This window comes from Microbacterium sp. GXF6406, from assembly GCF_054798215.1.
Map to the genome: position 1 here is coordinate 245,131 of NZ_JBSJZH010000002.1, position 42,112 is coordinate 287,242.

The window sequence follows — 42,112 nt, forward strand, 5'->3', positions numbered from 1 at the left end:
AGGCTCAGGTCGACCGCATCGCTGACGAACTTCGGCTGCACGAGCACCTGCAGCACGACGTTGACGACGCAGTAGACGGCGATGACGCCGAGGAACAGCGGCCAGCCGCCGATCGCGAAGGCGAGGATCGCCGGCGGCACGAGGCCGAGCACGAATCCGATGTTGGGCACGAAGTTCGTCACGAACGCGAGGATCGCCCAGACGACAGGAGCGGGAACCCCCATCCACCAGAGGGCGAGCCCATCGACGATCGCGACGATCGCTCCGAAGGTCGCGTTGACGACGTAGTACCGGCGGATGCCGCGGTTGAGCACTGTGATCCGCCCGATGACGGCGCTGCGAGTGCGGCCGAAGGTTTCGGGCGCGTGGCGGTAGCGGGCAGCATCCACTGCCATGAAGATGATGTACGCGAAGACGAAGAACAGGGCCGTGGCGACGGCGAGCACCATGCCGCCGACGCTCTGCACGAGCTTCATGAGGTTCGCGGGCGCGATGAGGGCGGCGATCGTATCGGCCGCTTCCGCGCCGAAACCGACCTCGTCGATCCAGGTGACGAAGGCGTCGTACTGCTTCAGCACCGCTCCGTCGCTGGTGAGGCCGACGACGAGTCCGGCGAACTCGTTGCCGGCGTACCAGAGCAGCAGCCCCATCCCGAGCAGGATCACGTAGGCGACGACGATGACTACGAACGTGCCGAGCCAGTCGGGCAGCCCCCGTCGGGCGAGGGGCGCTCGGGCGGGTTCGCAGATGATGACGATGACGATGGCGAGCGCGATGGGGCCGACGATCTCACGGGCGAGGAAGAGCCCGGCGATGATGATGACGGATGCCGCGAGCGCCAGCAGCACGCGCAGACTCGATGACAGAGCGGGAGCCGGTGGGGTCGATGCCATGTCGCCAGCGTAGTGGCGATGTCCCATGGTTCTCCCCGGCCGCGCTGATAACGTGAGGCATCCCGCCCGAACGAGAAGACAGCCGCGAGATGGCCACCACTGTGAAGCGCGTCGCGTTGATCTGCGACTACTCCTTGGAGTACCTCGGCGGGGCGCAGTCGGCATTCCTCGATTCGGCGGCGGTGCTGCGCGGATCGGGCGTCGAGGTGACGGTCGTCGCCCCGCATGTCGGTGCGGCGCAGACCGATCCCGATCGTTTTCCGGTTCGGGCCCGCTGGACGCTGCCGGGCGTTGATCTTCCGGTGGTGCGCAACACCGCGGCGTTGCGCCGCGAGCTGCGTGCTCTGTTCGTCGAGCGCGGCATCGAGGTCGTGCACTGCCATTCCGAGTTCGGTCTGACGGCGGCTGCGGCGCAGGTCTCGGCCGATCTCGGCATTCCCGTGGTGCACACGGTGCACACCTTCTTCTGGCAGGGGCCGCGGCTCGGCATCCTCGATCGTCCGGTCGCGGGAGTCATCCGTCTTTTCGGGCGCTGGTTGCGGGGTGAGCGCATCGCGCGGCGCCCGCTCGCGCAGCGCCAGGTCGATTCGGCGCTGCGCGGCATCACGCTGACCGCCGCGCGGCATGCGCAGACGGTCGTCTCCCCTTCGGCGCACCAGGGTGCGCTGCTGCGCGAAGCGGGGTTGGGCGTCGTGGCGGTCGTGCCGAACACCATGCCCGGCACGGATGCCGAGGCGGTGCCGCTGACGCGGATCGATGGCCCTCTGCGCATCGCGTGGGTTGCGCGCCTCGTTCCGGAGAAGCGCATTCTTGAATTCCTGGATGCCGTGGTGCACGCAGCCGCTTCCCTCGGCCCCGACCGGCTCGAGGTGACCGTCGTCGGCGACGGCCCGCTCATGCAGCGCGCGCGCGAGATCGCTGAAAGCACTCGGGGCATCCGCTTCGCCGGTCGTGTCGACCGCGACCGGGTGCGCGGGATCATGCGCGAATCGCACCTCGTGGCGCTGACCTCGTTCGGCTTCGACAATCAGCCGGTCATCGTCGTGGAGGCGTTGAACGAGGCGCGCAGCGTGCTCTACGTCGACGATGCCCTGCAGGAGGGACTGAGCGAGGCGGGGATCCTCGCCTCGGGCCCGGATGCCGCGGGCATGGCCGCCACCCTCATCGATCTCGCCCGCGACCCGCGTCGTGTCATCGAGCAGTCCCAGCGCGCCCTCACCGCTGCCGAGCAGTTCTCCCCCGCCGGCCACGTGCGCGCGCTGCAGCAGATCTACACCGCTCCTGCCGGAGGAACCCCATGACCACCCTCACCCGCATCTACGCCTTCGTGCTGATGTTCTCGGCCCTGGCGTACTCGTTCTGGTACAACCTGCTGGGCCCCGTCGGCACGAGCATCCTGCTGCTCGCCATGGCCGGCATCACCGCGGCGCTCACCCCGGTGTGGCGCTCACGCCTGGCCGGTCGCTCCTGGTCGTGGCGGGCGCAGCCGTGGCCGCTCATCGCCTATGCGGCGCTCGGCGCCCTGTCGATCATCTGGTCGTCGTGGCCGTTGGCGACGACGATCACGTGGGTCATGATGGCGCTGTTCACGGCGCACGGCATCCTGTTCGCCCTGGCCTTCACCCGCGAGGAGCTTCTGACGACGCTCGAGCGCGCCCTCGGCGCGATCCTCGTGCTGTCGCTCGCGCTCGAGGCGTGGGTGGCGCTCGTGCTGCGGCATCCGATCCTGCCGAACTTCTCGGATGCTCCGGAGGACCCGAACCCGCACTGGTACTGGGTGCGCGGCAACCTCTTCGACGACCTGCTCGTCGGCAGTCGCATCCAGGGCATCGTCGGCAACGCGAACCTGCTCGCCGTGCTGTGCGTTCTCGCGCTCATCGTCTTCGCCGCCCGCTTCGTCCGCCGCGCCCCGCACACGGGTGCACGCGTCGTGCTGTCGGCGCTCGCCCTGTGGCTGTGCGTGCGGTCGGGGTCGGCGGCGATGTTCCTCACGCTCGCTGCGGTCGCCGCCGCGGCGCTCATCGTGCTCGTGTTCCGCCGGTTCACGGGTCGTCGTACGCGCGCCGCGCTCTACGCGGCGGCGATCACGATCGTTGTGGCGGTCGTCGCCGGGCTCCTCCTCGCCAAGGACTCGCTACTGGCCATGCTCGGCCGCAGCAGCGATATCACCGGCCGCACCGAGATCTGGGCGAAGGTGCTCGAACGCGCCGTCGACTCTCCCATCGTCGGACACGGCTTCGCCAGCCCCTGGCTGCCGTGGGACTCGGCGTTCGACGGATGGATCATGGACCACGGCATCACCGTGTTCCACTCGCACAACATGTGGATCGACGGTTTCCTGCAGCTCGGCGCCCTCGGCATCCTGCTGCTCATCACGATCTATGCGACGACGCTGTGGCGCTCGTGGCGCCTGGCGATCAGCGCCGATACGGCAACGCGCACCATGGCACCGCTGCTGCTCGTTCTCGTGCTGCTGGTGCAGGGGCTGAGCGAGTCGGCGCCGTTGATGTTCTGGGGCTGGATGCTGATCAGCGGCCTGTACACGTTCGTCATGCCGCGCGCGGCAGAGGTCGAGACGGCCGCGGCCGATCAGCTGGGCAGCGGTTCGTCGCGGTAGAGCGCCTCGAAGGTGTCGAGCGTGCGGTTGATGTCGTGGATCGCGACGCCGTCGAGCGATGCCTGCTGCATGCGCTCGTATTCGACGGGCTCGGCCGTGAGCACGTCGGTCAGGCGGGCTGCGAGCTCGTCGACGTTGCCGGGTTCGAACAGGTAGCCGTTCTCACCGTCGTGCACGAGGTGCGGCAGGGCGACGGCGTCCGCTGCGACGATGGGAAGGCCGGATGCCATGGCCTCCATCGTCGCGATCGACTGCAGCTCGGCGATCGAGGCGATCACGAACAGCGACGCACGGGAGTAGAGGTCGCGCAGCTCCTCGTCGGAGACGCGTCCGTGGAAAACGACCCGGTCGCCGAGGCCGAGCTCGCGGGCCTGCTTCTCGAGGTTCTTGCGCTGGTCTCCTCCGCCGACGATGTCGAAGACGGCGTCGAGTTCGGGGGCGAGGCGCGCCATGGCCTCGAGCACGACGTCGATCTGCTTCTCAGCCGTGAGACGGCCGACGAAGATGATGCGGTGGCGTTCGCGGGATCCGATCACGGGGCGATAGTTCGTGCGGTCGATGCCGCAGCTGATCGGGATGACGCCGGTGACATCGATCGTGCTCTCGAGGAAGTCTGCGGCTCGGCGCGTGGGGGTCGTGATCGCCCGGGTCAGGTCGAAGGTGCGCTTCGCGTCGTCCCAGGCCAGGCGTGCGACGACCTTGTCGATGAACTTCGGGAAGGTCGAGTGGTCGAGGATGTTCTCGGCCATGACGTGGTTGGTGGCGATGACCGGGATGCCGCGCTGATGCGCGATGCGGGAGAGCCCGCGGCCGATCACGATGTGCGACTGGATGTGCACGACATCGGGCTGCACCTCGGAGAGCACCGTGCGGGCGTAGTGCTTGGACCGCCACGGCCACACGAAGCGCAGCCAGTCGTGCGGGGCCCAGCGCACCGACGGCAGACGGTGCAGCGTCATCGGCTCGCCCTCGACGACTTCGGTGGCCGGTTTCGCCCGACGATAGCGCCGGTTCGGGGCGACGACGTGCACATCGTGACCGCGCTGGACGAGCCCCGCGGCAAGGCGCTCGGTGAAGCGCGCCGCGCCGTTGATGTCTGGCGCGAACGTGTCGCATCCGAGGAGGATCTTCAGCGGAGCGTCAGGAGAGGTCACGATTATGCAGCCTTAAGGTGTTGCGATCGCCCGGTTCCGGGCGTTCGCAACTTTACCGGCGGGCTGCTGATCACCGTCCGAGACTGGCCGCACTCGGCATTCTCCCGTCGCGGCGGCGGTAGCGTGATTGCATGCGCATCACTGGTTCCGCAGACCCGCAGCTCTGGATTCCCATCACCGATTCGTTCGGGTGGAAGGGGCGTCGCCACCGCAAGGCGGCGATCCGGATGCTGCTGGGCCAGGCCAACCTGATGATGGGCCGCACCGATAAGCCCGGTTCGCGTCTGGGCGCCTGGACGATGAGTCAGGCGGCTCCCGCGCTCATGCGCCGCTTCGACGGCCGTGTTCTCGCGTGGACGTGGAAGGCGGAGCCGGAGCTCGTCGCCGCGATGGCGACCGTGCAGGAGCTGACCCCTCAGGTGCGGATCGCGCGCGCCACCCGCCCGATCGAGTACGACGACACCGTGACGTTCGCCACAGCCCTCGGCGCGGGCGAGAAGCTCGTGATGCTGACGCCGCCGACGGAGAACGCCGCCCCCTTCGCCAGCTATACGTGGGACACGGGCACGCACATCGTAACGCTGAACGCAATCGGCAGTGACCGTGAGCGGTTCGGCACGCTGATCCCGGCGCTCGACGACCTGGCCCGCAGCATCCGCCTGGCCGATGATCTGACCACCGGCGAAGCGCCGGACGTGCTGCGCATCGATCCTTCCTGAACCGCGCGTTCCGCCCGATCGGCTACCCTGGCGGGGGCGCCGATCCGACGGCGCGCAAACGGACGAGGGAAGCGAGGTGGTCGCGCATGAGCGGTGATAGTCGCCATATGCACACGGACCCCGCCCTGTCCGTCGAGGCCGCACGCCTCTGACCGTTCCCGCGGGTGTTCGATTTTCATCGATGATCTGAGCCTGACCGCCGCAGCCGGATGCTGCACGGCAGGCCCGCCCGAAGGAGACGCCCGTGAACACGGACCGCGCGACCGACCTGAACATCCGCACCGACGACCTCATCGACACGATCGAGCATGCGCTCTCGCGACGCGATCTGGCCGCGGCATCCGCTGCTCTCGACCCCGTCGCCCCCGATCAGATCGTCGAGGTGCTCGATCGGTTGAACGCACGCCAGTGCGCGATCGTCTACCGACTGCTGGCGAAGGAGCGGGCCCTCATCGTGTTCGAGGCGCTCGAGCCCGAACTGCAGGGCGAACTGGTGCGCGGGCTGCAGGATGCCGAAGTCGCGGCGCTGTTCGCCGAGATGGATCCCGATGACCGGGTGTGGCTGCTGGATGAGCTCCCCGCGTCGGTCACTCAGCGGCTGATGCGCGGCCTGCCGGCGCGCGAGCGGGATCTGACCTCGGCTGTGCTCGGTTACCCGCAGGATTCGATCGGGCGACGGATGAGCCCCGAGTACGTCACGACGCACCCGAACCTCAGCGTCGGCGAGACCATGCAGCGTCTGCGGGCGCGCATCGACGACGCCGAGACGGTTTACACGCTGCCCGTGACGGATGCCGCGCGTCGCGTCGTGGGCGTCGTCAGCCTGCGCGACCTGCTCGCGCACGACGACAGCACCCTCATCGATGCGGTCATGCAGCCCGCGCGCACGGCGATCGCCGAGTCGGATGCCGAGTCCACCGCCCGCGTGTGCACGGATCTGGGGCTGCTCGCGGTTCCCGTGGTCGACAACGAGAACCGTCTGGTCGGCATCCTCACGATCGATGACGCCGCCCGCATCCTCAAGCGCGAGGAGAGCGAGGATGCCGCCCGCCAGGGAGGCGTCGAGCCGCTCGGACGCCCCTACCTCTCGACACCGATCCGGCGCATCGTGCGCTCGCGCATCGTCTGGCTGTTCGTGCTCGCGATCGGGGCGACCCTGACCGTGAAGGTGCTCTCCTCGTTCGAGGCGACGCTCGAGCAGATGACGGTGCTCGCCCTCTTCGTGCCTCTGCTGATCGGCACCGGCGGCAACACCGGCAACCAGGCGGCGACGACCGTGACGCGCGCGCTGGCGCTCGGCGAGGTGCGTCCGCGCGATATTCTCGCCGTGCTCGGCCGCGAACTGCGCGTCGGCGTCTCGCTCGGCCTCGCCCTGGGCGTGCTCGGATTCGTCATCACCGCGCTCGTGTACGACTGGCACATCGGCCTGGTGATCGGGGCGACCCTGGTGGCCGTATGCGCGATGGCGGCGACGATCGGCGGGATCATGCCGCTCATCGCCCGCACGATCCGCGTCGACCCGGCGGTGTTCTCGAACCCGTTCATCACGACGTTCGTCGATGCCGCGGGCCTCATCGTCTACTTCCTCATCGCCAAGGCGATCCTGGGCATCTGACGTCGTCGCTGGTCCGTAGACTCGCCAGATGGCGTGTTCACGCCGGGAGGGAGATCGCGAGACGGTGAAGTCACGAACCATGTTCGGTGCTCTTCGCCTGGCCACTGCCGCGATCTGCCTCACCGCCCTCATTCACCGGCTGCTGTGGGGTCTGGGGTCGCAGACGATCGCGGGCCGCAACTTCTTCGCGTATCTCACGGTCGAGTCGAACTGCATGCTCGTCGTGCTGATGACCGTCGGGGCGGTGCTCGCCTTCCGCCGTGCGGTGGATCCGCGCTGGTTCAGCATCGCGCTCTCGCTCGTGCTCACGTGGACGACGACCGCGGGGCTCGCGTTCGCGCTCATCGTCTGGCAGGCGGGGGTGCGCGGCATCCGGATCGATGTGCCGTGGTCGGATCAGGTGCTGCACTTCTGGTTGCCGGCGTTGACGGCGATCGCCTGGGTGCTGACGCCGGGGCACGGTCGGGTGACGTGGTGGATCGTTCCCGGATCTCTCGTCTTCCCGCTCGCCTGGGGCGGCGTGACGATGTGGCGGGGTCCGCGGATCGGCTGGTACCCGTATTATTTCCTCGATCTGCGGCAGGTCAGCGGGGTCGGCGAGTTCCTGGCGACGAGTGCGATCGCGCTGGCGATCTTCGCTCTGATCGCCGCGGTGCTCGCGCTGATCAGCCGGGTCAGTCCGTATCGGCGGCGGGCAGATACGCTTCCAGCGCCGTGAGGGCTGCGATGAGGGCGTCGTCCTCATCGAGGTCGGCGAACTTCTCGGCGGCCGAGCCGCCGACGAGGCCGATGAGGATGCTCTCGCCCGTGACCGGGTGCAGGTTGATCCAGGTGCGGATGAGGTGTTCGCCGCCGACCGTATGCCAGAGCACCGCGTCGGTCTGCCAGAACGGTTCGTCGTAGCGCAGCCAGATCGTCTCGGCGTGGCCCATGCCGAGAGCGTTCATCGCGCCGCGGTGGGAGAACGGCAGGGCGGGGGCGAATTCGATCCCCTCGCGCTGCAGCACGCCGAGCGGAACCGTGACGATGACGCGATCGAACGAGGTCGACTCCCCTGTGCCCAGTCGCAGGCTCACGCCCGTGTCGTCGTAGGCGATGCGGGTGACGGCAGACGAGAGCGAGACTTGGGCGTCGCCGAGCATTTCGGCGATCATCGCGCCGAAGTCGCTGATGATTCCTTCGCGCGCGGCGGCGGGCAGAGCCGGCGGGAACCATGACGAGAGCAGGTCGGCATCGGCGCCGGCGGTCGTGGCGAGGTCGGTGAGGAGTGCGGCGAGCGCGGGGTCTTCGGGGTCGGATCCGGTTTCGGTGAGCGCTTCGGCGAGGGAGATGTCTGCCGTGAGCGCCTGTGCGGCGGCGATGGCCGCGACGAGCGGTTCGTCGGTGGGGGCGTCGATATCGCCCTCGGGCGATCGCCAGAGCGCGGACGCGAGATCCGCGGTGTCGAGGGAGGCATCGAGACCGAGCCGCCCCACCGCATCGGCGTCGGTCTCAGGGTCGGGGTCTGCATCGGCGGGGAGCAGCCAGCCGCCGAGCTGCACCGGTACGCCCCAGTCGTCGTCGAGGTGCGAGTGGGTGCGGCCGCCCAAGCGATCGCGCGCTTCGAAGACGGTGATGTCGAGGTCGGAGCCGAGAAGTCTTTTGACGGCTGCGGCACCGGCGAGACCGGCGCCGACCACGGCGATGCGCTCGCCCGGCTCGGCGGCGGCCCGCAGGCGCATGGCGGCGCTGTCGCCGGAGCGCACGGCTCCGCGCAGGGTGCCCGGGGCCGTGGCATCCGTCGCCTCACCGGCGAAGAACAGTCGCTCCTCGACCGGTTCGGCGAGCGTCTCGCGCGTCTGGGACTGCACGCCGATGCGGGTGTAGCTGACGGCTCCGCGGGAGAACGGGTCGGTGGCCCAGGTGCTGCGCAGGCTCGCCGCCGGTGCGGGCACCGCGGTGCTCGGCAGCGGGTCGGGCGTCGCCGTCGGGGTGACCGTGGGCGCAGGCTCTGGTGCGCAGGATGCGAGCAGCATCGTGACGGCGCCGACCCCGGCGCCGAAGAACAGCTCACGACGCGTCATCCTCATCGGCGCAAGACTACCGGCTGAGCCTGTGCGGGAGGAGGCGGGCGCTCGGCTCGGCGAGCGCCCGCCCGGTCGGTCAGATCGCCACGTCGCCGATCAGGTTGACCTTGATGCCCATGCCGTCGAACATCGCGGCCTTGGCGATCAGCGCCTTGTCGGCGGTCTCGGCGTCGGGCGCGTAGACGAGCTGCGCGTGGTTGGCCTTGTGGCGGGCCATGAACTGGTCGCGCGAGACGCCGTGCAGCACGACGTGCGCGAGCGGCCACTCGGGGTTCGTCGCGGCGCGGCGGCGCTCGGTCTCCTCTTCGGGCAGCTCGATGACCGAGCCACGGAAGATGTCGGCCTGCAGGATGCCGTCGGCGATGAAGACGCGCGAGAGCACGACCTCGCCGGGCTTCGACGTGCCGTTGAGGGTCGCACCGCCGGCGGGGAAGAACACGTGGCCCTGCCGCCAGCCCTCGGCCTTGTCCCAGCCACCGAGGTGCGAGGCGGGAACCGAGCCGGAGATCTCGTAGGCCCAGACGAACTGGCCGTCGTAGTCCTCGCCCCAGCGCACATCGTGCAGCGTGTTGTCGGGCACGAGGCCCATGGCGCGCCAAACGCGGTCGGTGACCAGCGCGTCGACCGCGACGCCCTCATCGGCCTCGTTGAAGTGCGGGAACGCACGACCGGCGTGCAGCTCGCGCTTGCCGTCGCGGGAGAACACCGGCGGGCGCTCGGTGGAGTTCAGGATGCCCTCGGCGAGGTCGGATGCAGGGACGAGATCCTTCAGGCCCTGCTGATACTGGATGCCGACGGCATCCAGCCCGAAGTCGTCCGCCATGCGCATCGCGGCGATGTACATCTTCATCTGCCACTGCACCTGCTCGCGGGTGAGCTCGGTGGCGCCGTCCTCGCCGAAGCGGAACGTCATGCCGGCGTCGATCAGCCAGTCGAAGGCGGCGTTCGCGTCTTCTTCGCTGACCGTGAGCATCTCGGCGTACAGCGCAGACTGCGACAGGCGCTCCTTGTAGATGCCGGTGTGGTTGAGCAGCTCGTCGTCGAAGATGGCGTTGTACATGCCCATGCAGCCCTCGTCGAAGACGCCGATGATGGCCTTCTCATCGAGGAGCTGAGCGGCGAGCGCCTCGCCGAGCTGCTTCTCGGGGCTGTCCGGCAGGGCCGGGAGGGCGCGCACGTGCGAGGCGTCGTGGGTGATGGAGCCGGTCTCGGTCCATTCGCGGATGCCGTCGATGAACCAGTCGTCGGTGAAGTCGACCGACCAGGTCGTGGCGTAGGGCTTGCCCATCTTGGTGAGGCCGGCGTTGAGGCCGAGGAGGCCGACGAGTCCGGGCCAGTCTCCGGCGAAGTTCGCGACCGTGAGGATCGGGCCCTCGTGGGTGCGCAGGCCCGCGAGCACGTGGTGAGAGTACTGCCAGTTGGCGATGGCGACGATCAGCGGGGCGTCGATGGGGATGTTCTTGAAGACCTCGAGGCCCATGCGCTGGCTCGAGATGAAGCCGTGGCCGGTGACGGGGTCGACGTCGAAGGCGCGGATGACGTTCCAGCCGAGTCCGTCGAAGACGCGGGTGACGCCCGCTTCGAGGGCGACCTGGGTGGGCCAGCCGCCGGTGTTGGCCGACTCGCGCAGGTCGCCGGAGGTGATCAGGTAGGCGGTCTTCGGGGCGGATGCCGGACGCTCGAGCGGCGTCGGGACGGTGTAGCTCATGTTCTCTCCGTGTGTTCGGTGGTCAGGCGCCGCGCTGGTCGGCGGCGAGTTCGTGGATGACGTCCTTGGATCCCTCGTAGAGGCGCACGTAGCGGTCGAAGAGGGTGTCGTAGAGATCGCGCAGGGCGGGGTCGGGGGTGATCGTCTGGGCGATCGGGTTCCAGTCGGCGATGTCCGGGGCGGCGCCCGGTTCGGCGATGGCTCCGGCGGCGAGGAACGCCGCGCCGTAGCTGGCGCCGATGGTCGTCGCTGGCACCTCCTGCACGAGCCCCGTGACGTCGGAGACGACCTGCAGCCAGAGCTGGCCCTGGGTTCCGCCGCCGACCGCGACGATCCGGCGGATGTCAGCACCCGCGGCGCGCATCGTCTCGACGTTGTGGCGTACGCCGAGAGCGGTCGCTTCGAGCGCCGCCCGGTACAGGTCGCCGCGGGAGTGCTCGAGGGTGAGGCCGGCGATCACGCCGCGCGCATCGGGGTCCTGGATGGGCGTGCGCTCGCCCGCGAAGTACGGCAGCATCAGCAGGCCGTTCGCCCCGGGGCCGGAGGCTGCGGCATCCGTCAGCAGAGCCGGGTAATCCGAACCCGTGAGGTCTTTCAGCCACGCCGTCAGCGCACCCGAGGTCGACAGGCCGCCGGCGAGATTGCGGGTGCCGACGAAGGCACCTGCGGTGGTCCACATCGACGGGGTGCGCAGGGTCTGCTCCCCCGTCGCGACGAGGAACATGGTCGTGCCGTACATGAGCATGAGGTCGCCGACCTCGTGCGCGCCGACGCTGACGGCCTCGGTCCAGGCGTCGATCGTTCCGGTGATGACGGGGGTGCCGGCGGGGATCCCGGTGAGCGCGGATGCCTCGGCCGTGACCTCCCCCGCGATGTCGCCCGCCCAGGTGAGGCGCGGCTGCTCGATCGTGCCCGCGTAGCGCTGCCACCACGGCTCGTGCCACCGCTCGTTCTCGATGTCGTAGAGGGGCGAGGTCTGGCTCGCCGACTGGTGGTCGAGCACGTAGGCGCCGGTGAGGTGGCGGGCCAGCCACGAAGCGGGCATGAAGAATCGGCGCGCGGCGGCGAAGGCATCCGGTTCCTCGTCGTGGACCCAGGCGATCTTCGCACCGGCTGCCTGCGAGGTCAGCGTCGAGCCGCCGATGCGTGTGATCTCGTCGATGCCGAGCTCATCGGTCATGCGGGCGATCTGCGCCGTCGCGCGGGTGTCGACGCCGTAGAGGATCGCCGGGCGCACCGGCTGGTCGTCCTCGTCGGCCAGGAGCACGCAGGGTCCCATGCCGCTGACGCCGACCGCCACGATCTCAGCGCCGTCGACCTCGGCGAGGAGCTCGCGGGAGATCGAGACGAACTCGTCCCACCAGATCGCCGCGTCCATCTCGACCCAGCCGGTGTGCGGGCGGTCGACGTCATGGGCACGGGTGGTGGATGCCACGATCGCGCCGTCCTCGGCGACGAGCACGCCCTTCGTGCTCGATGTGCCGATGTCCACTCCGAGAGTGCAGCGCATGGCGGTCCTCCTTGATCGCGAATCCTTCGTGCGCCACCCTACGCGAAATCGATTTCACGCCGCAAGCGGGTCAGCGTGTCCGACCCGTTTCGGGCCGTCGCGATCAGCGGGGCGTGGCAGCCTGGAGCTCGTTGCGCAGCACAACGGTGCGCGCCGGCTGCACATCACCACGGATGCGCTCCAGCAGCATCCGCGCCGCCGTGACACCCATATGACGAGCAGGCAGACGCACGACCGTCACCGCCTTCGGCGACAGCGTCGTGAACGGCAGAGAGCCGATCACCGCCACCCCGACCTTCGGCGGCGTCAGCTCGTGCTCCGACAGCACCTGGATCGCACCGACCCCGATCAGGTTGTTGCCGGCCACCACCGCATCGGGCGGTTCGGGCAGAGCCAACAGCTCCTCCATCGCCGCGCGCCCGCCGTCGACGCGGAACGTCGAGAACTTCAGCAGATCGGCCTCGATCGCACGGCCCGCTCCGGTGAGAGCATCCCGCCAGCCATCCGCGCGCTCCGCCGCCGTGTCGATCTGCGCCGGCCCGCCGATATAGGCGATGCGCCGATAGCCCGCATCGATCAGCTCGCGCGTCGCCGCCGCACCCGCCGCACGGTTCGCCATGATGACGCTGTCGATCTCATAATCCGTATCGCGATCGACCGCGACCACCGGCCGGCCCGTCGCCAGGATCCCCTCGAGCGAGGACTCCTCAGAGGCCGTCGCGATGATCACCCCCGACATGTGCTCCGCGACCGCGATGTCGAGATACGTCGACTCCTTCTCGATCTCCGAATCCGAATTGCACAGCACGACCGAATAGCCCGCCTCGGACGCCACATCCTCGACCCCACGAGCCATCTCCGTGAAATACGGGTTCTCGATATCCGGGATGACCAGGCCGATAACCTCAGAACTCTGCCGGCGCAGACTGCGCGCCGTACGGTTCGGCACGAACTTCAACTGCTTCGCAGCCGCCCGCACCGCCTCCGCCTTCTCCGAAGACACACTCGTGCCGTTGAACACACGCGAAACCGTCGCCGGAGAAACTCCCGCGAGCTGCGCGACATCGTAGATCGTGGCCATGGTCGATTTACTGTAACCGATTTCAGCCCCGAGCCACGGCCCGCAAAGCCGGCCCGCCGCCCGCGTCAACGATGGCGCGCGACGACCTGCGCAACGGCCTCGCGCTCAGCCTCCGTCGGCTCCGCGATCGCCATACGGCAGTGGGTGTCGGCGACTCCGAGCACGCGGTACCCCTCCTTCATCCGCCCCATGTCGCCTCCGATGAGCGAGACGACGTCGTCGACATCGGTCTGGGCTGCGGCGATGGCGGCGGCGTCACCGGAGCGTGCGGCGTCCGCGAGGGCTCGGAACGGCTTCGGCGTGACCGAGGACACCCCCGATACGACCCCCTGCGCGCCCACCTCGACGGCGGCGATCAGGTCGCGGTCAGCACCGGTGTACAGGTCGAAATCCGCAGGCACGACGGCCCGGTAAGCCGCGATGTCATCCAGCGACAGCTCGCTGATCTTCGCACCGACCACGTTCGGCAGACCCGCCAGGCGCGCGAGCAGCTCCGGCGAGACCCGGTTCCCGCTGCGAGCCGGGTAGATGTAGATGTACAGGCGCCCATCCCCGACGGCGTCCGAGACGGCGCGGAAATAGTCGAAGATCACCGAATCCGCCGAGGGCAGGTAGTAGGGCGTGAGCGCAGCGAACTCCGTCGCCCCCAGACCCTTCGCGATCCGCGTGAGCCGGACCGCTTCGAACGCGCTCGGCCGCCCCACGTGGACGACCACACGCATGAGATCGGCGAGCTCGGCGAGTGCTGCTTCGACCAGCGCCGTGAACTCGGCGACGTCGACGGCGGGGAACTCCCCCGTCGTCCCGAGCACGAAAGCCCCCTCGTTCCCGGACTTTCCGACGTAGCGGAAGATGTCGCGCGATGCCTCGAGATCCACCGTTCCGTCGCGGTGGAAGGCCGTCGGGATCGCGGTGAGGATGTCGTAACGAGTCACTTCTTGTTCTCCTTGTTGTTACGCCGCGCACCGCGCCGCGTCGATGAGGTGCGCACCGTGGAGGTGAGCAGGTCGGGATCGGCGGCGAGCTCCTTGTGCGCCTGCGCGATCTGTTCGAGGCTCTCCGTGTTCAGCACGGAGTCGGCGAACGACGCCCGTTCGGCACGGGGCTTGCGCGCCGCCCGAATCGCCGGCATGACGATGGAGAAGACCGCGAGGAGCAGCAGCACGATCGCGATCGGGCTGACGACCTCGAAGAACGGTCGTGTGGGCAGGATCGCGAGCGTGCGCGCCAGGTTCTGCTCGGCGAGCGGGCCCAGCAGCAGCCCGAGGACGACGGGCCCGGCCGGGACCTGCATGCGCTTGAGCAGCACGCCGATGACGCCGAAGACGAGCATCGTGACGACGGTCGAGAGGCTGTTGGAGGTGGCGTAGGTGCCGATGACGCAGAAGATCAGGATGCCGCTCCACAGGTAGGGCTGCGGGACGTCCAGGAGCTTCACCATCCCCTTCATGCGGACGAGGCTCAGGCCCAGCGACAGCAGCGTGGCGACGAGCATGATGCCGACGATCGAGACGACGAGGTCAGGGCGCTCGGTGAACAGGGAAGGCCCGGGGGTGATGCCCCAGATGATCATCGAGCCGATCATGACGGCCATGACGGAGTCACCGGGGATACCCAGAGCCATGGTGGTCGTGAGCGATCCGCCGAGCGTCGCGCTGGAGGCGGTGTCGGATGCTGCGACGCCCTCGATCGAGCCCTTGCCGAACTGCTCGGGGTGCTTCGATGCCTTTCGCGCGCGGTCCCATCCGATGAGTCCGGCGATATCACCGCCGGCGGCGGGGATCAGCCCGACGCCCAGGCCCACGGTCCCTGCCACGGCTGTTGCCCGGCCGCTCTGCATGAACTCCGCCTTGTTGGGCCACCAGCGTCCGAGGCTGGAGATGGGGCGCACGTTGTTCTTGCGGTACGTGAGCAGCTGGTCGAACAGCTCGGCGATGCCGAACAGACCGATGATGACCGCGATGAAGTTCAGACCCTCGACGAGATCCAGAGAACCGAATGTGAAGCGCTTGTCGGCGGTTGCCGCATAGGTTCCGACGGTGCCGAGCATGAGTCCGAAGAGCCCGGCGATGATGCCCTTGAGCATCGATTTCGAGGAGATGCCGATCATGATCGCGATGCCGAAGACGACGAGTGCGAACAGCTCGGGCGATTTGAAGTAGTCGCGGGCGAAGCTGGCGATCGGAACCGCCGCGATCGCGAACAGGATGAGAGAGGCGAGGATGCCGACGGCCGAGACGATCGCCGACATGGTCAGCGCGAGACCCGCTCTGCCCTGCTTGGCCATGGGGTACCCGTCGAGGGTGGTCGCGATCGATGCGGGCGTTCCCGGGGTGTTGATCAGGATGGAGGGCACGCGGTCGCCGAAGTTCGCCGCGACGTAGATCGTCAGCAGGACGGCGAGTCCCTGCACGGGCTCGAGGGTCATCGTGAAGCCGGCGGCGAGGGCGACCGCCATCGTCGCCGTGATCCCCGGGAAAGCACCGACCATGAAGCCGAGCGCGAGGCCGACGAACATGTAGAGCAGGATAGAGATGTCGAGGAGCGAGTCGAGCCCCTCCATGAACGGGGTCATAGCGGAATCCTCAGAAGCATGACGAACACGACGTAGATGAATGCCGTGACGGCGGCGGTGTAGATGATGAGGCTCAACCAGCGGCGGTGCCCGTAGACGAGCATGAGCGATGCCATCAGCAGCGCGGCGGCGATCGGGAAGACCTCGATGCGGTAGCCGAACAGGATGAGTGAGCCGAGTGACCACAGGGCCACGAAGAGGAACGCGATGATCAGCGTCATGACGACGCGAAGGATCCCGCCGGCCTGGATGCGTTCGACATCCTCGCGCCCCGGAGCGGGCTTGGTGATCGCATGGACCAGGATGATGATCGCGACGACGACGGAGGTGACGCCGAGGACGATCGGCCAGAATCGCGCGTCGATCTGCCCGGGCGCCGCTTCGCGCCGGAGGGGGATCTGTGTTGCCAGGGCCAGGTATCCGGCGGAGAATGCCAGCGCGACGATGCCGAAAACGATCTCGAGCGCCCGCGAGGGCTGTGCCCCCTCGTATGCGTCGCTCTCCGCGATCTCTGAAGACGTCATGAGGTTCCTTCGACGAGAATGGAGGCCGGGATGCACCCGGCCTCCATCGTTTGATGTCAGCCCAGCAGACCCTGGAACAGGGCGAACTGGTCGTTCACGAACTCGGTGAATCCGGATGCGTCGCGGTAGACGACGAGGTTGCCCGCGTCCTCCTGGAACTGCGTGTAGGTGTCGGACTCGACAGCTTCCTTGATCGCGGCCTCCAGCGTCGCGTGCACGTCGTCCGGGAGTCCGGCGGGCGCGTAGATGCCGCCCCAGCCACCGAAGACGAGGTCTGCGCCGATCGCTTCCTCAGCGGTCTCGACATCGGGTGCGTCCGGATGGCGCTCGTCGTTCAGCACGGCGAGGATGCGCACGGCGTCTCCCTGAGCGAGGGCCTCGCCCAGGCCTGAGACCGCCGCGTCGGCTTCTCGGGATGCCGCCGCCGCGACGGCCGTTGCTCCGCCGTCGTACGGAACCGGGGTTACCTGCCCGCCGGTCTCGGTGCCGAAGGCGATGCTGGCGGCTTCCCAGATGGAGCCCGCACCGGAGTTGGCGATCGTGATCGGTGCGGTCTTCGCCTTCGTCACCAGATCGTCGAGCGTCTCGATGTCGCTCGAAGAAGAAACCGTGATGACACCGGGGGCCAGCATGATCTGACCGAGCAGGTCGTAGTTCTCGGGCAGGACGTTCGCGTCCTGCGTCGTGTTCAGCATCGCGATCTCGACCGGGCCGAATCCGATGACGTAACCATCGGGATCCTGCTCGGCGACGTACTCCATGGCAAGGGCGCCGGCGGCTCCCGGCATGTTCTCCGGAATGACGCTCACACCGAGGATTCCTTCGAGCTCACTGGCGAGCGCACGGGAGGAGAGGTCGGATCCGCCGCCGGGGTTCGCCTGGATGATCAGGCGGATGTCCTTCTCGGGGAAGGCGGATGCGGCGTCACCGCCCTCATCGACCTTGGTGCATCCGGACATGACGAGTGCTGCTGCGGTGAAGACCGCGGCGGCGGCCACGACGCGATTCATGCGCTTGATAGGCATCTTTCTACTCCTCTTTGAGTGCGGGTAACGGGACCTTACCGACGGGGTGAGCGTAACAGTGTTCACTGTTGACAGTCAACAGAACGTGCAGCGAGCGCGAGATTCAGGCCTCGAACCAGGGTTCGGCCTCAGTGATCCCGAAGGTCGAGGGCCGCGTCACGAGCGGCCCGCCCCAGAAGTGCGACATCATTCGCGGCGATCACGAAGTCCACGCCGCGCTCGAACCAATAGCGCGCAGCCGCCCCGCCGGCGCAGTCCAGACCGACTGCGACCCCGGCGTCATGCGCGCAGGCGATGATGCGCTCGATCATGGCGTGCAGAACGGCCGACTCGGCGTACGTCGTTCGCCCGAGCCCGGCGCTCAACGACAGATCGTTCTGACCGATGTACACGGCATCGACGTCGGCGACCGCGACGATCGCTTCGATATCCGCATACGCCTGCGCGGTCTCGATCATGACGATGCACGTCGCCAGGCGATCACCCTGCTCATGGTCCGGGAAACCGGCGTGCACACCCTGCCAGAGCGGGCCCCAGCTCCTCGAGCCCCGCGGCGCGTAATGACAGGCGGATGCTGCGGCCTCCGCCTCTGCGGCGCTGTTCACCATCGGCACGATCACCGCCTGGGCTCCCAGATCGAGCGACCGCATGATGAGATCCGGAGCGTTCCAGGGGACTCGGACCACCGCGGGAACATCTGCGGAGCGCACGGCTTCGACGAGGCCTGCGGCGGAGTGCATCGTGGAATAACTGTGCTGCAGGTCGATGGTGATGAAGTCGAACCCCGACCGCGCCATGACCTGCGTCGTGACGGGGTCGTCGAGGAACACCCACGCCCCGCTCAGCCGCCGCCGCGCTCGCAGAGCCTCCCGCAGCTGAAGAGTCACGTTCCGGCCCTGCGCGCCGCGGACGTGCGCCATGCATCGAGCATCCGCTTCATCGATCCGTTCAGGTGGTCGTCGAGCTCCGTCATGACTTCGGCACGGTCACCGGCTTCGATGAGATCAAGCAGAAGGGCGTGCTGCGCCGTCGTGATGTGCAGATCGTCGTCGACCAGAACCGTGACGCGCAGCAGCGCCATCGTGATCGGTTCGTACTGGCGCCATACCGCCGCCAAGCGCCGGTGCCCGGAGATGTCGCAGAGCATGCTGTGGAACGTCACATCCGCTCGGGCGAACTCATCAGAGTCTCCGGCATCTGCCGCCTTCCCCATGATCTCGACGACGGCACGCAGGGGCGCCAGGTCAGGCCGCTCATCCAGCGCCATCGTCATCGACATCGCGAGGGATTCCAGGGAGCCGCGCAGCGAGTAGAGCTCGTGGATGTCTCGCTCATCGAGTCGCTGCACCAGGTATCCCTGCCCGCGCTTCGCGATCAGACCTTCCGCCTCGAGGATGCGGAATCCGTCCCGAACCGGGCCACGACTCACGCCGAGAGATTCGGCGAACTCCGTCTCGACGAGCCTTTCGCCCTCGAGGAGGTCCCCGCGCACGATCGCATCCCGAATGTGATTCGCCACTTGCGTCCCGAGCGCCTCACGCACAACCGGCACTGGTTGAAGCCTGCTGGCCACATCGTCCTCCACCCGTCGACACTTTTGTCTACAGTTAACATTCGCCGACCAGGCTACCTCAGAGAGGCGCGCACCGCTCAGTCCTCGCTGCGCCCGCCCGGGCGCCAGAGCACGACCTCGGTGGAGCGGCGCACGCGGCGGCCGTTGGAGACGGGGATGACACCGCCGGCTCCGGCGGCGAAGACGCGCACCCCGGGGCGGTTCTGCCGTTCGGCGCGCAGAGCGCCTTCCAGGTCGTTGACGCGGCGGCGCAGCGCGCGCACCTCGTCTTCGAGGTCGAGCAGTCGCGCGATCGCGGGCAAGCTCATTCCCTCGGCCGACAGCCGCGCCACTTCGCGCAGCTGCTGAATGTTTCGGGCGGAGTATCGGCGGGATCCTCCGCGGGTGCGCCCGGGAACGACGAGTCCGATGCGGTCGTACTGGCGCAGGGTCTGCGGGTGCATGCTCGCGAGGTCGGCTGCGACGGCGATCGCGAAGACCGGGGCATCGTCGTCTTCGATCATGCGGGATGCAGTCCTTTCTGGTTTGTGTGCGATTCGTCTCTCCGGCAGTCCGGACCGGAGACGAGTGCGGGTCCCGGGCAGATGCCCGGGACCCGCGTGATCAGGCTCGCGCCTTCGCCATCATCTCTGCACGCGGGTTCTCCTTGGGTTCTGCGGCTTGGAAGGCCTCGAGGGCCTGCCGGGCAGCATCATCCAGGTGAGTGGGGACGGCGACCTGGAGCTCGGCGAGCAGGTCGCCGGTTCCCTTGGACGTCGTCACACCGCGCCCCTTGACGCGCAGGACGCGTCCGGACGGGGTTCCCGGTGCGACGCGCAGCTTGACGGTGTCACCGCCGAGCGTGGGCACTTCGATGGTCGCGCCCAGCGTCGCCTCGGTGAACGTCACCGGCACCGTGAGGCGCAGGTTTAGTCCGTCGCGGGTGAACACGGAGTGCGGGCGAACGGTGATCGAGACGACGATGTCACCGCTCTCTCCCCCGTCGGGAGACGGGCGTCCCCGCCCGCGCAGGCGGATCTTCTGCCCGTCGGCGACGCCGGCGGGGATCTTCACCTTGAACGGCTTGCCGTCTTCTCCCTGCAGGGTGATGGTGTCGCCCTGCACGGCGGTGGCGAAGTCGAGCGTGGTGCGGGCCGTGACATCGGCGCCCTTCTGCGGGCCGCCGAAGCCGCGGAAGCCGCCGCTCGGCTGGCCGAAGCGTCCGGATCCGAAGCCCCCGCCGCCGCCCTGGTTGAACATCGAGAAGATGTCTTCGAAGTCGGCGCTCTGGCCTCCGCGGCCCTGACCGAATCGACTGAAGACGTCTTCGAAGCCGCCCGCTCCCCCGCCGCCGGCGGTGAAGCGCGCGCCCGAGCCCATGGCTCGGATCTCGTCGTACTCCTTGCGCTGCTCGGCATCCGAGAGCACGGCGTACGCCTCGCTGATCTCCTTGAATTTGGCTTCGGCCTTCGCATCGCCCGCGTTGGAGTCGGGGTGATACTTGCGCGCCAGCTTGCGGTAGGTCTTCTTCAGATCCGCTTCGCTGACGTCCTTCGTGACGCCGAGCGTCTTATAGAAGTCCTTGTCGAACCAATCCTGGCTGGCCATGCATCACCTACTCTGCGGGTACAGCGACGACGACCTTCGCCGGACGCAGCTCGACATCGCCCAGGCGGTAACCCACCTCGACGACCTCGAGGATCGTGGACTTCTCGGCGCCGGGGGTCGGCTGCTGGAAGATCGCCTCGTGGTGCTGCGGGTCGAATTCCTCACCGGCGACGCCATAGGCGACGACGCCGAGACGTTCGACGACGGCGCGCACCTTCTCGCCGATCACGAAGAAGGGGGTGCCCTCCTCGAGGTCGCCGTGGGCGGTGGCCCGGTCGAGGTCGTCGAGCACGGGCAGCAGGCCCTTGGCGGCCGCTCCCTTGGCGCGGTCGATCTCGAGTTCGCGCTGCTCTTCCGTGCGGCGACGGTAGTTGGCGTATTCGGCCTGCACGCGCTTGAGATCGTTGAGGAGCGACGCCGCGGCGTCGTCCTCGGTGTCCTCGGCGGCGGCCTCGGCGGTCTGCTCGGCGTTCAGGATGTCGTCGACGGTGAAGCCGTCGACGGACTCGGCCGGAGTGGCGTCGGAGCCTTCCGCGGCGCGAGCCTCGTTGGCGTCGGGGTTCTCCTGCGACGCGGGGCCGGATGCCGTAGCATCCGACCCCTCGCCCTCAGGAACTCCGGCGTTCTCGTCGAAGTTCTTGTCGGTCATGATTACTTGCTCTCGTCCTCGTCGTCGATGACCTCGGCGTCGACGACGTCCTCGTCGGAGGATGCGTCGCCCGCGCCCTCGCCGTCGGTCGATGCACCGGCTGCGGCATCTGCCTGCGACTGGGCGTAGATCGCCTCGCCGAGCTTGGACTGCGACTCGTTCAGCTTGTCGAACGCGGTCTTCACGGCGTCTTCGTCTTCGCCGGCGAGTGCCGTCTTCAGAGCGTCGACGTCGGCCTGGACCTCGTCCTTCACCTCGGCGGGGAGCTTGTCCTCGTTCTCCTTGATGAGCTTCTCGATCGAGTACGACAGCGACTCGGCCTGGTTGCGCAGCTCGAGGGCCTCGGCACGCTTCTTGTCCTCGGCCGCGTTCTCCTCGGCCTCGCGGACCATGCGCTCGATGTCTTCCTTCGACAACGAGGAGCCGCCGGTGATGGTCATCGACTGCTCGGTGCCGGTGCCCTTGTCCTTGGCGGACACGTGCACGATGCCGTTGGCGTCGATGTCGAACGTGACCTCGACCTGCGGCACACCGCGGGGAGCCGGGGCGATTCCGGTGAGCTCGAAGGTGCCGAGCGGCTTGTTGTCACGGGTGAACTCGCGCTCGCCCTGGAAGACCTGGATCGCGACGGACGGCTGGTTGTCGTCTGCCGTGGTGAAGGTCTCGCTGCGCTTGGTCGGGATCGCGGTGTTGCGGTCGATGAGCTTGGTCATGCGGCCGCCCTTGGTCTCGATGCCGAGGCTCAGCGGGGTGACGTCGATGAGGAGGACGTCCTTGCGCTCGCCCTTGAGGACGCCGGCTTGCAGGGCGGCGCCGACGGCGACGACCTCGTCCGGGTTGACGCCCTTGTTCGCGTCCTTGCCGGTCTCGCGCTTGACGAGCTCGGCGACGGCCGGCATACGGGTCGATCCACCGACGAGAACGATGTGGTCGATGTCGCTGACCTTGACGTTCGCCTCGCGGATGACGTCTTCGAAGGGCTTCTTCGTGCGGTCGAGGAGGTCCTTGGTGAGATCCTCGAACTTCGCGCGGGTGATGGTCTCGGAGAGCGAGACGGGGCCCGACTCGGTCAGCGACAGGTACGGGAGGTTGATACTCGTCGAGGTCGACGAGGACAGCTCGCGCTTGGCCTGCTCAGCGGCTTCCTTCAGGCGCTGCAGGGCGATCTTGTCACCGGAGACGTCGACGCCGGTGGTCTCCTTGAACTGCTTGATCAGGTGGTCGACGAGGCGCTGGTCCCAGTCGTCGCCGCCGAGGCGGTTGTCACCGGAGGTGGCGCGCACCTGGATGGTGGAGAAGTCGTCGTCCTTGCCCACTTCGAGCAGCGAGACGTCGAAGGTTCCGCCACCGAGGTCGAAGACGAGGATGAGCTCGTCCTCCTGGCCCTTGTCGAGGCCGTAGGCGAGGGCTGCGGCGGTGGGCTCGTTGATGATGCGCAGGACGTTGAGGCCCGCGATCTCACCGGCCTCCTTCGTGGCCTGACGCTCGGCGTCGTTGAAGTAGGCGGGGACCGTGATGACGGCGTCGGTGACGGTGTCGCCCAGGTAGGACTCGGCGTCGCGCTTGAGCTTCATGAGGATGCGCGCGGAGATCTCCTGCGGCGTCCACTTCTTGCCGTCGACGTCGAAGGACCAGTCCGTTCCGATGTGACGCTTGACGGATGCGACGGTGCGGTCGACGTTCGCGACGGCCTGGCGCTTCGCGGTCTCGCCGACGAGCACCTCGCCGTCCTTCGTGAATGCGACCACCGAGGGGGTCGTGCGGAAGCCCTCGGCGTTGGCGATGACCTTCGGCTCGCCACCCTCGAGGACGCTGACGACGGAGTTCGTCGTACCGAGGTCGATTCCAACAGCACGTGCCATGTGTTTCTCCTTCTAGTTGAAGTTCGTAATTATCGTTTGTGAAAACCTGGGGCGGATCAGTAAACCTGAGCCGCGATGACTCAACTGTATAACGGCGCGTCAACCCTGTCAAGAGAACTTGATACGAAGCGGCTCAACTTTTGGTGTCACCTAGGCTGTGCGCATGAACAGGACGCGAACTCCTCGACTGCCCGGGCGGCGACTTCGAGTCGACGGTCGCCGAGGTGATCGATAAGAGCCCGATCATGGTGCAGTGATCGAGGAACCGGTCAGCGGCCAGGCGGGCCGACCAGCAGCAGGATGACGTAGAGCGCGACGACCGCGATGGCGATGACGGTGACGAGCAGTCCGGCTCGGCGCAGCGACCAGCGCATCGCACGGTCGTACCAGGTGCGGTCCCGCGGGTGATCGCTCTCCTCGAGGCGCCAGTCTCCGCGCAGGCGTCCGCTGCGGTGCAGCCAGATCTCGGTGGGGATCGTCGCGAAGGGCACGACGGCACTGCCGATGGCGAGCGCCGCGACGCCGATCTTCCAACGCTGATTGAGGGCCACGAGGATCGCGGTGGCTCCGTAGGCGAGGAACACGAAGCCATGGATGCCGCCGCCGATCGTGACGGCCAGGGCGGGCCCTCCGACGGCGCGGGTGATGAGCCCGGCGATCAGGAATGTCCAGGTGATGGCTTCGGCGATCGCGAGCATTCGGTACAGGCGGGCGGGCGTGCGGAACATCGTGCTCCTTGTCGACGGGGTCTCCCCCACCGTACGTGACGCACCTATGGGCACCCCGGGCCGCTCGCAGGGGCTCTGGTTATCCACACGACGGGCGCGCCGCCACCCGCCGTTCACCCGTTGACGCCAGACTTCGAAGCATGAGCGCGCCGGATGGTTCCCCGACCCCGCAACCCGAGGCGACCGCGAACAGCGGCGCTGTGGGCGTGATCGGGCTCGATCTGCGCGGCGAGACGCCTGCGCCGAAGAAGCAGGTCTATTCGTGGGCGCTGTGGGACTGGGCGACACAGCCCTTCAATACGGTGATCCTCACGTTCATCTTCACCGCGCTGTACTTGACGACGGATGCGTTCCTGCCGGCGGAGATCGCCGCGCTCGACCCGGACGATCCGGCGCACAAGGCCGCCGAGGCGGGCCTCGCTTCAGGGCTGGGGTTGGGGTCGACGATCGCGGCGTTCGCGATTCTGCTGCTCGCCCCGGTTCTCGGCCAGCGTGCGGACGCCGCGGGGCGCCAGAAGCTGTGGCTGGGAATCGGTACGGGCGCGCTGATCCTGTGCATGTTCGGCCTGTGGTTCGTCGAGCCGGAGCCGATGCTGTTCTGGGTGGGCGTTGCTCTGATCTCAGCCGGATCAGTGTTCGGGGAGATCGCCGCGGTGAACTCCAATGCGATGCTCATCGGCATCGCGAATCCGAAGACGGTGGGCAAGATCTCGGGGCTCGGCTGGGGCTTCGGCTATATCGGCGGCGTGGTCGCGCTGGTCATCGTCATCGTCTTCTATGCGATGGACTGGTTCGGAATCGCCGATGAGGGCGGCCTGCCGTTCCGCCTGATCGCGGTGGGGTGCGCGATCTGGGCGATCGTTTTCAGCATCCCGATCTTCTTGAATGTTCCCGAGCCGTCGATGGGACGCCCCGAGCGCAAGGTCGGATTCTTCGCTTCTTATGGCCTGCTCGTCAAGGACGTCGTCGGCCTGTACCGATCACCGGAGACGCGCCCGACGTTCTGGTTCCTGCTCTCGAGCGCGGTGTTCCGCGACGGACTGGGCGGCATCTTCGCCTTCGGTGCGATCATCGCCGGCCAGGTGTTCGGGTTCAAGTTCTTGGAGCTGGCGATCTTCGGCATCGCCGCGAACCTCATCGCGGGTGTCTCGACGATCCTCGCCGGACGTCTCGACGACCGCTTCGGTCCGAAGAACATCATTCTTTTCGCGCTGGGAGCGATGGTCGTCGCGGGTCTGGCCGTGTTCTTCCTGGTGGATGCCGGGGCCCTGGTGTTCTGGATCGGCGGACTGCTGCTGTGCGCCTTCGTGGGACCCGCGCAGGCCGCGGCCCGTTCGTTCCTCGCCCGGGTGACGCCCGCCGGCCGCGAGGGCGAGATCTTCGGCCTCTACGCGACGACCGGTCGCGCGGCCAGCTGGATGGCATCCGGCGCCTGGACGCTGCTGATCGTTCTCACCGCCGACACCGCATACGGCATCCTCGGCATCATCCTCGTTCTGCTCGCCGGGTTCTTCCTGCTGCTGCCGGTGAAGGCGAAGCCGGTGGGCTGATCGCGATCAGACGCTCAGAGCGGCCTCCGCTCTCGACGCCGCGTACCGGTTCTCCGGCACGGCGAGACCGAGGTTTCCTCGCAGTGTGTCGGATTCGTACTCCGTACGGAACAGGCCTCGCTCCTGAAGGATCGGCAGGACGGTGCCGGTGAACACGTCGAGGTCATCGGGTGTGCGCGTGCGCAGGTTCAGGCCGTCGGCGGCCCGCCCGAGGAACCATTCCTGAATGGCGTCCGCCACGGTCTCAGGTGACCCGACGAACGGAGACGGGCGATACTCGGTGAACGCCTCGACGGTCTCGCGCAACGAGAGCTTCTCCGCGGCGGCCCGCTCGATGATGTCGCGCGAACGGGTGCGACCTCCGTTCTCGGCCAGTTCCCCCACATCGGGGAATGGAGCATCCAGGTCATGCTGCGAGAAATCGTAGGCGCCGAACGCCCGCCCGAAAGCCCCGAGCTTGCGGTCGAAATCGTTGTCCGCCTCGTAGATCTCGCGGGCAAGACGCTGCGCCTCGGCATCCGTTGAAGCGATCACCGGCGTCGCACCGACGAGGATCACGAGATCGTCCCACGTGCGTCCGTGCTGCGCGAGGCGCCCCTTGACGTCCGCGTAGTAGGCGCGGGCCGACTGGAGATCCTCGCCTGGCGCATAGATGCCTTCGGCTACCGCACCGGCGAGGGCCTTGCCCTCCTCGGAGATGCCCGCCTGGAAGATCACTGGCTGACCCTGCGGAGAACGCGAGAGGTTCAGCGGACCATCGACACGGAAGTGCTCGCCACGGTGATGCAGTGCATGGAGCTTGGTGGGGTCGAGGAACAGATCGTTCTCGACGTCGGCGACGAAGGCGTCATCCTCATAGGAGTCCCACAGTCCGCGCACGACCTCGACGGCCTCGAGCGCCCTGCCGTATCTCGTCGAGTAGTCGAGGTGATCCTCGAGCCCGTAGTTCCGCGACGTGCCGGTGTCGAAGCTCGTCACCACGTTCCAAGCGGCGCGACCGTGGCTGATGTGATCGAGCGAACCGAAGCGCCGAGCCAGGTTGAACGGCGAGTTGTACGTCGAGCTCGCCGTTCCGATGAGACCGAGGTGTTTCGTGTGCGTTGCGATCGCCGAGAGCAGGGTGAGCGGCTCGAGCCGATTGAGGTAGTGCGCTGGATAGGTCGCGTTGATGAACTGGCTGTCGACGATGAACAGCGCATCGAGCAGCGCAGCCTCCGCCTGGCGAGCACGGGCGATGTACCAGTCGATGTCGATCGAGGCGTTCTTCGGGATGCGGTCGTCTTTCCAGAGCCCGTGCTGGCCAGGCCCTCCGACGCCGTAAACGCTGAGGGCGATCTTGAGCTTGCGGTCGGTCATTTCTCTCCTCGGTTTGCGATGTGTGCGTGCGTTTCAGAGCGTCGTGGTTTCGTCGAGCAGACGCCTGAGGTGCGCCCGTTCGGCGCGGTCGATCGCACCGCCGTGCAGGCTGGGCGCCGATCCGACGAGCAGACGGGTGTACGGATGCCTCGGCTCACGCACCACGTCGATGGTCGGTCGGTCCTCGACGATGCGCCCGTCGTGGAGCACGAGCACGCGGTCGGTGACGCCGGCGACCGAGCCGAGGTCGTGCGAGATGAACAGCAGGGCGGTACCGGCGGCGCGCAGCTCGTTCAGCACCTCGAGCACGCCGACCCGGTTGGCGGCGTCGAGCGCGCTGACGGGCTCGTCGAGCACGAGCACCCGCGGCTCCGTGGCGAGGGCACGGGCCAGCAGCACGCGCTGACGCTGACCGCCGGAGAGCTCGCCGGGGAACCGGTCGAGCAGGACCGGGTCCAGGCACACCTGTTCGAGCCGGAAGCGGATGCGGTCGCAGATCTGCTCGGCGGTGAAGCGCTGCTGCAGCTGGAGGGGCTCTGCGAGCGACTGGCGGATGGTGCGCTCGGGGTCGAGGGCGCGCAGCGGGTCCTGGAAGACATACTGGATCGCGCCGCGGCGCCGGAAGGCCCGCCACTGCGCGTCTCCGAAGCGGGTGACCTCGTCGGCCCCGATGCGCACGTCACCGGATGCCGCGGGCACGAGCCCGACAAGGGCGCGGGCGAGCGTGGACTTGCCGCTGCCGGTCTCGCCGATCACGCCGACGGACTCCCCCGGCGCGACCTCGAACGAGACCCCGCGGATGACGTCGGCGCGGTGCCGGCCGCGACCGTAACCGATGTGCAGGTCGTGCACCGCGATCGCCGCTTCAGACACCGGGGACCACCTCCGCCGTGCGGTAGCGGTCGAGGCCGTAGGTGCTGTGCTCGTCGATGAGAAGACGGGTGTACTCGTGCTCGGGGGCGAAGAGGATGCGCTCGGTCGGGCCCTGCTCGACGACGGCGCCGTCGCGCAGCACGAGCACGTCGTCGCAGATCTGGGCGACGACGGCGAGGTCGTGCGAGACGACGACGAGGGCGAGGTCGTGACTGGCGGTGAGGTCGGTGAGCAGGTCGAGCACATCGGCCTGCACGGTGACGTCGAGCGCCGTGGTGACCTCATCGGCGATGAGCAGCTTCGGCTCGAGCGAGATCGCCGATGCGATGAGGACGCGCTGCAGCATCCCTCCGGAGAGCTCGTGCGGGTAGCTGCGGAAGACCTTCGCGGGCTCGCGCAGCCGCACATCGACGAGCAGCTCGAGCACGCGGGTCTTCGCCTGGCGCCGGGTGAGCCCGCCGCGCACCCGCAGCGGCTCGGCCAGCTGCGGCCCGATGCGCAGCGAGGGGTTCAGGTATGAGCCCGGGTCCTGGAAGACGGCGGTGATGCCGGCCCCGCGGACCTGCTGCCAGTCACGGTCGGTGAAGCCGGCGATGTCTCTGCCGAAGAGTTCGATCCGGCCGCCGGATATCTCGAAGAGCCGCGGCAGGATGCCGAGCACTGCCCGGCAGGTCAGCGTCTTGCCGCTGCCGGACTCGCCGACGATGCCGGTGACGCGGCCGGGGTGCAATTCGAGGCTGACGCCGTGCACGATCTCCTCGCCGGTGTGGCGGTGGGCGATGCGCACGTCGTCGAGGCGCAGGATGCTGTCGCTCACGGTGTGCTCCTTCCGATGGTCTGCAGACGTGCTTCGGCGCTGGTGCCGCGACGTGCGGATTTGGCGGCGCGGGCGGCGTCGCGGTCGGCGAGCAGCGCGCGGCCGGACTCGCCGGCGACGTCGCGGATGACGTCGGCGAGCAGGTTGAACGCCCAGACCGTGAGCATGATGAGCACGGTGGTGAAGACGGGCGCGTAGGGGCGGTAGTCGAGGTATCCGAGGTCGCTGGCGAGCACGCCGCCCCAGGACGGCGCGGGCGGCTGGATGCCGATGCCGAGGAAGGTCAGGGTTGAGACGACCACGAATCCGACGCCGAGGGTGTTCGCGGTGGCGATGGCGATGGGCGGCAGCACCTTGGCGAACACGTGGGTGCGCACGATCCACCAGGTGCGGGCGCCGGCGAGCACGGCCGCCTCGACGTACTGCGAGCCGGCGACCGAGAGGGTCGCGGCGCGGGCGACGCGGTAGAACAGCGGCGAGACCATGATGCCGACGGTGAACATCGCCTGCGGGATGCCGTTGCCCAGCAGCGCGGTCGCGGCGACCGCGAAAACGAGGAACGGCAGGGCGATGAGCGTGTCGACGAAGCGGAGCGTGAACCATTCGAAGACGCGGCCGAGGTAGACCGAGAGGATGCCGGGGATCGCGCCGACGAACAGCGCGATGACCGCCACCTGCACGGCGCCGAAGACGCTGATGGTGGATCCGGCGAGGATGCGGCTGAGCACGTCGCGGCCGAGGTAGTCGGTGCCGAGCCAGTGCGCGGCCGAGGGGTGCGCGAGCAGGTCGTCGGTGCCGGTGAGCGGATTGTACGGGGCGAGGGCGGGGCCGAGCACCGCGAGCATGAGGATGAAGGCGAGGAAGGCGACCGCGAAGCGGCCGGAAGGCAGGCGCAGGATGCGTCGGATCATCTCAGACTCCTCTCGAGGCTGCGGGGTTCAGCCGCACGAGCAGCAGGTTGACGATGAGGTTGAAGACGACGACGAGCAGGATGGCCACGACGAGCACGCCCTGCACCGCCGGCACGTCACCGCGGGCGGCGGAGTCGGCAGCGAACTTGCCGAAGCCGGCGAGCCCGAAGATGGCTTCGGTGACGACGGCGCCGCCGAGCAGGGCGGGGAATTTCATGCCGAGCACGGTGAGCGCGGGGCCGGAGCCGTTGCGCAGCACGTGCCCGAAGAAGATGCGCTGCGGGCCGAGGCCGCGCATGAGCGCCCCGGTGACGTAGTTCTCGCGGCCGGCTTGGATGAGCCCGACGCGCATCTGCCTGGCGAGGTCGGCGACGGTGTCGAGGCTGAGGGCGATGGCGGGCAGCCAGAGGTGCCAGAGCCAGCCCGAGACGCCGCCGCGGGCGATGGGCACGTAGCCGGCCGAGGGGAACCAGCCGAGCCCGACGGCGAGCACCGCGACGAGTGCGATGCCGACGACGAAGGCGGGCATGACCGAGATGAGGGTCGTGAACCCGGTGATCGCACGGTCGAGCGGGCTCGTCGGGAACGCCGCGGCGAGCGCGCCGAGCCCGAATCCGAAGACGATGCCGATGGTGAGGGCGAGGCCGGCGACCGAGAGGCTGATGGCGGCTCGGGAGGCCAGGAGCCCGGCGATGCTCGCGCCGTTGTACCAGCTCTCGCCGAGGTCTCCGCGGAGGATGCCGGCGAACCAGTCGGCGTACTGCACGAGGAAGGGCCGGTCGAGTCCCCAGGCGTGCTCGAGGGCGGCGACCTGCTCGGGCGTTGCCGATTCGCCGAGCTGCAGGTAGGCGGGGCTGAGTCCGCTCAGGCCCTGCAGCGCGAAGGTGATGAATGTCGCGAAGACGAACACCGTGACGAACACGACGATCGTGTGCGCGGCGACCCGCGCGGTCGCGGTGAGGTGCGCGTTCATTCGATCGTCACGCCGGTGAGGCTGATCTGGCCGGGGATCGGCTGCACGTCGGAGACCCGGGGCGACTTCACGATGAACATGGGCGGTCCGTGGGTGAAGATGAGTGCTTCGCTCTGCAACCCGGCGCGGGTGGCGGCCTGCAGGTTGGCGGCGTAGTCGGGGTCGTCGAGCGGCGTCTCGCGGGCGATCTGCACGGCCTCGGCGAACCCGTCGGGCTCGGTGGGCGACGAGAGGTTCAGGGGGCCGTCGGGGCCGAAGTGCGCGGTGAGCGTCTGCACGGGCGATTCGCGTCCGGTGGTGCTGTAGGTCGCGAAAGCGAGGTCCTTCGCGAAGAACGGCGTGTACCAGTCGGCGGCGACGGTGATGTTCGCTGTGACCCCGATGGCGGCCAGTTGCGACTGCACGATCTCGTTCGCCGCGGTGTCGGCCGAGACCACGAGGTCGACCACGAGGTCGCCGGTCCCGTATCCGGCATCCGCGAGGATCTCGATGGCGAGCTCCGGGTCGTACGGCCAGAGGTCGGCCGATTCGGGGTCGTAGCCGATCGATCCCTCGGGGAAAGGCTGCGTGGTCGTGTAGCCGAAGCCGAAGGTGGCCTTCTCGACGAACTCGTCGCGATCGATCGCGTGGCGGATCGCTTCGACGACGGCCGGGTCGTCGAAGGGGGCTTTGTTGGTGTTCAGGCTGATGTTCGCCGCGTAGAGCACCGGGTGCTGCACGACGTCCAGTCCGCCGTCGACCGCGGCGCGGTACTGGGAGGGGTCGAGGCCATAGGCGAAGTCGTAGACGCCGGTCTCGATCGAGGCGACGAGCGTCGACGGTGCGGGGGCGGTGGCCAGCTCGAGCCGGTCGATGTGGATGTTCTCGGCATCCCAGTAGTCGTCGTTCTTCTCGAAGGTGATGTGCGATTCGGGCACGTACTCGACGACGGTGAAGGGCCCGGCGCCGACCGGCCACTGGTCGAGGCGGGCGGGGTCCTGGGCGGCGAGCGGGCTGGTGATCTGCGCGGTGCGCTTGCCGAGCAGCAGCGGGATCTGGTGGTCGACCTGGTTCAGGTGCACGGTGACGTCGAGCTCGCTGTCGGCGGTGACCGAGTCGATCGAGGTGAGGTCGCCGAACAGCGCGGAGTTCTCCTGCGTCTTCGCGCGTTCGATGTAGCTCTTCACCGCTTCCGCGTTCAGCGGCTCGCCGTCCTGGAAGACGAGCCCCTCGCGCAGGTGGAAGGTTACCGCGGTGCCGGTCTCGTCGTAGTCCCAGCTCTCGGCGAGGCCGGGCACCGCGTCGCCGTTCTCGTCGATCTCGGTGAGCGAGGCGTAGGCGAGGGCGGTGAGGTTGAAGTCGAACCCGCTGCCCTGCACCACCGGGTCCCAGTGGGCGGGCAGCTTCACGGCCCAGCGCAGCACGCTCTCGTGGTCGGATGCCGCACCGGCGCCGGCTGCGGAGCATCCGGCGAGCGCCATCGAGCCGACGAGCAGGATCGCTGCTGCCGTGCGGGTTCGGTGGGTGCTGCGGTTCATGATCGGATCCGTTCTGCCGGGGTGCGGGGTGCTGGTAATCCTGCGCCGATGCGTCGCCGTGTTCGAGGGGTCGTGTTACAAACCTTCTGCGGACGTCACACGGCGACACATCTGCGGGGCTCATTCGTCGATCCGCACGCCCTTCCAGTTCAGCTGTCCCTGGATGGTCGGCAGGTCCGAGACGGTCGGGCTCTTGGCGTAGAACGCGGGCAGCGTGTACAGGTGCACGGTCGGCGAGGTCTCGACGCCGGCTCGGGTGGCTGCCTGCAGCAGCTCGGTGTACTCCGGCGAGTCGAGGGGCGTCTCGCGGATCCTCTTCAGCGCCGCGGCGAACTCTTCAGAGACGTAGGGGGATGCGAGGTTGAGCACGCCGTCGGTGTCGTAGTTCGCGGTGAGCGCCTGCACGTGCGAGTCGCGGCCGAAGTACGTGTACAGCGACAGCGCGGTCTGCTTGCCGAAGTAGCCGACGGCCCAGTTCGGATCGAGGCGCAGGGTGACGTCGATGCCGACATCGGCGAGCTGCTGCTGCAGGATCTCGGCGACCGGGTCGTCCTGGCGGAGCGTGAGCTCGAGCTGCAGGTCGCCGTCGGCGTAGCCGGCGTCGGCGAGGATGCTGCGGGCGAGGTCGGGGTCGTAGGGCCAGACGTCCTCCGACTGCTCGTCGTAGGCGATGTATCCGGGCGGGAAGGGCTGGTCGACGGCCCTGCCGTAGCCGAGGGTGCCCTTCTGCACGATCTCGTCTCGGTCGACGGCGTGCTTGATCGCCTCGACGACGGCCGGATCGTCGAAGGGGGCGATGTTCGTGTTGATGCTCAGGAAGTGCACGAACCAGGCGTACTCGTCGCCGAACCAGACGTCGAGTCCGGCGTTCTGGGCCTCCTGCACGAATGGCGCGTCGATGAAGGCGAAGTTGTAGACGCCGGTCTGCACGGCTTTCACGACGGTCGAGGCGTCGATGCCGAACTCGATTTCGATGCGGTCGATGTGGATGCTGTCGGCGTCCCAGTAGTCGTCGAACTTCTCGAGCACGATCCTGCTCTCGGGGATCAGCTCGACGACCCGGAACGGCCCGGCGCCGACGGGTGCGGTGACGTTCAGCGCCGATGGGTCTTCCTCCGCGGCGACGGCGCTGGTGATGAGCGCACCGCGCACGCTGAGCAGGTATGGGATCTGGTAGTCGACCTGGGTGAGGTGGACGGTGAGGGTGAGCTCGTCGTCGACGGTGACGTGGTCGATGGTGGCGTAGTCGCCGGCGAGGGCCGATCCGGTCTGGGTCTTGGCGCGCTCGATGAACTTCTGCACCGCTTCGGCGTTGACCGGGGTGCCGTCGTGGAACACCGCGTCCTCGCGCAGTCGGAAGGTCACGGCCGTGCCGGTCTCGTCGTACTCCCAGCTCTCGGCGAGGCCCGGTGCCAGGTCGCCGTTCTCGTCGATCGAGACGAGCGACTCGTAGATCGGGGTGAGGAAGCGGGTGCTCGCGGTGCTTCCGGTCACCACCGGGTCCCAGTTCGCGAACGCCTGCGGCACGCCCCAGCGCAGCACGCTCTCGCCCTCGTCGGCGTTCGAGACGCCGGGCGCGCATCCGGTGAGTACAAGCGCGGCGGATGCCACGAGCGCGATCACGATGCGCGAGAGCGCGCGGCCTGGTCGTTGCAGGAGGGACATGGTGCTCCGTTCGGTCTGCTGCGGCGGGCGCCGCTGTTCGGCGAGCTTCCCGGAGCATCCCGGGGCCCGGAGCGGGAGCCGAAATCTGCCGTCACATGGATTCACCGGATGACATACGCCGCGGCATCCGCTCTTGCACGCCTAGCGTCGACCTCACGCTGCGCCGCTCCGGCGCGAGAGAGGACTCGAGATGACGACTGCCGGACTGTTCCTGATCCCTCCGGTCATCCGCACACCGGATGCCGGTTACCCGGCCGTGATCGATGCGGCCGAGCGGGCGGAGCTCGCCGGCTTCGACGCGGTGTGGCTGGCCGAGGGCCGCCTCTCGGCGAACGGGCTGCCGGCAGCCCTCGCGTTCCTTGCGGCGCTCGCGCAGCGCACGGCACGGGTGCGCCTGGGCACCGCGGTGCTCACCCCGGCGTTCGAGCATCCTGTCCGGCTGGCCGAGCTCGCCGGCGTCGTCGATGCGCTCAGCGGCGGGCGCCTCGAGCTCGGGCTCGGCAAGAGCAATCCGGGCGGCGTCTCGGCGGCGGCCTTCGCCGCGTTCGCGCTCGACGAGGGCGCGCGCGACGAGCTGCATGCGAACGCGGTCGTCGCACTGCGGGCCGCACTTCGGGGCACAGCTGCGGGGCGCCGGCTCCCGTTGCATCCGCGTGTGCCGACGCTGCCCGACCGCATCTGGCAGGCGACCGGGCAGATCGAATCCGCCGGTGCCATCGGGCGCGACGGCGACGGCCTGCTGCTGCACCGCAAGGCGGCGGGCACGGATACCGGGGCCGCCCAGGTGCCGCTCATCGATGCCTATATCGACGCGCTCCCAATGAACGCCCAGCCGCGCATCGCCGTTTCGAGGGTCGTGCTGCCCTGGCACGACCGGGATGCCGCGGTCGATCTCGTGCGCAGATACCGGCAGGAGCGCCCCGAGCACTTCGGTCATCTCCGCGGCGACGGCGACCTCGCGAAGCAGCTCGAGAATGCGAACATCGCGTTCGGCACGGCCGAGGAGGTCGCCGAGACACTCAGACGGGATGCCGCTGTGCAGCGCTCCACGAGCGTGCTCTACAGCGTGCCGCTGCCCTTCGACTCCCCCGAGTTCGCGGCCGCGCTGTGCACGATCGTCGATGAGGTGCACCCGGGGATCGTGGCGAGGAGCGTCCTCGCGAACGCTTGATATCGAGCGTGTCACGTTTCCTTCCGCCGGAGCATTCCGACACATACAATTGTGGGAATTCTCGACCCCAGATCTCCAGGTGAACGTGTCGTGCGACAACGGCTTCGCAGGAGCCGAGCGCTCAGGCTCGTCCGGTTCCTCCCCCGTTTCGTTTCCTCCGCTCTGGGAACGCAGCACCGGCACGGCCAGCGGCCCGTTCAATCGACAGACTCATCATCCACTCTCTCGCCTGCAGGGACGGATAACCGTTGAAGATCATGGTCAGCGCGACTGCGCCGGCCAAGAAGCGCTCACCACCTGATAAGCGGTCCCCCTGCGTACCGTCCAAGGCATTGCACGACTGGAGGGCGCGAGAGCATCTTCAGCGGCTCGCAATGCTCGTCGATCGACAGCGTGCTGGGTTCGCCGTTGAGCTTCGTCGCGGGCTGGATGTTCCTGGAGCACCATCGCACCGGGAAGGCCCATTGTGCCCCGACCGCACGGATCACGATTCTCGCCGGACGCCTCGATGACCGTTTCGGCCCGAAGAACATCATCCTGTTCGCGCTGGGAGCGATGGTCGTCGCGGGTCTGGCCGTGTTCTTCCTGGTGGATGCCGGGGCCCTGGTGTTCTGGATCGGCGGACTGCTGCTGTGCGCCTTCGTGGGACCCGCGCAGGCCGCGGCCCGTTCGTTCCTCGCCCGGGTGACGCCCGCCGGCCGCGAGGGCGAGATCTTCGGCCTCTACGCGACGACCGGTCGCGCGGCCAGCTGGATGGCATCCGGCGCCTGGACGCTGCTGATCGTTCTCACCGCCGACACCGCATACGGCATCCTCGGCATCATCCTCGTTCTGCTCGCCGGGTTCTTCCTGCTGCTGCCGGTGAAGGCGAAGCCGGTCGGCTAAGGCGGCTCAGCCGCCCCAGCTGTCGGCGAGCTTGTCGAGCAGGCGCGCGAGTTCGCGCGCCTCGTCGTCGGTGAAGTTCTCGAGAGCCTGCGTGAGCGCTTCGCGACGCTGACCGCGCATTCCGCGCGCCGTCGCACGCCCCTCGTCGGTGAGCGCGATGCGGGTACGGCGCGCATCATCGGGATCGGCCTCGCGCTGCACGAGCCCCCGCTCGACGCCCTGCTGCACGAGACGAGAGGCTCGCGGCTGGTCGACGCCGATGGCTTCTCCGAGCGCACCGACGCTGAGCGGTTCGGACGCCGTCGACAGGACATCGAGCATCCGTATCCAGGCAGGCCCTCCGAAGCGTCCGCCGGGACCGCCATGGTGCCCTCCGGTCTTATCCCCGCGCTCCCGGTCGCGGCCGCGCCCGTGGGGGCCGCCATGGCCGCGACCGTGCGGTCCGGGGCCGCGGCGTCCGCGCAATCGGGACAGTGCGCGGGCGATGCTCTCAGCGGGGTCGGGGCTCTCGGCGGTCACACTCGAATTTTACATGTGACTTGACATGCATCAAACATACATGTCACACTACATGTACATGCAAAGTTACAAACAAAAGGAATTCTCGATGAACACCCCTGATGAAACTCAGACCTCCCGCCCCTTCAGCCACGGACGCCGCCGCCACGAGCACGGCCAGCCCCATCAGCACCGAACCGGCCACCGCCACGAGCAGCACCGAAGCCATGACCACGCGCACAGCTGCGAGCACGGCAACCACGCACGCGGCTTCGGCCACCGCCACGGACACGGCCACCACCCCTCCCGCTCGTTCAAGCGCGACTTCGAGCGCGCCTACGAACGCGCCTTCGCCCGCGGATTCGAACGCGGATTCACACGCGGCCGCGCTATCTGATGGCACAACGTACGACACGCACAACAGGGACGGATGCTCCAGCATCCGTCCCTTCGTCGTTCTCAGCCGTCAGGCCGATACAGCCAGAAAAACCATGAGGCCGATCGCTCCCACGAACAGCGCTCCCAGCCCGCCGAAGATCACCACGCCCCACACGCGATAGCTCTCCGTGCCACCGACTTCCACTCCTCCGCCTGACGGCAGGTCGATGTGCCGGACCACCGGCGCCCCCGGATCGGGAATCGCACGCGCTCGCACAGCGGGCGATGCGAGCGCTTCCTCTGAACGGCGCCTCGAGGCCGAACGGCGCGTGGTCGGCGCCGCGACATCGGCGATGGCATCCGCCACATCGCCGAACTCGGGGGCCGGCGGGATGACCGGGGCCGCTGCGAACGGCTCCTGCGCATCAGGCGTCGGCGATGACGCAGCGAAGTCCGGCGGCGCAGGGACCTCGAAGGACGGCACGGCCTGCTCCGCCGCCGTCAGACCGGCGGCAGCACTCTCGGGCTCCGGCTCAGGCAGGTGCTCGCTCATGCCTCCACCCTACGGAGCCGAGCGGCGCACGTCAGCCGCCGACTGACCCCGCATCCAGCATGCCGACGTCGGTGCGGTGGAAATTCTGGAAAGAGCGGGATGCCGTCGGCCCCCGCTGCCCCTGATAACGGTTGCCGTACGGACCCGAGCCGTAGGAGTTCTCCGCCGGTGACGTGAGGCGGAAGAAGCACAGCTGCCCGATCTTCATCCCCGGCCAGAGTTTGATCGGCAGCGTCGCAACATTCGCGAGCTCCAGCGTCACGTGACCCGAGAACCCGGGGTCGATGAACCCGGCCGTCGAATGCGTGATGAGGCCGAGGCGCCCGAGAGAGCTCTTGCCCTCCAGGCGCGCGGCGATGTCGTCCGCGAGCGAGACCTGCTCGAACGTCGACCCCAGCGCGAACTCCCCCGGGTGCAGGATGAACGGCTCATCCGGCTTCACCTCGATGAGGCGCGTCAGCTCGGGCTGCTCCTCGGACGGGTCGATATAGGGGTACTTGTGATTGTCGAAAAGACGGAAGTACCGATCCAGCCGCACATCGATGCTCGAGGGCTGAACCATCTCCGGCTCATGCGGATCGAGGCCGATCCGGCCGGCGGCGAGTTCTGCTCTGATATCGCGGTCGCTGAGAAGCACGACTACAGCCTAGAGGCTCGCCGCAGAACGATCAGGCGGCGTAGGGTTGCCGTCGAAGCCGGCCGCACGACCGGCGGTCGTGAAGGGAGCCCCATGCCGGATTCTGAGGACGCCCCCGAGGCAACGGACGCAGCACGGCGCGGCATGGTCGAGCGCGCCCGCTTCGGAGCCGGCCCGCGCAAGTCCTCCCCGGACGATGCCGATCGGGCCCCCGTCTCGAGCACCGAACTGCGCGACCGCGGCCCCTCCGGAGTGGCACGGTCGCTGAAACCGCGTGTGAACTGGCGCGTCTTCATCACGGCATCCGTCGTCGTCATCGCCTTCTCGGTGTGGGCGATGATCATGCCGGACTCGGCCGCGGCGACCATGCAGGACGTCGTCGGCTGGATCGCCACGAACCTCGGCTGGTTCTACGTACTCACCGCCACCCTGGTGATCCTGTTCGTGCTCTGGGTGGCGTTCTCCCGCGAGGGAAGCGTGCGCCTCGGCCCCGACCACTCGCGCCCGCAGTACGGCCTGTTCACCTGGGTGGCGATGCTCTTCGCCGCGGGCGTCGGCATCGACATGCTCTTCTTCTCGGTGACCGGCCCGGTATCGTAATACATCGCACCACCATCGGTGGCCCCGGAATCGCGCGAAGCCGCGCAGGACGCCGTCGTCTGGACCATGTTCCACTACGGCGTCGCCGGATGGGCCATGTACGCCCTCCTCGGCATGGCGATGGGCTACTTCGCCTACCGCTGGAACATGCCGTTGTCGATCCGCGCCGCGCTGTACCCTCTGCTCGGACGACGCGTGCGTGGAGTGCTCGGCGACACGATCGACGTCTTCACACTCGTCGGAACCGTGTTCGGCGTCGCCACCTCGATGGGAATCGGCGTGGTGCTTCTGAACGTCGGCTTCTCGTGGATCTTCGGCCTCCCCGAGGGCCTCGCCCTGCAGATCGCGCTCGTCGCCGTCTCGGTGGTCATGACGGTCGCCGCCTGCGTCTCGGGGGTGGACAAGGGCATCCGCGTCATCTCCGAGCTGAATCTGTGGGCAGCCGGCGCGATGATCCTCTACATTCTCGTCAGCGGCCAGACCGCGTTCCTGCTCAACGCGATGGTCGAGAACATCGGCCGTTTCATCTTCACCCTGCCCGAACGCACGCTGCAGACCTTCGGCTACGTCGAGGGCGGATCGGAGTGGATGGCCGGCTGGACCCTCTTCTTCTGGGCGTTCTGGCTGGCGTGGGGACCCTTCGTCGGCCTGTTCCTCGCCCGCATCTCGCGCGGCCGCACCCTGCGCGAGTTCGTCATCGCCGCGGTCACCGCGCCCGTGCTGTGCGACTTCTTCATCGTCAGCATCTTCGGCAACTCGGCACTGCACCGGGTCCTCAACGGTGATGAGGAGTTCGCGGCGCTCGCGATCGCGCAACCCGAGCACGGCTGGTACGAGCTGCTCGCGTCCTTCCCGGGCGCGGCCTTCCTCATCGGCCTGGCGACCCTGTCGGCGCTGCTGTTCTACCTCACCAGCGCCAACTCCGGCGCGATGGTCATGTCGAACTTCTCCTCCTCCATCCCCGACCCCGCGCAGGACGGCAGCCGGTGGCTGCGCATCTACTGGGCTCTGCTGACCGCCGTGCTCACGATCGCGATGCTCATCGCCGGCGGTGTGACGACCATGGAGTACGCGACGCTGATCTTCGCCCTGCCGGTCACGATCATCGCCTACCTCGTGATGGCTTCCTTCTCGAAGGTGCTGCGCATGGAGCGAGCCGACCGCGAAGGACGCGTGCTGCGACATCGCCGGGTGGCGGTCGACGGCGGGCAGACGCCCGAGAAGAACTGGCGCCAGCGCCTGGCTCGCCTGCGATCGTATCCGTCGAAGGATGCCGTGCGCCGCTTCGCCGACGACGTCGTGCGGCCGGCGTTGAACGACGTCACCGCGGAGTTCACCGAGCTCGGTTACGACGCCTCCCTCGTCACCGAGCCCGACCTCGACACCGGCGTAGCCGCGCACCTGCTCACCGTGAAGATCGACGAAGGAGAGCGCGACTTCGTCTACCGCGTCGCCGGAGTCATCACGCCGGTGCCCCTGTTCGGCAGCCGCGGCATGACCCAGGGCAGCGACGTCTACCTGCGGCTCGAAGTCTTCACGCAGACGGGCTCCGCCGGCTACGACGTCGTCGGCCTCACCCGGACGCAGCTCATCGAGGACGTCCTCGACCGCTACGAGGCGCACATCGCGTTCCTGAACTACTCGGCCGAGCACGACTACGACTCGCTGCTCACGCCGATCCGCCCACCGCAGGCGACGGATGCGACGCCGGATGCCGTGGACCCGGCGCCCTCGGACGCGGAGGGCGATGCGCAGTCGACGGATCGCCCGAAGCAACCTGAATGACCGAGCGGAACTCTGTCATTCTGGAACCATCCAACTGATGTCGGGAGGGTGCAATGGTGCAGTCGATCGTGGTCGGAGCCGGAATGGTCGGTCTCGCGACCGCCTGGCACCTGCAGGAGCGGGGAGTCGAGGTGACGGTGCTCGATCGCGCCGGCGTCGCGGCGGGGTCGTCATGGGGCAACGCCGGGTGGTTGACGCCCGGTAAGGCGATCCCCCTGGCAGACCCGACCCTGTGGACATACGGCCCGAAAGCCCTGATGGATCCGGATGCTGCGCTGCACGTTCCGTTCCGGGTGGATGCCGCGCTCTGGAGCTTCCTCGCCCGATTCGCCTCTCACGGAACGCACCGGGCGTGGGACCGCACGATGGCCGCCCTCACCCCCATCGACAAGATCGCCCTCTCAGCGTTCGACGAGCTCCTCGACGGCGGCGTCGACTCCTGGACCCGTGAGGGACCGTTCGTGATCGGCTTCGCGGATGCCGCGCACTCGAAAGGGTTCCTCAACGAGATCGCCGGCGTCATCCGACACGGACAGGACGTTCCCTTCGAACGCCTCGACGACCCCGCGTCACTGGCCCCGGCGCTGTCGGATGCCGTGAAGGTCGTCTACCGCCTCGAAGGGCAGCGGTTCATCGAACCGGCGCCCTTCGTCGAAGCACTCGCCGCGTCGTTCGTGGCGCGTGGCGGTGTGCTGCGCACGGATGCGGACGCGGCATCCATCACCGCCGGCGGCCGCCCCGCCGTCCTGCTGACCTCCGGCGAGCGCCTGACCGCTGACTCGATCGTCATCGCGACCGGAGCGTGGCTGCCCCGCCTCGCCCGCCCGCTCGGCGTGCGCACCCGCGTGCAGGCCGGCCGCGGTTACTCCTTCACCGTCGCGACCGACGAACCCGCCGAGCATCCGATCTACTTGCCGTTCCAACGCCTGGCTATGACCCCCTATCAGGGACGATTGCGCATCGCCGGGACCATGGAGTTCCGCGGACCCGACGAGCCTTTCCAAGCCCGACGCGTGCAAGCCATCATCAATCAGTCGCGCAAGCTGCTGCGCGGTGTCGACATCGAGAACCGACAGGACGAATGGGTCGGCTCGCGTCCCGTCACCCCCGACGGCCTGCCCCTCGCCGGCGAAACGCGCGCCCCCGGAGTCTTCGTCGCCGGCGGACACGGCATGTGGGGCATCGTGCTCGGCCCAGCCACAGGCAAACTCCTCGCCGAACAGATCACGACCGGCACGATGCCCGCCGAGCTGCGCCCCTTCGACCCGCTGCGGTGAGCCGTGCGTCAGCCGTCGAGGCCGTCCACCCTTTTGCTATGCTGGCGGAGCACCATTTCGGGGCTGTAGTTCAATGGTAGAACTTCTGCTTCCCAAGCAGACAGCGCGGGTTCGATTCCCGTCAGCCCCTCCACCTGTGAGTTCTCAAGCTAGGTGAGACTTTCTCACTTCAGATGAGACTGAAGCGGTCTCCAGCAGGCCGCGGGAGACGTGCTGATCTGTATGTCAGCGCACGTTCAGCGCTTCAACCAGGCGCTCCTCAGCGGCGGTCAAGTGGTCGATCAGAAGCCTGGCCGCTGCGTCACCGTCACCCGAAGCAACAGCACGGAGAATGGCCGCGTGCTGGTGCGCGATTGCTGCCGCGTCGATGAGCTGCCGATCCTGGACCTGCGCCATGCACAGTCGGACCTCATCCGCCACGCTGCTGTACATGCGCGATGTACGCGCGCTGCCGAGAGCATCGATCAGTGCCGTATGAAATCGCAGGTCGGAGTAGTGCCCCTTAAGGTGGTGTAGCCCACGGTGGCCGGCTCGTCGCTTACGACGTAAGCGCGGTCACCGTGTGATCCTTCGAGAAGTCTCTAACCTCCACTCGAAAGGCATCATGACTCGCCCCGGTCTGTCCGGAGACAGGATTCCTTGGAAGGATCTGTCGTATGGGACGTCCCAGTAAGTATCCGCGCGAGCTTCGTGAGCGCGCTGTCTGAATCGGCCTGACTTTCGTTCCGTTCTTCAAGCAAGGATGGAAGACGATGAACAGGAAGTATTCACCGGAGATGC

Annotated in this window: 37 protein-coding genes, 1 tRNA gene and 2 pseudogenes (1 of these 40 cut by a window edge); 11 read left to right on the top strand and 29 right to left on the bottom strand. The window is 68.0% G+C overall.

From position 1 onward, the window contains the following. A protein-coding gene (locus ACWAUG_RS02755) for an AI-2E family transporter (protein WP_460801073.1) crosses the window boundary here: on the bottom strand, positions 1 to 893 show its 5' portion. The gene continues 229 nt to the left of window position 1, outside the view; the window shows 893 of its 1,122 coding nt (coding positions 1-893); the start codon lies at positions 891 to 893; its stop codon lies off the left edge, out of view. 89 nt (positions 894 to 982) lie between these two features. On the opposite strand from ACWAUG_RS02755, the gene ACWAUG_RS02760 reads away from it, so the two are divergent. Together ACWAUG_RS02760 and ACWAUG_RS02765 are read left to right on the top strand one after the other, a co-directional pair. Next, the gene (locus ACWAUG_RS02760) at positions 983 to 2,194 is read left to right on the top strand and encodes a glycosyltransferase family 4 protein (protein ID WP_460801074.1); all 1,212 of its coding nucleotides are present in this window, start codon (positions 983 to 985) and stop codon (positions 2,192 to 2,194) included. Continuing rightward, positions 2,191 to 3,510, top strand: coding sequence for an O-antigen ligase family protein (locus ACWAUG_RS02765; protein WP_460801076.1), 1,320 nt, complete (start codon positions 2,191 to 2,193; stop codon positions 3,508 to 3,510). Before ACWAUG_RS02760 ends, ACWAUG_RS02765 begins: the two co-directional genes overlap by 4 nt. Here ACWAUG_RS02765 and ACWAUG_RS02770 read toward each other — a convergent pair. Next, entirely contained in the window at positions 3,483 to 4,664 is a 1,182-nt protein-coding gene (locus tag ACWAUG_RS02770; RefSeq protein ID WP_460801078.1) for a glycosyltransferase, read from the bottom strand. The two genes, ACWAUG_RS02765 and ACWAUG_RS02770, sit on opposite strands and share 28 nt — an antisense overlap. Positions 4,665 to 4,795: 131 nt before the next feature. Between ACWAUG_RS02770 and ACWAUG_RS02775 the strand changes: the two genes are divergently transcribed. From ACWAUG_RS02775 to ACWAUG_RS02785, 3 genes are all read left to right on the top strand, one after another. Then, on the top strand, positions 4,796 to 5,383 hold the full coding sequence (locus ACWAUG_RS02775; protein WP_460801080.1) for a hypothetical protein: 588 nt from the start codon (positions 4,796 to 4,798) through the stop codon (positions 5,381 to 5,383). A gap of 244 nt (positions 5,384 to 5,627) precedes the next feature. Then, positions 5,628 to 6,998 carry a magnesium transporter gene (gene mgtE / locus ACWAUG_RS02780; protein ID WP_460801082.1) on the top strand — a complete coding sequence of 457 codons (1,371 nt, stop codon included), beginning with the start codon at positions 5,628 to 5,630 and terminating at the stop codon, positions 6,996 to 6,998. 79 nt (positions 6,999 to 7,077) lie between these two features. Next, complete coding sequence (locus ACWAUG_RS02785; RefSeq protein WP_460801084.1) at positions 7,078 to 7,716, top strand: Pr6Pr family membrane protein; 639 nt, start codon at positions 7,078 to 7,080, stop codon at positions 7,714 to 7,716. On the opposite strand, the gene ACWAUG_RS02790 is transcribed toward ACWAUG_RS02785, so the two are convergent. From ACWAUG_RS02790 to ACWAUG_RS02860, 15 genes are all read right to left on the bottom strand, one after another. Next, positions 7,673 to 9,067: a flavin monoamine oxidase family protein gene (locus tag ACWAUG_RS02790; RefSeq protein WP_460801086.1), complete on the bottom strand. Its 1,395-nt coding sequence runs from the start codon at positions 9,065 to 9,067 to the stop codon at positions 7,673 to 7,675. The genes ACWAUG_RS02785 and ACWAUG_RS02790 overlap by 44 nt on opposite strands. Positions 9,068 to 9,140: 73 nt before the next feature. Further along, positions 9,141 to 10,772 carry a fucose isomerase gene (locus ACWAUG_RS02795; RefSeq protein WP_460801088.1) on the bottom strand — a complete coding sequence of 544 codons (1,632 nt, stop codon included), beginning with the start codon at positions 10,770 to 10,772 and terminating at the stop codon, positions 9,141 to 9,143. A 22-nt stretch (positions 10,773 to 10,794) separates the two neighbouring features. Beyond that, positions 10,795 to 12,282 carry an FGGY-family carbohydrate kinase gene (locus ACWAUG_RS02800; RefSeq protein WP_460801090.1) on the bottom strand — a complete coding sequence of 496 codons (1,488 nt, stop codon included), beginning with the start codon at positions 12,280 to 12,282 and terminating at the stop codon, positions 10,795 to 10,797. A gap of 103 nt (positions 12,283 to 12,385) precedes the next feature. Further along, positions 12,386 to 13,363, bottom strand: coding sequence for a LacI family DNA-binding transcriptional regulator (locus ACWAUG_RS02805; RefSeq protein WP_460801092.1), 978 nt, complete (start codon positions 13,361 to 13,363; stop codon positions 12,386 to 12,388). A 65-nt stretch (positions 13,364 to 13,428) separates the two neighbouring features. Continuing rightward, on the bottom strand, positions 13,429 to 14,298 hold the full coding sequence (locus ACWAUG_RS02810) for a dihydrodipicolinate synthase family protein (RefSeq protein ID WP_460801094.1): 870 nt from the start codon (positions 14,296 to 14,298) through the stop codon (positions 13,429 to 13,431). Next, positions 14,295 to 15,938, bottom strand: coding sequence for a tripartite tricarboxylate transporter permease (locus ACWAUG_RS02815; RefSeq protein ID WP_460801095.1), 1,644 nt, complete (start codon positions 15,936 to 15,938; stop codon positions 14,295 to 14,297). Before ACWAUG_RS02815 ends, ACWAUG_RS02810 begins: the two co-directional genes overlap by 4 nt. Further along, positions 15,935 to 16,462 (bottom strand): tripartite tricarboxylate transporter TctB family protein, encoded by a 528-nt coding sequence (locus tag ACWAUG_RS02820; protein WP_460801097.1) that lies wholly within the window; start codon positions 16,460 to 16,462, stop codon positions 15,935 to 15,937. The genes ACWAUG_RS02815 and ACWAUG_RS02820 overlap by 4 nt, the downstream gene beginning before the upstream one ends. Positions 16,463 to 16,518: 56 nt before the next feature. Further along, on the bottom strand, positions 16,519 to 17,487 hold the full coding sequence (locus tag ACWAUG_RS02825; RefSeq protein ID WP_460801099.1) for a tripartite tricarboxylate transporter substrate binding protein: 969 nt from the start codon (positions 17,485 to 17,487) through the stop codon (positions 16,519 to 16,521). 128 nt (positions 17,488 to 17,615) lie between these two features. Further along, positions 17,616 to 18,407 (bottom strand): HpcH/HpaI aldolase family protein, encoded by a 792-nt coding sequence (locus ACWAUG_RS02830; RefSeq protein ID WP_460801101.1) that lies wholly within the window; start codon positions 18,405 to 18,407, stop codon positions 17,616 to 17,618. Beyond that, complete coding sequence (locus ACWAUG_RS02835) at positions 18,371 to 19,072, bottom strand: GntR family transcriptional regulator (protein ID WP_460801103.1); 702 nt, start codon at positions 19,070 to 19,072, stop codon at positions 18,371 to 18,373. The genes ACWAUG_RS02830 and ACWAUG_RS02835 overlap by 37 nt, the downstream gene beginning before the upstream one ends. Before the next feature lie 65 nt (positions 19,073 to 19,137). Beyond that, complete coding sequence (locus ACWAUG_RS02840) at positions 19,138 to 19,563, bottom strand: heat shock protein transcriptional repressor HspR (protein WP_460801104.1); 426 nt, start codon at positions 19,561 to 19,563, stop codon at positions 19,138 to 19,140. A gap of 100 nt (positions 19,564 to 19,663) precedes the next feature. Further along, entirely contained in the window at positions 19,664 to 20,647 is a 984-nt protein-coding gene (locus ACWAUG_RS02845) for a DnaJ C-terminal domain-containing protein (protein WP_460801106.1), read from the bottom strand. 7 nt (positions 20,648 to 20,654) lie between these two features. Continuing rightward, entirely contained in the window at positions 20,655 to 21,296 is a 642-nt protein-coding gene (locus ACWAUG_RS02850; RefSeq protein ID WP_460801107.1) for a nucleotide exchange factor GrpE, read from the bottom strand. 2 nt (positions 21,297 to 21,298) lie between these two features. After that, complete coding sequence (gene dnaK, locus ACWAUG_RS02855) at positions 21,299 to 23,158, bottom strand: molecular chaperone DnaK (protein WP_460801109.1); 1,860 nt, start codon at positions 23,156 to 23,158, stop codon at positions 21,299 to 21,301. Between the two features lie 269 nt (positions 23,159 to 23,427). Beyond that, positions 23,428 to 23,886 carry a DUF3817 domain-containing protein gene (locus ACWAUG_RS02860; RefSeq protein WP_460801111.1) on the bottom strand — a complete coding sequence of 153 codons (459 nt, stop codon included), beginning with the start codon at positions 23,884 to 23,886 and terminating at the stop codon, positions 23,428 to 23,430. A 140-nt stretch (positions 23,887 to 24,026) separates the two neighbouring features. Between ACWAUG_RS02860 and ACWAUG_RS02865 the strand changes: the two genes are divergently transcribed. Further along, positions 24,027 to 25,436 (top strand): MFS transporter, encoded by a 1,410-nt coding sequence (locus ACWAUG_RS02865; protein WP_460801112.1) that lies wholly within the window; start codon positions 24,027 to 24,029, stop codon positions 25,434 to 25,436. Positions 25,437 to 25,442: 6 nt separating this feature from the next. Here the strand turns inward: ACWAUG_RS02865 and ACWAUG_RS02870 are convergent, their stop codons facing one another. The 7 genes from ACWAUG_RS02870 to ACWAUG_RS02900 all read right to left on the bottom strand — a co-directional run bounded on the left by ACWAUG_RS02870 (position 25,443) and on the right by ACWAUG_RS02900 (position 33,548). After that, entirely contained in the window at positions 25,443 to 26,792 is a 1,350-nt protein-coding gene (locus ACWAUG_RS02870) for an NtaA/DmoA family FMN-dependent monooxygenase (protein WP_460801114.1), read from the bottom strand. A 33-nt stretch (positions 26,793 to 26,825) separates the two neighbouring features. Next, a complete protein-coding gene (locus tag ACWAUG_RS02875; protein ID WP_460801115.1) occupies positions 26,826 to 27,665 on the bottom strand; it encodes an ABC transporter ATP-binding protein in 840 nt (279 codons plus the stop codon). After that, the gene (locus ACWAUG_RS02880) at positions 27,658 to 28,482 is read right to left on the bottom strand and encodes an ABC transporter ATP-binding protein (RefSeq protein ID WP_460801117.1); all 825 of its coding nucleotides are present in this window, start codon (positions 28,480 to 28,482) and stop codon (positions 27,658 to 27,660) included. Before ACWAUG_RS02880 ends, ACWAUG_RS02875 begins: the two co-directional genes overlap by 8 nt. After that, positions 28,479 to 29,393, bottom strand: a complete 915-nt coding sequence (locus ACWAUG_RS02885) for an ABC transporter permease (RefSeq protein ID WP_460801118.1) — start codon at positions 29,391 to 29,393, stop codon at positions 28,479 to 28,481. The genes ACWAUG_RS02880 and ACWAUG_RS02885 overlap by 4 nt, the downstream gene beginning before the upstream one ends. 1 nt (position 29,394) lies before the next feature. Then, positions 29,395 to 30,366 (bottom strand): ABC transporter permease, encoded by a 972-nt coding sequence (locus ACWAUG_RS02890; RefSeq protein WP_460801120.1) that lies wholly within the window; start codon positions 30,364 to 30,366, stop codon positions 29,395 to 29,397. Then, positions 30,363 to 31,883, bottom strand: a complete 1,521-nt coding sequence (locus ACWAUG_RS02895) for an ABC transporter substrate-binding protein (RefSeq protein ID WP_460801121.1) — start codon at positions 31,881 to 31,883, stop codon at positions 30,363 to 30,365. The genes ACWAUG_RS02890 and ACWAUG_RS02895 overlap by 4 nt, the downstream gene beginning before the upstream one ends. 120 nt (positions 31,884 to 32,003) lie before the next feature. After that, positions 32,004 to 33,548 carry an ABC transporter substrate-binding protein gene (locus ACWAUG_RS02900; RefSeq protein WP_460801123.1) on the bottom strand — a complete coding sequence of 515 codons (1,545 nt, stop codon included), beginning with the start codon at positions 33,546 to 33,548 and terminating at the stop codon, positions 32,004 to 32,006. 190 nt (positions 33,549 to 33,738) lie between these two features. Here ACWAUG_RS02900 and ACWAUG_RS02905 point away from each other — a divergent pair, with 190 nt between their 5' ends. Next, complete coding sequence (locus ACWAUG_RS02905) at positions 33,739 to 34,719, top strand: LLM class flavin-dependent oxidoreductase (RefSeq protein ID WP_460801125.1); 981 nt, start codon at positions 33,739 to 33,741, stop codon at positions 34,717 to 34,719. 486 nt (positions 34,720 to 35,205) lie between these two features. Continuing rightward, positions 35,206 to 35,604 (top strand): annotated as a pseudogene (locus tag ACWAUG_RS02910) (MFS transporter); the annotation flags it as partial. Positions 35,605 to 35,610: 6 nt separating this feature from the next. On the opposite strand, the gene ACWAUG_RS02915 reads toward ACWAUG_RS02910, so the two are convergent. The 4 genes from ACWAUG_RS02915 to dcd are packed head-to-tail and all read right to left on the bottom strand — an operon-like array spanning position 35,611 to position 37,670. Beyond that, the gene (locus tag ACWAUG_RS02915; protein ID WP_298040910.1) at positions 35,611 to 36,123 is read right to left on the bottom strand and encodes a MarR family winged helix-turn-helix transcriptional regulator; all 513 of its coding nucleotides are present in this window, start codon (positions 36,121 to 36,123) and stop codon (positions 35,611 to 35,613) included. Between the two features lie 43 nt (positions 36,124 to 36,166). Continuing rightward, a complete protein-coding gene (locus ACWAUG_RS02920; protein ID WP_460801127.1) occupies positions 36,167 to 36,544 on the bottom strand; it encodes a hypothetical protein in 378 nt (125 codons plus the stop codon). A gap of 24 nt (positions 36,545 to 36,568) precedes the next feature. Next, positions 36,569 to 37,033: a hypothetical protein gene (locus ACWAUG_RS02925; protein WP_298040906.1), complete on the bottom strand. Its 465-nt coding sequence runs from the start codon at positions 37,031 to 37,033 to the stop codon at positions 36,569 to 36,571. A 31-nt stretch (positions 37,034 to 37,064) separates the two neighbouring features. After that, entirely contained in the window at positions 37,065 to 37,670 is a 606-nt protein-coding gene (gene dcd / locus ACWAUG_RS02930) for a dCTP deaminase (protein ID WP_298040904.1), read from the bottom strand. Positions 37,671 to 37,814: 144 nt separating this feature from the next. Here dcd and betT point away from each other — a divergent pair. From betT to ACWAUG_RS02945, 3 genes and pseudogenes are all read left to right on the top strand, one after another. Further along, a pseudogene (gene betT / locus ACWAUG_RS02935) lies at positions 37,815 to 40,055 on the top strand (choline BCCT transporter BetT). A 53-nt stretch (positions 40,056 to 40,108) separates the two neighbouring features. Continuing rightward, entirely contained in the window at positions 40,109 to 41,332 is a 1,224-nt protein-coding gene (locus ACWAUG_RS02940) for an NAD(P)/FAD-dependent oxidoreductase (RefSeq protein ID WP_460801130.1), read from the top strand. A 59-nt stretch (positions 41,333 to 41,391) separates the two neighbouring features. Next, positions 41,392 to 41,465: transfer RNA gene (locus ACWAUG_RS02945), tRNA-Gly, on the top strand. Between the two features lie 92 nt (positions 41,466 to 41,557). On the opposite strand, the gene ACWAUG_RS02950 is transcribed toward ACWAUG_RS02945, so the two are convergent. After that, a complete protein-coding gene (locus ACWAUG_RS02950) occupies positions 41,558 to 41,764 on the bottom strand; it encodes an FCD domain-containing protein (RefSeq protein ID WP_460801132.1) in 207 nt (68 codons plus the stop codon). Positions 41,765 to 42,112 lie beyond the last annotated feature (348 nt).

Coding starts and splice junctions, on each gene's coding strand:
- ACWAUG_RS02775 (WP_460801080.1), top strand. CDS start 4,796: ATGCGCATCACTGGTTCCGCAGACCCGCAGCTCTGGATTCCCATCACC.
- ACWAUG_RS02895 (WP_460801121.1), bottom strand. CDS start 31,883: ATGAACCGCAGCACCCACCGAACCCGCACGGCAGCAGCGATCCTGCTC.
- ACWAUG_RS02925 (WP_298040906.1), bottom strand. CDS start 37,033: ATGAGCGAGCACCTGCCTGAGCCGGAGCCCGAGAGTGCTGCCGCCGGT.
- ACWAUG_RS02950 (WP_460801132.1), bottom strand. CDS start 41,764: ATGTACAGCAGCGTGGCGGATGAGGTCCGACTGTGCATGGCGCAGGTC.
- ACWAUG_RS02820 (WP_460801097.1), bottom strand. CDS start 16,462: ATGACGTCTTCAGAGATCGCGGAGAGCGACGCATACGAGGGGGCACAG.
- ACWAUG_RS02865 (WP_460801112.1), top strand. CDS start 24,027: ATGAGCGCGCCGGATGGTTCCCCGACCCCGCAACCCGAGGCGACCGCG.
- ACWAUG_RS02860 (WP_460801111.1), bottom strand. CDS start 23,886: ATGTTCCGCACGCCCGCCCGCCTGTACCGAATGCTCGCGATCGCCGAA.
- ACWAUG_RS02815 (WP_460801095.1), bottom strand. CDS start 15,938: ATGACCCCGTTCATGGAGGGGCTCGACTCGCTCCTCGACATCTCTATC.
- ACWAUG_RS02790 (WP_460801086.1), bottom strand. CDS start 9,067: ATGAGGATGACGCGTCGTGAGCTGTTCTTCGGCGCCGGGGTCGGCGCC.
- ACWAUG_RS02940 (WP_460801130.1), top strand. CDS start 40,109: ATGGTGCAGTCGATCGTGGTCGGAGCCGGAATGGTCGGTCTCGCGACC.
- ACWAUG_RS02885 (WP_460801118.1), bottom strand. CDS start 29,393: ATGATCCGACGCATCCTGCGCCTGCCTTCCGGCCGCTTCGCGGTCGCC.
- ACWAUG_RS02830 (WP_460801101.1), bottom strand. CDS start 18,407: ATGGCGCACGTCCGCGGCGCGCAGGGCCGGAACGTGACTCTTCAGCTG.
- ACWAUG_RS02850 (WP_460801107.1), bottom strand. CDS start 21,296: ATGACCGACAAGAACTTCGACGAGAACGCCGGAGTTCCTGAGGGCGAG.
- ACWAUG_RS02890 (WP_460801120.1), bottom strand. CDS start 30,366: ATGAACGCGCACCTCACCGCGACCGCGCGGGTCGCCGCGCACACGATC.
- ACWAUG_RS02900 (WP_460801123.1), bottom strand. CDS start 33,548: ATGTCCCTCCTGCAACGACCAGGCCGCGCGCTCTCGCGCATCGTGATC.
- ACWAUG_RS02760 (WP_460801074.1), top strand. CDS start 983: ATGGCCACCACTGTGAAGCGCGTCGCGTTGATCTGCGACTACTCCTTG.
- ACWAUG_RS02870 (WP_460801114.1), bottom strand. CDS start 26,792: ATGACCGACCGCAAGCTCAAGATCGCCCTCAGCGTTTACGGCGTCGGA.
- ACWAUG_RS02920 (WP_460801127.1), bottom strand. CDS start 36,544: ATGCTGGAGCATCCGTCCCTGTTGTGCGTGTCGTACGTTGTGCCATCA.
- ACWAUG_RS02765 (WP_460801076.1), top strand. CDS start 2,191: ATGACCACCCTCACCCGCATCTACGCCTTCGTGCTGATGTTCTCGGCC.
- ACWAUG_RS02825 (WP_460801099.1), bottom strand. CDS start 17,487: ATGCCTATCAAGCGCATGAATCGCGTCGTGGCCGCCGCCGCGGTCTTC.
- ACWAUG_RS02800 (WP_460801090.1), bottom strand. CDS start 12,282: ATGCGCTGCACTCTCGGAGTGGACATCGGCACATCGAGCACGAAGGGC.
- ACWAUG_RS02785 (WP_460801084.1), top strand. CDS start 7,078: ATGTTCGGTGCTCTTCGCCTGGCCACTGCCGCGATCTGCCTCACCGCC.
- ACWAUG_RS02795 (WP_460801088.1), bottom strand. CDS start 10,772: ATGAGCTACACCGTCCCGACGCCGCTCGAGCGTCCGGCATCCGCCCCG.
- dnaK (WP_460801109.1), bottom strand. CDS start 23,158: ATGGCACGTGCTGTTGGAATCGACCTCGGTACGACGAACTCCGTCGTC.
- ACWAUG_RS02805 (WP_460801092.1), bottom strand. CDS start 13,363: ATGGCCACGATCTACGATGTCGCGCAGCTCGCGGGAGTTTCTCCGGCG.
- ACWAUG_RS02845 (WP_460801106.1), bottom strand. CDS start 20,647: ATGGCCAGCCAGGATTGGTTCGACAAGGACTTCTATAAGACGCTCGGC.
- ACWAUG_RS02840 (WP_460801104.1), bottom strand. CDS start 19,563: ATGATCGAAGACGACGATGCCCCGGTCTTCGCGATCGCCGTCGCAGCC.
- ACWAUG_RS02905 (WP_460801125.1), top strand. CDS start 33,739: ATGACGACTGCCGGACTGTTCCTGATCCCTCCGGTCATCCGCACACCG.